This is a genomic window from Bacillus sp. SRB_8, from assembly GCF_003264205.1.
Lineage (GTDB): Bacteria > Bacillota > Bacilli > Bacillales > Bacillaceae_G > Bacillus_A > Bacillus_A mycoides.
The window spans coordinates 173,014-230,684 of the sequence record NZ_NADT01000008.1 but is presented as its reverse complement, the minus strand read 5'-3'; the positions used below and the strand labels follow the sequence as shown (position 1 = coordinate 230,684).

Genomic DNA, 57,671 nt, shown 5'->3' with positions numbered 1-57,671 from the left:
CGTTCTAGTTTCTCCTTCATTCCAGAAACGCCAGTATTATATGATGAGTTAACGTTAGAAGAGCATTTGAAATTAACAGCGATGGCGTACGGTGTAGATGAAAAACAATATGAAGAACGCGTAGGACAACTATTACAAGAGTTTCGCATGAAAAATCGTTTGAAATGGTTTCCGTCTCATTTCTCAAAAGGGATGAAACAAAAAGTGATGATTATGAGTGCATTTTTAGTTGAACCATCACTTTACATTGTGGACGAACCTTTCGTTGGGCTTGATCCGTTAGCGATTCAATCACTTCTTCAAATGATGGATCAAATGAAAAAGAGTGGTGCGGGCATCTTAATGAGTACACATATTTTAGCGACAGCAGAGCGCTATTGTGATTCATTCATTATTTTGCATCAAGGTGAAGTGAGAGCGATGGGAACATTATCAGAACTTCAATCCGGGTTTAATATGCCTGGTGCAACGCTTGATGATATTTATATTGCGTTAACGAAGGAAGAAGATTATGAATAGCACAGCGTTATGGAAAGAACGATTTCGGCACTTTCTAAAAGAAGTTCGTACATATAGTAAATACGTATTTAATGATCATTTGAAATTTATTTTCGTATTTATCATCGGCGCAGGAGCGTATTATTACCAGCAATGGTTACAAACGTTAACACCTTCGTTTCCGACAGCGATTGTTATGGCAGTCTTACTTGGCCTCGTATTAACAGCTGGGTCAGTCCAAACGTTATTAAAAGAAGCAGACCTCGTGTATTTGCTTCCAGTTGAAGAAAAGTTAAAGCCTTACTTTACGAAGGCATTTCTCTTTACGTTTATGATTCAGTTATACATAATCGCAATGGTAGCCGCTGCGCTTGCCCCGTTATACTTCCAGCAAATGAAACAAACAGGTGCCAATTACATATGGATTGTAATCGCGTTTGTCATTGTAAAAGCGTGGAATTTATTCGTAGCGTGGGAAAAATCATTTTTAACAGATCAAAATGTACAAAGAGCGGATTGGTTTATTCGTTTTATTTTAAACGGCATATTTGTGTACGTCCTTGTAGAACGTACTTCAGTCATTTTTACCGGTGTGATTGTCTTTTTAATGGCGCTATACCTTGCTTTTATGCATCAAAAGGTGAAGGGAAAGCCGCTAAACTGGGAGTATTTAATTTCTGAAGAAGGTAAAAAAATGATGCTGCTATACCGCATTGCGAATATGTTCGTTGATGTACCAGCGTTAAAAGAGAGAGTATCACGTAGGAAATGGCTTGATTTCATTCTTTCGATGATCGGTGAGAAACGTACATATTTATACTTATATACGAGAACATTTTTAAGATCGGGTAACTATTTCGGATTATATGTGCGTTTACTCGTTCTTGGTGGAGTCATTCTTTACTTTATCCCATTTTTATATGGACGTTTTATCGTAAGCCTTGTTTTCTTATACTTAATCGGCTACCAGCTCTTAACCCTTTGGAAACATCACCGTATGAAAGTTTGGCTTGATTTATATCCGGTAGGGGGAGACGAGAAGAAGAGAGATTTCCTTACTTTATTAAATGCGATTCTTATCATTGGTAGCGTTGTATTTACAATTATATTTGCACTTGCGACGAAAGATTTCATAATGACCGGCATTTTATTTGTAGTAAGCATATTATTTAGTATTGGTTTCGTTTATCAATACGGTGCAAAGCGAATTGAGCGTTTAAACTGAAAGGAATGAACCTATGATTACATATGAAGAGAAGGTTATAAAAGAATTGGAGCAGTGGAAAGCTACATTCATGAAAGATTCTTCTATGATGACACGGTTCTCTAAAAAAGTGCAGGTGAAAGTGCAACAACTAGTGCCCGCGAAAGTGCAAAAGGTACTAACAGAAACGATTCGGATGATGGTGCAAACAATTAGCGCTGGATCAAACTTCATAAAACCGAAGCTAAAAGAAACGAACTGGTCACTGCAAAGAAGAGATGATGAAGTACGTAAAAAAATGGACGAATATAAAAAAGTCGCAGCGGCAGAAGGGGCAGGAACAGGAGCAGGTGGTATTCTCCTTGGCCTTGCCGATTTCCCGTTATTACTTACTATTAAAATAAAATTTTTATTCGATGCAGCAACATTGTACGGATTTGATACGAGTAAAAAAGAAGAGCGCCTTTTTATTCTTCACGTTTTCCAGCTTGCTTTTTCAAGTGACGATTACCGAAAAGAAGTATGGAAAGCGATTGAAACGTGGGATACAGAAGAAGAAAATCATATGGACTGGGAAAAGTTCCAAACAGAATACCGAGACTATATCGATTTAGCAAAAATGCTTCAACTCGTTCCAATCATCGGTGCCCCAGTCGGCGCATATGCGAACTATCAATTACTGCAAAGACTCGGAGAAGTGACGATGAATTGTTATCGTATGCGATTGCTGAATAGAAATTAAAAAGAAAGCACCCTACATGTGTAATTTAGGGTGCTTTTTGTTATTTTTATTCATATTTTTCATCTTTTTACCAATAATATACAAATAGAGTTACTTGAGATTACTTTACTGTATTTAGGGGTGCAAATATGAAAGTATCAATTTTTATCACTTGTGTGGCAGATGTTTTTTATCCAGAGGTCGGAAGTGATGTCGTCGAAATTCTTGAAGATTTAGGCTGTGAAGTTGATTTTCCTAAAAGCCAAACTTGCTGCGGCCAACCTGCCTATAATAGCGGGTATTTGAAAGAAACGAAAACAGCGGCAAAACATATGATTGAAACCTTTGCCAGTTCAGAATATGTTGTGGCACCATCGGGTTCGTGCGCGATGATGGTTCACGAGTTTTCTACCTTATTTTCTGACAGTGAAGCGGAGTGGAAGAAAAAAGCTACTGAACTTGCGAATAAAACGTATGAATTTACACAATTTCTCGTTGAAGTATTAGGGAAAGAAGACTTAGGTGCGGAGCTTCATAAAAAAGCAACGGTTCATACATCTTGTCATATGAGCCGGTTAATGGGGATTAAGGAACCACCGCAAAAATTATTAAAATGTGTAAAGGGACTGGAAGTTGTTTCACTACCGCATAATTATGATTGCTGCGGATTTGGAGGGACATTCTCAGTGAAAATGCCAGAAATCTCTGAGCAAATGGTTGAGGAAAAAGTAAAGCATATTATGGAAACCGGTGCGGAAGTGTTAATTGGGATGGATTGTAGCTGCTTAATGAATATAAAAGGACGTTTAACACGTAATGGTTATCCAATTGATGTAAAACATATTGCTCAAGTATTAAATGAAGATCGAAAACAAGGGGGGATATAGAGATGGGAATGAAAATTGGGAACGATCCCTTTCATAAGCGTACTAAAACAGGCATTGGGGATCAATTTATGCGACAGGCTGTCAGGAAAGCGCAAGATGGTCTTAGAATCAAGAAATTAAAAGCTACTGAGAGTCTTGGGAATTGGGAGGAATGGCGAGCTTTAGGAGAAGAAATTCGAAAGCATACATTAGAAAACCTTGATTATTATTTACATCAGCTAAGTGAAAATATTGAGGAAAACGGTGGTTTTGTTTATTTCGCAAAGACTGCAGAAGACGCAAGGGAATATGTAAAAGAGATTGTAAAAAAGAAAAATGCGAAAAAAATTGTGAAATCAAAATCGATGGTAACAGAAGAGATTAGTTTAAATGAAGCGATTGAAGAAGCTGGAGCAGAAGTGTTAGAAACAGATCTTGCTGAATTTATTCTACAAGTGAACGACCACGATCCTCCCTCGCATATTGTTGTTCCGTGTCTTCACAAGGATAAAGAACACATTTGTGAAATATTTAAAACAAAGTTAGATTATACGGGAACATCTGATCCTACGGAAATGGCGAGGTTTGTAAGATCATATTTACGTGATGATTTTTTTGCAGCGGATATAGGAGTGACTGGATGTAACTTTGCTGTTGCAGAGTCTGGGTCAATTTCTATCGTAGCGAACGAAGGAAATGCAAGACTTACTACGACACTTCCAAAAACGTTGATTACAGTTATGGGGATGGAACGTATTGTTCCGACGTGGGAAGAGCTTGATGTTTTAGTAACACTTCTATGCCGAAGTTCTGTAGGACAAAAGTTAACAAGTTATATTACAGGATTAACTGAGCCTGGCGGAACAGATGGACCTGAGGAATTTCATTTAGTCATTGTTGATAATGGCCGTTCCGATATTGTAGGAACAGAATTCCAAAGTGTCCTTCAGTGCATTCGTTGCGCGGCATGTATTAATGTGTGTCCTGTATACAGGCATATTGGTGGACATGCATATGGCTCTATTTATCCAGGACCAATTGGAGCTGTGTTGACACCGCTTTTAGGGGGATATGATGAATATAAGGATTTACCTTACGCATCTAGCCTTTGTGGTGCTTGTACAGAAGCGTGTCCAGTGAAAATCCCGTTACATGACTTATTAATTAAACATCGCGGCCGCATTGTAGAAGAAAAACAATCACCTGTAGCTTGGAACGTGGCTATGAAAGGTTTTGAAAAAGCGGTGAAGAGTCCTAGACTATTTTCTTTTGCAGCGAAGAGCGCTCCGTATGCATTAAAACCTCTTGCAAAAGGGGATAAGATCGAGCGTGGAATTGGGCCGTTAAAAGCTTGGACGGATGCGAGAGATTTTCCAGTTCCGAAAAAACAACCGTTTCGAGAGTGGTTTGAAAAACACGAAAAGGAGAACAATGATGGCCATCCAAAATCGTGAGGAATTTTTACTCCAGTTATCAGAAAAGCTTGGTAGGAAACGTCCAGAAGCAGTGAAAAAACCGAACTGGTCTTTTTCCCCGCAGTGGGATGTTTTTGACGGACTGGCGCAAGATGAACTTGTATTAAAGTTAATAGAGCACTGCGAAGTTATTCATACAGAAGTAAAGCGAACAACAAAGGAAAATCTTGTTGAAACATTGGGGTCTTTTATAAAAGAATGGAATATCAAATCTGTTATATGTTCGAATGATGAGCGCTTTAATGAGTATGGTCTTACGCCATGTTTCAGCAATAAAGGTACAACACATTTTCGTACATGGGGATTAGAACATAAAGAAGAGGACATAAAATTTGCGAAAGCTGCTGACCTTGGCATTACGTTCAGTGATATGACTTTGGCAGAATCAGGAACCGTTGTACTATTTAATGACGGGTTAAAAGGAAGACATGTGAGTCTTCTTCCGGAGTCATATATTGCAATCGTTCCTAAAAGTACGATTGTGCCAAGATTAACCCAAGCTACAAAACTGATCCATAATCAAAATAAAGCGGGAGAAAACTTGCCGGCTTGTGTGAACTTCGTTTCGGGTCCATCAAATAGCGCGGATATTGAAATGAACCTTGTCGTAGGTGTGCATGGGCCAATTAGAACAGCGTATATTATTGTGGATGATCAATAACGATTTACGTGTGCGAGTTGGAAATATAGATGAAGCATTATAAGAATACTGAAAATAGAAAGCGCTGGCTGTTAAATATAACCGGGGCTTTCTATTTTGTGTGCCCTTACTGGTGAAGAAACCTTAAGAAGGAAAATTTTAATCTCTGTTTAAGTTTTCTACGCTACTATAACTAACTGAATTGTGTCTTTTCTTAGAAGCTAAACACACTATAACTAGCTCCAATTATAATGAATACGATAAAGAGCAGAATGAGTAATAAAAGCCCACTACTATCGCTCTTACCATCTTTGCCATCTTCACCGCCGCTACCACCTTTACCGCCAGATCCCATATGAAAATCCTCCTTATCGTTATACATTATTTTTACTTTATATTTTTCTAGGTTCATCAAGAAGTTCCTTTTAAAACTCTAATTAACTTGCAAATCATTCATTTTCATTTTACAATTTATTTACCGACCGGTAAGTAAAAATAGAAGAGGTACAGTATGACAAAAAATTTACAAACATCGCAGCACATTGTAGATGCATCATTTAAACTAATGGCAGAGCATGGCATTGAGAAGATGAGTCTTTCAATGATTGCGAAAGAAGTAGGCATATCAAAGCCAGCTATTTATTATCATTTTCCGTCTAAAGAAGCGCTAGTTGATTTTTTATTTGAAGAGATTTTTTCTGGATATTATTTCGTGAATTACTTCGATAAAGACCAATATACGAAAGAAAACTTTGCAGAAAAGTTAATCGCAGATGGTTTACATATGTTGTCGGAGTATAGAGGTCAAGAAGGCATATTACGCGTTATAAATGAATTCATCGTAACGGCAACGCGAAATGAAAAGTACCAGAAACGCTTATTTGAAATACAAGAAGATTTCTTAAATGGATTCCACGATTTATTAAGGCAAGGCGCGGAACTTGGTGTTGTGTCACAACATGCAACTGAAGAAAACGCGCATACATTAGCGCTCGTTATTGATAATATGAGTAATTACATATTAATAGGATTCCAGTTAAAGTATAAAGAAATTTGGATTCAAAATGTGAAAAACGTAATGAAGGAGGGGGAATAAAAATGAAAATGCAGAAAAACTGGTGGCTCGGTTTTCTTGGATTTGTGGGAGTGTATAAAATTCCAGGTATGATTGAAGCTTTCCAAGCGGATAAAGGTTGGCTCGCATTAATTAGTTTAGTTTGGCTCCTTTGGTTCGGATATTTTATTCCTGAGAAAAAAACGGATAAATAATAAATTTTCAATTTTATGTAAAGTTATGTAAAATATAGATTGAGACAATTCATATATTAGATTAATAGATTTGGAGTGGTTACATGGATCCATTGAAAAATGAAATTCATCCTGACATGGTCAAGGTGTGGAAAGTTCGTGCTGTAATTGAAGAAGGGATCGGTATTCTCGTCATTTTAGCTTACCTGTTCCTCATGATAAAGTTTGATTGGTGGGCGTGGATTTTGTATGTGATGGTTGGGCTAACAGTTGCGCTAGCACCATTTTCGTACTTTGTATTCCCGAAACTACGTCAGCGTTATTATAGCTATCAATTAAATGAAGAAGAGCTTGAAATTCAGCACGGTCTTTTCGTAGTAAAGCGCGTATTAGTACCGATGATTCGTGTACAGCACGTGACAATTGAACAAGGGCCAATTATGAGAAAACATGGATTAGCAGAATTACATATTTCAACAGCAGCAACTTCTCATAGTATTCCAGGCTTAACGATGTATGAAGCAGAAATGCTGAAAACGAGAATCGCAGAATTAGCGAAAGTGAGTGATGAGGATGTATAAGAGGCAGCATCCCATTACGATGTTATTAGAATTAAAAATAACAGATTTTATACCATTACTTATTTTCATGTTTAGTTTAAATGGAAAGTTCCCATTTTGGTATTTAATTCCCGCTGGATTCGGTTTACTTACTATTTTTTCAGCGTTTGAAAAATGGTATTACACAACATACTGGGTTGAAAATAACGTATTACATGTGAAACAAGGGCTCTTCGTGAAGAAAGAGAGTTACTTAAATAAAGAACGTGTTCAAACGATTAATACAAGTTCTAACGTGTTATATCAAATGCTCGGTTTGAAGAAAATTCAGATCGAAACAGCTGGCGGAGGCGATGATGCAGAAGTTAGCTTAGCTGGTATTACGGAAGATGAGGCGAAGGAGCTTATTTCCTTACTAAATGAGCCAACTCCAGAAGTGAAAGCAGAAGAAACATCAGAAGAAGTAGTAGAAAAAGAAGCTATGACAGAGGAAAAGCAAGCGACAGAGTACAAATTAACTTTGAAAGAAATTTTATTAGCATCTGTTACATCCGGTCAATTTGGATTATTATTCTCATTAATCTTTTTCGTGTATCACCAAGTAGATGAGTACATTCCGAAATGGATAAAAAATAGCGTAGAGTCGTATGTAATGGATCATGATATATACGGCTGGATTTACATGGTAGCTATTTTACTCGTCCTTTCGTGGATTATATCTACAATTGGTTACGCGTTAAAACATGGTAATTTCACAGTAAATCGAAAAAACGATGAAGTGCGTATTTCTCAAGGATTACTTGAAAGGAAAGAACTTGTACTAAAGTTACACCGCATTCAAGGGATTACGATAAAAGAAGGTATTTTCCGTCAGATGTTCGGTTATTGTGCTGTGCAAGTCGAAGTCATTCAAAGTAAGGGATTGGGAGAAGAGAAAGACAAAGTTACGCTGCATCCGATTATTCGAAAAGATCGTGTGCAAGAGTTACTCGCTCATTTACAATTGCCATATGAACTGAATACAAACATTATTGCATTACCAAAAGCAGCCTTGCGCCGTTATTTAATTGATAGTTTCATTTTCTTCGCAATGCTAGCAATCCCGCTTACTGGGATAGGCATATACTTTGAAAAGTATTTCATCATGTGGGCGTTGTTACCGCTAGCTATCCTCATCTTTACACTTGGATACGCAACATTTAAAACAAATGGTTACGGCGTAAACGGAGAACAAATTACGATTATACATCGTAGTATTGGGAAACATACAGGACTTGTAAGAAGAAGACACGTCCAATCAATTGAAAAAACACAATCATATTTCCAGCGCCGAGCGGATTTATGTACGTATACGTTTTCTAGTGCATCATCGAATTATAAACTAGAGCATACGAGAGTAGAAGATGCGGAGAGAATGCAGGATTGGTATAAGAAGAGAATATGTGAGGATTAATTTAAAAAAGCTTGCCTATTATGAAAGGCAGGCTTTTTTGTTATGGAGAAATGAGTAGTTTGATTCATATATGGGTGCAACTACAGCTCACATTTCTCAATACGTATCAGAAAAAAAGGTAGTACCTTTCTATTTCAGGGAAATTCGTGAAATTTTTGATATAAATGGTATACTAATATAGAAATAATATTAGGAGGTTATATATGATAAGTCAGTTGAAAAGAGAAGCACTTGATGCATTAAAAGGAAAATGGGGATTAGCGGTAGGGGCAACCTTATTACTTGGAATCCTTATTGGAGCTGTTGAACTTCTAATTACAGGTGTTTTCTCGATGCTTTGGGGTTGGGAAGAAGCAAGTGATTCGCTTACAGTAAGTATTATTGCAATGCTTGTTATTGGTCCGTTAACAATAGGCGCCTACTATCTTGTTTTAAATGTAATCCGTGAGACTAGTGCTCGCATTGGTGATTTATTTAGATGGTTTAGCGATGGAAGTAAGCTTATGAAGTCGTTTTTAACATATTTACTAATGTATGTATACTTGATGCTATGGACATTACTTCTTATTATTCCGGGTATTATTAAATCATTTTCTTATTCTATGACGTATTTTATTTTGAATGATCGTCCAGAATACACAGCGAATCAAGCAATTACCGAAAGTCGCCGTATGATGAATGGACATAAAATGGATTACTTTTTACTATGCTTAAGTTTCCTTGGCTGGTTCATTTTAAGTATTCTTACTATAGGAATCGGTTTCTTATGGTTAGCACCTTATTTCTACGCGACATCGGCAGCATTTTATGAAGAGATTTCAAAAGAATATTATAAAAAAGAAGGTACTACTTTCTAATAAACCACCTAAACCACTTGTCCCTTAAAGAATATAGGGAACAGACGGTTTAGGTGTTTTGATATGTTTTCTGTTTTCGGGTTCACTTCAGGATAAGGTATAGGTTTTTATCCCGCTATTTGTGGGCAGTAAAACTCCCACATCAAAATTCAGGTGGAGCAAAGAAGTTAGGTGGGAGTCGGGCTGCCCGTAAACGCCCGATTGATGCGGGCTGATTAAAGCTTCACTTTATATAGAAATTCTTCCCTCTATGTTTTATCATAGAGGGGTATTTTTTCATGTGAAAATGATAGAAAATAATGAATAATATATGTGAAGGGAAAAGTGAGGTGAGCATGATTGAGGAAATTTTTAATTCCGTATTCCCATTCTTTATTAAGTTTATTTATTTCAATGACGATAGTTCAAATATACGATGAGAAGGGGATTTTCGAAGGAGGGCTATTTTCTATTTTTACGAATCTTTTTATTGCTATGGCCAACATGTTGGCTGCTACTTTGATAATTGGAATCCCTGTTGTTTTAGTTGGCTGTCTTCTTGGGGAGATATTGTTTAGGTGTGTTATTTTACCTGTAAAGCTACATTTTATTCCATCCTTAATTTTATATATTCTCTTAGCTATAAGTATTGTTTTTGGTTATGAAGTTATATCTGACGGGTTCCCTACAATATATGAAAATACGCGTATTGTTGTAATGATGTACTTTATGGGACTAACTGTCATTTGCTCTATTACATTTTTAGTAAGCAGGACTACATATGAAGAGAAATAAGGTGATTATATGAAATACACTTGTCCATGCTGCGGATATAAAACGTTAGAAGAAGAACCACCAGGTACATATGAAATCTGTAACATATGTTATTGGGAAGATGATCCTGTTCAGTTTAACGATCATGACTTTGAAGGCGGAGCAAATGAGCCCTCGTTAAGACAAGCGCAGAGAAATTTCATTGCGTTTGGTGCTTGCGAGGAATGTTTCGTTGGATCAGTTAGAAAGCCGACTAGTGAAGATGTGAAGGATGCTAGTTGGAGAGAAATTTGTTAAGTGGTTTATAGGTAGAAAATGTTATTACTTATAGAAAGAGAAGTAATAACATTTTTTATTTAGTGATTAAAGAATTGGCACCGTCTTATAAAATAAAACAATAAAGCTGATAGGGTGGTAGGAAGACCAGCGTCGAAAAATGCTTGAAAACTAAAGGATAGGAAATCGACTCGTTAAAATTGTATTTCACATTCATGGGAATATTAGGGATTTATATAAATGTATAGATGTATAGTCTACGGAGTGTATTTAATGTTATCATATTGGATGATATGGAAATTTTTAATAGAAGAAGCAACTAACAATTCAAATGTAATGAAGCCTATATTGAATAAAAAATATCTAGTAGTATTCAACAATATTAAAAATAAAATACGTATTTAGATAGAATTAGTAGAAATGAGGGTTTAAAAAGGAATGAACACGAGCATAACACGGCAAAAAATTTTAGCCGCCGCTTCTCAAATTGTTCAATTTAAAGGAGTAGCTAAGTTAACTTTAGAAGCAGTAGCAAAAGAGGCAGGTGTAAGTAAAGGTGGATTATTGTATCACTTTTCAAATAAAGAAGCTTTAATAGAGGCTATGATACTCAAAGGGGTAGAGGATTATCAGGGTGCTATTCACAATAAAGTAGCAGAAGACTCAGAGAGGAAAGGAAGGTGGGTTCGTTCTTTTGTAGAGGAAAGATTAAGTAATGAGAGAAGAACAGAAGAGTTGTGTAGTAGTATGATGGCAGCAATAATGCTAAAACCTGAATTACTTGAGCCATTACAAAAATCATTTCAGCAACTACAAAATAAAATAGAAAATGATGAGATGGATTCGGTTTGTGCCACAATTATTAGATTAGCAGCAGATGGGTTATGGTATTCGGAATGTTTAGGGGTTGGAAGAATAAGCCCCGAATTAAGAGAAAAAGTGATTCGAGCTCTTATCTCTTCTTCTTATAAATAGAATATACAAACTATATAATATAAAACAATTCACCGTTGGTTATTTAATCCAGTGTTGAATTGTTTTTTTTTATTAGAATAATAGAACAATTGTATAGAGTGTTGAATTAAAACCGTCCAGACGGTATAGTAATATTTGGTTCAAAAGGAAAATGAAACAAAAAAATAATAGAAAATATTTTTAGCACACTATTCGAAAGGATAGGCCGCAAAGCTTAGAGTCTACGGTAATATATATTGGTTACTAAGATCGTCTGGTTGCACATTTTGATGCAACCAGACGATCTTTTTTGTTATATAAATATAATATTCAAGGAGGAAAATATGCAAACGAAAAGTACTAAAAGGCACATTTCAATGGTTTCATTAGTTTTTCTAGTATTATTTTCAGTGCTGAATGTGTGGGCTCCAGTTATTCAAGCTGCTGTGATGAAAAGTCCAGTAGATGAGATTAACATTTCCCGTACTGATGGCACGACATCTGAACCATATCAGGCTTCAGATGGTATGAAAGTAGAAGTGAAGTGGTCTGCTAAAGAACAGATAAAGAGTGGAGATCAATTCACAATTGATATGCCAAAAGAATTTCGAAAAGATCTTATGAATCTGAGTTTTCCTTTAAAAGATGCTGAAGGAAAAATAGTTGGTACATGTGATATGAAAAATGGTCTATTGACGTGTACTATGGGGGATTATGTAGATGGAAAGAATAACATTAAAGGTTCTTTATTCGTAGAATTCTACTTTAATCTAGAAGCATATGATGGTGTCGAAAAAATCCCATTAGAATTTAACGTTGATGGTCAAATCGTAAATAAAGAAGTAAGTGTAAGTAATACGACAGAGAGACCCAAGCCACAGCCAAATACAGATAATTTATTGAAATGGGGCTCTTATAATCAAGAAGATCCGTCCATTGCTGACTGGCTTGTATATGTAAATGCAACTGGAACAGAAATGCAAGATCTTAAATTAACAGACACATTAGGACCTGGGCATGAGTTAATTACAGACAGCGTAGTATTAGAAGAAGCAGTATTTGAAGATGGTTATGTACCAACAAATACTGAGCCAGCAGATTTATCTAAAATTAAAATCAATGCAACGAAAACTGGATTTACAATTGAATTTCCAGACAGTTCAAAAGGTTATATTTTAAGATATAAAACAAAGATTACAAATCCTGCTGCAAAGCCTCATAAAAATACAGTGAAATTAGAAGGCAAAAATATTAAAACTGAAGAAAAAGTAGGACAAGTATTCGTAAGTGGTGGGGGAGGAACCGGTTCAGGTGACGATAATCCACCTAGTATTGAAAAGAATATAGTTGATGAGAATGGTAAGCTTGTAGAGAATCAGCAGTTAGCGCAAATGGATCAACCTATTCAATATCAAGTTGGTACACATATACCAAACGATCCTCCTAAATACACATCTATGGTAATTAGTGATGATTTAGAAGATGTATTAGAAGTATTAGAGGCAAAAGTGTATGATCAGAGTGGCCAAGATATTACTTCTAAAGGAACACTAAAGATAGATAAACAAAAAAGTGAAGTAACATTTACGTTCGGTGAGAGTTTTGACTATAAGTCATATGAAGACCAGATAATTAACTTGAATATTAAGGCGAAAATTAAAGCTGGTGCAGACTTATCTTCTTACGTAGATAAGAAGATTCCTAATAAAGCAGAATTACATTTTGATGATAAAAAATTAACATCGAAAGAAGTAACTGTTACACCGCCTGAACCTCCAAAAGATGGCACAGTAGCTATTCATAAAATAGATGCTGAGGATCCGAATAAAGAGTTAACAGGTGCCGAATTTGAAGTTCGAAATAGTGAGGATAAGGTTGTTGCAGTACTGAAAACAGGCGAAAAAGGTTTTTCAGCCCCTCAAACTTTAGCACCTGGAACGTATAAAATTTATGAAAAAGTAGCACCTGAAGGATATCAAAAATTAACAAGTCCGGTAGAGGTTACACTTCAAGCTGGAGAAACAAAAACAATTGAAATTAAAAATAACATGCAAAAGGGTCAAATTGAATTAAAGAAAATTGATTCGGAAAATGGTGGTAAAGCATTAGCAAATGCAGAGTTTGATATAGTAAAAGACGGTGTAGCAGTTGAGCATATTATTACAGATAAAGACGGTAAGGCAATTTCTAAACCGTTAGCACTAGGAAAATATATTTTAAAAGAAACGAAAGCGCCCGAAGGATACCAATTAAAAGAAAAAGAGTTCGAAGTAAATGTAACAGGGGACGGCATATTCCCAATAACAGTAGAAAATGCAATGGTAGACAAAGGTAATGTAGAAATTACAAAAGTGGACAAAGAAAGCGGCGCAGTATTAGCGGGTGTCGAATTTGAAGTCCAAGATGAGAAAGATAAAGTGGTAAGAAAAGTAGTAACAGATAAAGATGGAAAAGCAAACGTTTCAGATCTATCAGTAGGAAAGTACAAATTAGTAGAGACGAAAAGCTTACCAGGTTACAAGAAACTAACAGAATCAGTATCATTTGAAATTAAAAAAGGTATGACGACAGTCCTATCATTGAAAGTAGAAAATGAGCAGTTAGACAAAGGCTCATTAGAAATTACAAAAGTAGATAAAGACAGTCAAAAAGTATTAGAAGGCGTAGTCTTCGAAGTGCAAGATGAAAAAGGAAAAGTGGTAAAAAAAGTAACGACAGATAAAGATGGAAAAGCGAATGTCTCAGACTTATCAGTAGGAAAATACAAATTAGTAGAGACGGAAGGCTTACCAGGTTACAAAAAATTAACAGAGCCAGTATCATTCGAAATTAAAAAAGGTATGACAGAAGTCTTATCACTGAAAGTAGAAAATGAGCAGTTAGATAAAGGCTCAGTAGAAATTATAAAAGTAGATAAAGACAGCCAAAAAGCATTAGAAGGTGTAGTCTTCGAAGTGCAAGATGAAGCTGGAAAAGTAATAAAGAAAGTAACAACAGATAAAAATGGGAAAGCAAAAATTGCAGACCTATCAGTAGGGAAATACAAACTAGTAGAAGTTGAAAGTTTACCAGACTATAAGAAACTAACAGAGCCAGTATCATTTGAAATCAAAAAAGGCATGACCGAGGTACTATCATTAAAAGTAGAAAATGAAATGGTAGATACGGGAAGCGTAGAGATAACGAAGATAGATAAAGATAATAAGGCGCCGTTAGCGGGAGTAACGTTTGTTGTCCAAGATGAGAAGGGCAATGAGGTGAAAAAAGTAACGACAGATAAAGATGGAAAAGCAAATGTTTCAGATTTACCTGTAGGAAAGTATGAATTAGTAGAGGTAGAAAGTTTACCTGGTTATAAAAAGTTAGAAAAACCAGTATCATTTGAAATTAAAAAAGGTATGACGAAGTCTTTAACATTTACTGTAGAAAACGAAATGGTGGATACGGGGAATGTTGAAATCACGAAAATAGACAAAGATAGTAAAGCACCATTAGAAGGTGTTGTGTTTGAAGTACGTGATTCAAAAGGTAAAGTAGTTACTAAAGTAACAACGGATAAAGATGGAAAAGCAAATGTTTCAGATTTATCTATTGGAAAGTATGAGTTGGTAGAAGTAGAAACACCAGCAGGATACAAACCGCTAGAAAAACCAATTTCATTCGAGATTGAAAAAGGTAGAGTTACAGCATTACAATTAACTGTCGAAAATGAATTAGTGGATACAGGAAATGTAGAAATTACAAAAGTAGACAAAGAAAATAAAGATGCTTTAGCTGATGCCGTATTTGAGATTCAAGACGAAGCAGGACAAGTAGTCGCTAAAATAACGACAGATAAAAAAGGGCACGCACAGGTTACTAATTTATCAGTTGGAACATACAAGTTGGTAGAGGTAAATGCACCAAAAGGATATAAGCAATTAGTAGATCCTATTACTTTCCAAATTGAAAAAGGTATGACAAAATCTCTTGCTTTAACAGTAGAAAACGAAATGTTAGACAAGGGTAATGTAGAAATTAAAAAAGTAGATAAAGAAGGCCAAAAAGCATTAGCGGGCGTAGTCTTTGAAGTACAAGATGAAGCAGGTAAAGTAGTAACTGAAGTAACGACAGATAAAAGTGGAAAAGCAAACGTCTCAGACTTATCTGTAGGCAAGTACAAATTAGTAGAAAAAGCAGGCTTATCGGGATACAAAAAACTAACAGAGCCAGTATCGTTCGAAATTAAAAAAGGTATGACGAAAGTTTTATCATTGAAAGTAGAGAACGAACTGTTAGATAAAGGTTCAGTAGAAATTACAAAAGTGGACAAAGAAAGTGGCGCAGTATTAGCGGGCGTAACCTTCGAAGTGCAAGATGAAAAAGATAAAGTAGTAACAAAAGTAACAACAGATAAAGATGGAAAAGCAACAATTTCAGATTTATCAGTAGGGAAATATAAGCTAGTAGAGGTAGAAAGCTTACCAGGATACAAAAAACTAGCGAAACCAGTATCGTTCGAAATTAAAAAAGGTATGACGGAAGTTTTATCAATAAAAGTAGAGAACGAACTGCTAGATAAAGGATCAGTAGAAATTACAAAAGTAGATAAAGACAGCCAAAAAGCATTAGCGGGCGTAGTCTTCGAAGTACAAGATGAGCAAGGAAAAGTAGTAACAGAAGTAACGACAGATAAAGAAGGAAAAGCAAAAATCTCAGACTTATCTGTAGGCAAGTACAAATTAGTAGAAAAAGCAGGCTTACCAGGATACAAAAAATTAACAGAACCAGTATCATTCGAAATTACAAAAGGTATGACGACAGTCCTATCAATGAAAGTAGAAAATGAGCAGTTAGATAAAGGCTCAGTAGAAATTACAAAAGTAGATAAAGAGAGCCAAAAAGCATTAGCAGGCGTAGTCTTCGAAGTGCAAGATGAGCAAAGAAAAGTAGTAACAGAAGTAACGACAGATAAAGATGGAAAAGCAAACGTCTCAGACTTATCTGTAGGCAAGTACAAATTAGTAGAAAAAGCAGGCTTACCGGGATACAAAAAACTAACAGAGCCAGTATCGTTCGAAATTAAAAAAGGTATGACGAAAGTTTTATCATTGAAAGTAGAGAACGAACTGTTAGATAAAGGTTCAGTAGAAATTACAAAAGTGGACAAAGAAAGTGGCGCAGTATTAGCGGGCGTAACCTTCGAAGTGCAAGATGAAAAAGATAAAGTAGTAACAAAAGTAACAACAGATAAAGATGGAAAAGCAACAATTTCAGATTTATCAGTAGGGAAATATAAGCTAGTAGAGGTAGAAAGCTTACCAGGATACAAAAAACTAGCGAAACCAGTATCGTTCGAAATTAAAAAAGGTATGACAGAAGTCCTATCATTGAAAGTAGAGAACGAAAAGTTAGATAAAGGTTCAGTAGAAATTACAAAAGTAGATAAAGACAGTCAAAAAGTATTAGAAGGCGTAGTCTTCGAAGTACAAGATGAGCAAGGCAAAGTAGTAACAGAAGTAAAAACAGATAAAGAAGGAAAAGCAAAAATCTCAGACTTATCTGTAGGCAAGTACAAATTAGTAGAAAAAGCAGGCTTACCAGGATACAAAAAATTAACAGAACCAGTATCATTCGAAATTAAAAAAGGTATGACGACAGTCCTATCAATGAAAGTAGAAAATGAGCAGTTAGATAAAGGCTCAGTAGAAATTACAAAAGTAGATAAAGACAGCCAAAAAGTATTAGCAGGCGTAGTCTTTGAAGTACAAGATGAAGCAGGCAAAGTAGTAACAGAAGTAACGACAGATAAAGATGGAAAAGCAAAAATTGCTGATTTATCTGCAGGAAAGTACAAATTAGTAGAGAAAGAAAGCTTACCAGGTTACAAAAAGTTAGCAGAACCAGTATCATTTGAAATTAAAAAAGGTATGACAGAAGTTCTATCATTAAAAATAGAAAATGAAATGGTAGATACGGGAAATGTAGAGATAACGAAGATAGATAAAGATAATAAGGTATCGTTAGCAGGTGTAGTCTTCGAAGTTCAAGACGAAACTGGCAAAGTAGTAACAAAAGTAACAACAGATAAGGAAGGAAAAGCAAACGTTTCAGACTTATCTGTAGGAAAGTACAAGCTGGTAGAAGTAGAGAGCTTACCAGGATACAAAAAATTAGAAAAGCCGGTACCATTTGAAATTAAAAAAGGTATGACAAAATCTCTAGCGTTCACTGTAGAAAACGAAATGGTGGATACGGGGAATGTTGAAATCACAAAAATAGACAAAGATAGTAAAGCGCCATTAGAAGGTGTTGTATTTGAAGTACGTGATTCAAAAGGCAAAGTAGTAGCGAAAGTAACAACGGATAAAGCTGGAAAGGCAAACGTTTCAGATCTATCTATTGGAAAGTATGAGTTGGTAGAAGTAGAAACACCAGCAGGATACAAACCACTAGAAAAACCAATTTTATTCGAAATTGAAAAAGGTAGAGTTACAGCATTACAATTAACTGTAGAAAATGAATTAGTGGATACAGGAAATGTAGAAATTACAAAAGTAGACAAAGAAAATAAAGATGCTTTAGCGGATGCAGTATTTGAGATTCAAGATGAAGCAGGACAAGTAGTCGCTAAAATAACGACAGATAAAAAAGGACACGCACAAGTTACTAATTTATCAGTTGGCACATACAAATTGGTCGAAGTAAAAGCACCAAAAGGTTATAAGCAATTAGTAGATCCGATTACTTTCCAAATTGAAAAAGGCATGACAAAATCTCTTGCTTTAACAGTAGAAAACGAAATGTTAGACAAGGGTAACGTAGAAATTACAAAAGTAGATAAAGAGAGCCAAAAAGCATTAGCAGGCGTAGTCTTTGAAGTACAAGATGAAGCAGGCAAAGTAGTAACAGAAGTAACGACAGATAAAGAAGGAAAAGCAACAATTTCAGATTTATCTGTAGGTAAGTACAAATTAGTAGAGAAAGAAAGCTTACCAGGTTACAAAAAGTTAGCAGAACCAGTATCATTTGAAATTAAAAAAGGTATGACGAAAGTCTTATCACTGAAAGTAGAAAACGAACTAGTAGATAAAGGTTCAGTAGAAATTACAAAAGTGGACAAAGAAAGTGGCGTAGTATTAGCGGGCGTAACTTTTGAAGTACAAGATGAAAAAGGCAAAGTAGTGACAGAAGTAAAAACAGATAAAGACGGTAAAGCAAAAATCGCTGATTTATCAGTAGGTAAGTATAAATTAGTAGAGAAAGAAAGCTTACCAGGTTACAAGAAGTTAACAGAACCAGTGTCATTCGAAATTAAAAAAGGTATGACGGAAGTCCTATCAATGAAAGTAGAGAATGAACAGTTAGATAAAGGATCTGTAGAAATTACAAAAGTAGATAAAGACAGTCAAAAAGTATTAGAAGGCGTAGTCTTCGAAGTACAAGATGAGCAAGGCAAAGTAGTAACAGAAGTAAAAACAGATAAAGAAGGAAAAGCAAAAGTTTCTGACCTATCTGTAGGTAAGTACAAATTAGTAGAAAAAGCAGGCTTACCAGGCTATAAAAAACTAACAGAACCAGTATCATTCGAAATTAAAAAAGGTATGACAGAAGTTCTATCATTAAAAATAGAAAATGAAATGATAGATACGGGAAATGTAGAGATAACGAAGATAGATAAAGATAATAAGGCACCGTTAGCAGGTGTAGTCTTCGAAGTGCAAGATGAAACTGGAAAAGTAGTAACAAAAGTAACGACAGATAAAGAAGGAAAAGCAAACGTTTCAGACTTATCTGTAGGAAAGTACAAAATAGTAGAAGTAGAGAGCTTACCAGGATACAAAAAATTAGAAAAGCCGGTACCATTTGAAATTACAAAAGGTATGACAAAATCTCTAGCGTTCACTGTAGAAAACGAAATGGTGGATACGGGGAATGTTGAAATCACGAAAATAGACAAAGATAGTAAAGCACCATTAGAAGGTGTTGTATTTGAAGTACGTGATTCAAAAGGGAAAGTAGTTACTAAAGTAAAAACGGATAAAGATGGAAAAGTAAATGTTTCAGATTTATCTATTGGGAAATATGAGCTGGTAGAAGTAGAAACACCAGCAGGATACAAACCGCTAGAAAAACCAATTTCATTCGAAATTGAAAAAGGTAGAGTAACAGCATTACAATTAACTGTCGAAAATGAATTAGTGGATACAGGAAATGTTGAAATTACAAAAGTAGACAAAGAAAATAAAGATGCTTTAGCTGATGCAGTATTTGAGATTCAAGATAAAGCAGGACAAGTAATTGCTAAAATAACGACAGATAAAAAAGGACACGCACAAGTTACTAATTTATCAGTTGGAACATACAAGTTGGTAGAAGTAAAAGCACCAAAAGGATATAAGCAATTAGTAAATCCGATTACTTTCCAAGTTGAAAAAGGCATGACAAAATCTCTTGCTTTAACAGTAGAAAATGAAATGATTGATACAGGATCTGTAGAAATCACAAAAGTAGACAGAGATAGCCAAAAAGCATTAGAAGGCGTAGTCTTCGAAGTGCAAGATGAGCAAGGAAAAGTAGTAACAGAAGTAACAACAGATAAAGAAGGAAAAGTAAAAGTTTCAGATCTATCTGTAGGAAGTTACAAACTAGTAGAGGTAGAAAGCTTACCAGGCTACAAGAAACTAACAGAGCCAGTATCATTTGAAATTAAAAAAGGTATGACAGAAGTCCTATCATTGAAAGTAGAGAATGAACTAGTAGATAAAGGTTCAGTGGAAATTACAAAAATGGCTGCTGAAAGCAAGAATATATTATCAGGAGCTGTGTTTGAAGTTCATGATGAAAAAGGTAAAATAGTCGTGAGAGTAACAACAGATAAAGATGGAAAAGCAAAAGTCTCAGATCTATCTGTAGGTAACTACACACTAGTAGAAGTAGAAGCACCAAAAGGATATGAAAAATTAACTAATCCAATTCCATTTGAAATTACAAAAGGAATGATAAGTTCAGTTCAATTAGAAGTATTAAACAAATTGAGTCATTTAGCACCACCAGGTCCAGAAAAACCGGAAACAACAGATCCAGAAAAACCGGAAACAACAGATCCAGAGAATCCTGGAACAACAGATCCAGAAAAACCTGGAACAACGAATCCAGAGAAACCTGGAACAACGAATCCAGAGAATCCTGGAACAACAAATCCAGAGAAACCTGGAACAACGAATCCAGAGAAGCCTGGAACAACGAATCCAGAGAAGCCTGGAACAACAGATCCAGAGAAACCTGAAAAAGAATTACCGAAGACAGGGCAGAAAATGCCTGTGGAACCATATATGGGAGCACTTCTTGTAATGATGAGTTTTGGCTTACTTGCATTAGGTAGAAAAAAACAGAGATAATGAAAGTAAAAAGGTATCCTCAAAGTATTTGAGGATACCTTTTTTATATTATTTGGCATAATAAAAAAAGCATCTAGCAAAAGTACTAGATGCAAATAAAAACACAAGGGAAGATAAAGTTCTTCCCGTTTCCCGTATGTGGTTATATCAAAAAAAGAAAATCGTACATTATCAAGACATAAATCAATCGGTTCCCTGTACATGAAACCAAATACTATACTTTAAAATACTTCTCTTATGGAGATTGTTTGCTGATAGTGGTGGAAACTTTCTTCTATTGATGAGAATAAAGTTTCTTTCGAAATGATGAACTTTAGTTTTTGACCATTTTGTAACATAAATGAAATTGTCCCATTGTCATTAAAGCCTGTGTGGAAAGTTCCTTGTTTATTTAATAGTATCTCTTCAATTATATTTGTTGTAATTGAAAAATTATTCTTTATTTGTAATAGCTCATGTACATCTCCAGTATGGATCTTCACATCTATTTCAGTTTCTAAGTTTAATTGTTTTTTCTCAATTTTTTTGAACCAAGGCAAAAATAATAGGTCCAGAATAGCAGGTAATTGTTTTTTATAAGCATGTCGACTATGAAACTGCCCACCAATTTTTATGAAATATATACAGTCGTCTGTAACAAAAACTTTATAGTAAATGTCCCCCTTAAGCATTCTAGGTTTTAAAAGATAAAAGCTTTTCATCATAAATTCCCCCACAAATCCAACTCCTTTCTTTAAATTCTTTATTTAGTTCTGCTTGCTGTACAATAAATTGGCACTTGGGATCATTATCTACAAATTCTTTAATCATCGCTTCTTTTGCCCCCCTTAATTTCTTACCATCTTTAACATGCAATTTATGAAACATAATTAAACCTTCCTAATCTAACTATGTACATTTTAAGTATATAACAAAAAAAATTGTAATCATCAAAAAAAAATACTTTCATATACTGTAGCTGAGTAATAAAAACAGATTCAGAGACAAGCCATATATTCTAACCATTAATCCCTATAGTTGTGGAAAACGGCTGAAAGACAGGTTATCTCATACTTTGAAAAATGGTAAAAAAACAATCAATCAAACTGGATGAGATAAGCGTCTTTGTTTTTGCCATGCGATCACTTAGACCCCACCGTACACGACCTCTGTCTAAGACTTGTCCACTACACAAAGCCACTCCATGTACGACGAATCGATCGTACTCCCTAGTACCTTAATGCTAATGGCTACGGCCCGAACCTTTAAAGGTACACTAAGGATTGGAATCTTATTGACGCCTTAAAATATAGAAAGGGGAAAATAATGTAAAAAAAACTATTGTATGTTTAAAAACCTTATGTTACATTTGTGTTACGAAATAGTTACAAATTATGACTATTATTACAGTTTGTTTTCGTTTTTTTCGGTATGTTACGAATTGTGATTTGTATTTCCGATTAACCGAGAACATACAAAGGGAAAGAAATAGCAAACTAAAAATGTTTTTTTTATGTGTATAAGAGTGTGTGTAGTAAAGAGCCTGGTGAGAGCTTTACGCACATTATTAAAATTCCTTTCTGTCTTAAAAGAAGAAGAAAACCAACTACCAACTATTTAGGAGTTTTAACTAATGATAGCAAATGAAGTGTACTTCCTTTCCCACACACAATGTAGTACATATTTACTTTCAGTCTAATTGCTACACAGACTTTTATACATATGATGTTATTATTTTAGGGATATATAGGGGGAGAGAAAATGAAAAAACTATTAACAGTAATTGGCCTTACATTTTTAATGCTAGCTGGATGTAGTAATGGGAATTTTGAAAAAGCGGTGGATGAGGGGAATACCGCACTAACGAATAAAGAATATAAAACAGCCTTATCATCATTTGAAAAAGCACTAGATGAGAAAAAAGATGATTCAGATGTAAAAGTGCTTGTAGAACAAACGAAAGCAATGATGGAAGCAGTGAAGTTAAAAGAAGAAACAAATGTAGAAGAATCAATCAAGTCATTTGAAAAAGTAGAAAGCATGAAGAATGGAAGTACTACGCTTATAAAACAAGCAAAAGAAGAACGAACAGCTTTACTAGCTATCTTAGAAACAAAAAAGAAGTATAGTGAACAACTGGTGAAAGGTGAAGAGTTAATAAGTAAGAAAAATTATGCAGAAGCGAAAGAGTTACTAAATAAGCTAGTTTCAGAAACAAAAGATAACAAGAACCTTGAAGAATATAATAAAAAAGCTGTAGGATTAATCACGAAAATTGATGAAGAAGAAAAAAATGCAAAGAGTGAAGCAGTGAAGGCACAAAAAACAAATGTAGTAACGAATCAGAAGGTAACGACAGAGAAGCCCAAAAAGGTAGAGGCAGAAAAGAATGAAAAGGTAACGACAGAGAAGCCTAAAAAGGTAGAGGCAGAAAAGGATGAAAAGGTAACGACAGAGAATTCGCAAAAAGTAGAAACAGAAAAGAATGAAAAGGTAACGGCAGAGAAGCCCAAAAAGGTAGAGACAGGAAAGAATCAAGATGCATTTACTTTTGAGAAAGCTAAAGAATATATCAAAAATGAATATAAAGAAGAATATGATTACACACTAGAGAATACGCAAGTAGAAAATGGAAAGAAATATTATCAAATTAGAGTGCGTACGACATATAAAATAGAAGGCGCAGCTGGACCAGGATTTACTGGCGTATTCAAAGTATTTGAAGATGGTACAATTGTTGAAATACACTAAATCGATAAAAAGGTATCCTCAAAGTATTTGAGGATACCTTTTTAAGTTTGTTTGGCATAAAAAAAAGGCATCTAGCAAAAGTACTAGATGCAAATAAAAACACAAGGGAAGACAAAATTCTTCCCGTTTCCCGTATGTAATTATATCAAAAAAATTATAAAAAACTAGCTTTATTTTTTATATAATTGATGTGTAAAGCTATGAAATTATAAGATTACACTGTTTTCATAGTGTTTTATTGAAAAAAGGAGCTGCGTATATGATTAATTTTAAACCAGAGAATTTCAACCAACTATTAAAAATGACACTCATAAGCGCGAATAAGTCTTATGATGCGATTAAAGATTATGAGTTTACTGGAGAAGCGGTAGCATTCCGTGTAGGCTTTGAGCATATTGATGTTGCTCTTATGATTGTAGATATGTTAGGAAGATCGGCAGCAAGATTTAAGATTTTTCCATTTGCTAATCCGGATACGAATGAGATAGATTATATTCAGTTTCAAGTGTACTCCATTAATGAAGGGAACTTTAAAGAAGTAATGGATACGATGCGGAAAACTATAAATTTACAAAAATGTATATAAAGCCTAATATATAAGTAATAAATTCATATAATTGGAGTGATGAGATGCAGCCGTTAGAAAGGGAGATTCATTCTAATATGCTGAAAGTGTGGAGAATCCACGCTTTAATTGGGGCAGCGGTTATACTAGCAGTCGTAATTGCGTATTTCTTTTTTATGATTAACTTTAACTGGTGGGGCTGGTTGTTTGGATTGTTAGTGACAGGAGCAGTTCTATACATACCACTCGACTATTTTGTATTTCCAAATTTACGTCAACGTTATTATAGTTACAGATTAAATGAAGAAGAGATTGAGATTCAAAAGGGAATGTTCGTTGTAAAACGCGTACTTATTCCGATGATCCGCGTGCAGCACGTAACGATTGAGCAAGGGCCAATTATGAGAAAGTATAATTTAGCAGAATTACATATTTCAACAGCGGCAACTTCGCATAGTATTCCAGGCTTAACGAAAGAAGAAGCAGAACAGTTGAAAAGACAAATTGGAGAGCTTGCGAAAGTGAGTGATGAGGGTGTATAAGAGGCAACATCCGATCACGATATTGTTAGGTATTCGAATTGCGAGTTTGTTACCACTTATTATGCTTGTTATGTTTAAACCTGAAGAACAAGTGAAGCCTTGGTATTTATTTTATCTTTTCCTTCTGTTTGTTTTATTCATTATGGCTATTTTCTCAGCTGTAAAATGGTATTTCAAAGTATACTGGGTTGAAAATAATATTTTACATATAAAACACGGTGTTTTTGTGAAGAAGGAAAGTTATTTAAATAAAGATCGTGTGCAAAACATTAGTACATCTTCTAATGTCATTTATCAAATGCTTGGGCTTACGAAATTAAATATAGAAGTAGCGGGCGGCGGTAGTGAGCCGGAAGTGATGTTAGCTGGTATTAAAGAAGATGAAGCGAAGGAACTGATTGCCTTATTAAATAAAAAAAGAAGCGCTGCGAGTGAAGAAGTACCCATGGCAGAAGAAAGTAAGACGATTTATCAGTTAACGATGAAAGAGATTTTAGTAGCTTCCATTACGTCTGGTAGATTCGGATTAGTGTTTTCTGGATTACTTCTTATTTACACAGAGTTTAATCAATTTCTTCCAGAATGGCTCATAAATAAAGTGGAAGCGTATGTGATGGATAACGGTGTATATGAATTAATCGTTATGGCCGCGATTTTAATGGCGGTTTCGTGGGTCGTTTCGACAGCTGGTTATGCGCTAAAATATGCGAACTTTAAAATAGAGCGAAACGGAAATGAAATTCGTATTGTGCAAGGGTTATTTGATAAGAAAGAGTTTGTCTTAAAGCTCCACCGCATTCAAGCAATTACTGTGAAAGAAGGAATTCTCCGCCAGCCTTTCGGTTATTGCTCTGTCGAAGTGGAAGTCATTCAAAGTATAGAAGCGGCAGGGAATGAAGTGATGTTACATCCTTTTATGAAGAAAAAAGATGTACAGCAGCTACTTGCCTATTTACAGTTGCCGTATGAAATAGAAGAGGAAATCGTTCATTTACCGAAGGCTGCATTACGCCGTTACGTCGTAATGGGCTGGATTACAAGTGCTGTGCTCGCTGTGCCAATCGCTGGTGCGAGTATATATTTTAAACAACATACTGCGTTGTTCGTTCTTATACCGCTATTTATTGTATTTACAATACTTGCATACGCTAGATATAAAAGTGGTGGATATATGATACGAGACAATCAGTTAGTAATGGTGCACCGAGGTCTCGCGAAATATACAGGGATCATGCGAAGAAGGCATATTCAAGTGGTCGGATATAATCAATCTTATTTTCAAAAGAAAGACGAGTTATGTACAGCTGCTGTAGCGGTGGCGGGACATGGTTATGAAGTGAAGCATATGCGAAAAGAAGACGCGCTTCGCATATATAATTGGTATAAAGAAAAAGGAAACACCGGTGTGTAATGGTGTTTCCTTTTTTGTGTGTCGTCATTTGTCGATAAGTCGATATATTTCGAGTTGCGCCGATATATTCGAAAAATCGCCGATATAATTTCACATACCGCTGACTCCGAACTCCGAAAATTAAACTAACACATCAAAAGTAGTCACGAACGACGGGCGAGAGAAAATGCTTTTTTGCTGTTCTGCATGTGGATGCGCCTGAGCCTGAGCCTGTGCTTGTCCTTCTGCTTGTGCAGGGCGTTTTTTATGAGCGTTTTCGAATGAACGTGATTCTGTCCAGTCTTTAAAGTTTTGCTCAGTTTCCCACATCGTTAAGATGACATATGTATCATTACTTAATGGGCGAAGAACACGGATTGCTTGGAAGCCAGGCTCATTTTCGATTAGACCAGCACGGTTTTTAAAACGGTTTTCAAATACAGGGCGACCTTCGTCTGTTACAGAAATGTTGTTACAAACGATGTAGCCAGTTTGTCCTTTAAATTCTCCAACAGCGTCTAATACGTCATACTGAAGTGTCGATTCTACAGATTCTTCAGTATTTTCTTTATAAAACATATCTTTTTCGTTATTTTTTGCAGTGAAATGTGCTTGTTCTAGAGGTGTTTCGTATGAAATAATAGCCTTCATTTTAATGCCCCCTTTATGGTTTGTCTCTATTATATCAATTCTCTTAAAAAACTTCGAAGATTATATACATAAAGATACTTCTTTTTCAAATAATAAATGTACCATCATTTGGAAAGAAGGCCGATGTATGAAGAAAGCAAAGTGGACTTTATTAGGCGGGGTAGCAACGTTCGTAGTAGCGATTGTACTCTATAAACTTATTGTGTTAACTGGTGGCTATATGATGGATGAAAAGCAGCTTGTTTTCCACTCTTCATCACGTATCGTTGACCAAAAAGGAAAAGAAATTACGAAGTTATATGTAGAAAATAGAGAGCTCGTGCCGATTGAAGAAATTCCAAAGTACGTGCAGCAAGCATTTATTGCTGTGGAAGATTCTCGTTTTTATGAGCATCAAGGAATTGATTACCCTTCTATATTTCGGGCGCTTTATAAAGACGCGTTAGCTGGAGAGAAGGTAGAAGGCGGTAGTACGATTACGCAGCAACTAGCTAAAAACGTCTTTTTAACTCGCGAAAAAACATTTACGCGCAAATTGAAAGAGGTCGCAATTTCTCTTCAATTAGAGCAAAAATATACGAAGCAGCAAATTCTTGAAATGTATATGAACCATATTTATTTCGGTCATGGGGCATATGGTATTCAAGCGGCAGCAAAGTTGTATTTTAATAAAAATGTAGAAGATTTAACAGTGGAAGAGGGAGCTATGCTTGCAGGGCTTCCGAAAGCGCCAAATGGCTATTCACCGTACTTATCCCTAGAAAAGAGTAAAGGGCGCCGTGATCTTGTTTTGTCACTTATGCATAAACAAGGCTATTTAACAGCGGAAGATAGTGTTCGTTACCAAGGGAAAACAATAGCTCTTTATAAAAATTCAGATGAACGTGAACTCGCATATATGCCGTATATCGATATGGTTATAGATGAAGCGGCGCGTTTATATGGTTTATCGCATCAAGAAGTACTGCGCGGAGGATATACGTTTGTCGTACCGATGGATGAAAAAGTTCAAAAGGTAGCATATAACCAGTTTCAAGATGCGAGAAATTTCCCTGGTAAAGAAAACGGGGCGCAAGGTGCATTTTTATTAATGGATAATCAGACTGGCGGAATTAAAGCCGCGATTGGCGGAAGAGAGTATGTTCCGAGAGGGCTTAATCGCGTTTTTGCAAAGCGGCAGCCTGGTTCTGTTTTAAAGCCGCTTATCGTATATGGACCTGCACTTGAGACGAAGAAATATAATCCATATTCTTTATTAACGAATGAAAAAAGTTCGTTTGAAGGTTATGAACCTCGAAATTATAATCATGAGTATACGAAAGAGATGACGATGTACGATGCGGTATTAGAATCAGCAAATGTGCCAGCTGTATCTTTATTAAATGAATTAGGGGTAGATGAGGGAAAGCAATATTTAGAGAAAGGGAATGTTCATATTGCGGACTCAGGTTTAAGCACAGCACTTGGCGGGCTAAAAAATGGTGTGTCTCCATTTGATCTTGTCAAAATGTACCGATCTTTTTTAGCAAACGGGAATATTATCGAACCGCACGTTATCGATAAAGTATTAAATAGACACGGGGCGGTTATTGGAGAATCATCAAAAGCTGAAACGAAAGTCTTTTCGAAGCAAACGGCATGGTATATGACAAAGATGCTTGAAGGAGTTGTGAAAGAAGGTACGGCGAAAGCTGGCGTATATAATGGAGCTTTAGCTGGAAAAACAGGCACAACTTCATTGCCGAATGATGACAATGGTGCGCGTGATATGTGGTTCGTTGGATATACACCGAATTTAGTAGGTGCAGTTTGGATTGGCTATGACCGCACCGATAAAGAGCATCAATTACAAGATGGAAATGCATCTGCAACGATGTTATTTAAAAAGATTTTAACGAAAGCAAACATACAAGATAAAGCGAGTTTTCATAGGCCAAAAGGTGTTGAAACAATTGGACTGCCAATTCGTTTAGATAAGATTCAAAACGTGGAAGCAAAACTAGCATTTAGTCCTTTCGGTTTATTTGCAATGAAACTAAGCTGGACGCCGCTTCCTGATGAGCGAATTATGTATCGGATTTATAAAGTTGAAAAAGGAATTCATACTCACGTTGGAACGGCAAAAGGAACGGGGAAATATGAGGAGAAGTTTATTAATATATTCTCAAAACCAAGTTTTTACGTTGTGCCATATAACACACAAACGAACCGTGAAGGAGAAAAGTCAAAAGTAGCTAAACCGTAGTTTTTCTCTGTGCTATAATAAGAATGTTGTGAAAATAGTAAACGTTTTTACGAACGTTTGTGTCAATTTAATGAACAACGTACATAATGTTATGCATTTTGTTTTTACAAGCTGTATAGTAAAAAAAGATAAATATCGGAATAGAGCATATTTAAAGAAAAAGCATTGGTAAGGAAGGGAGCTAGGGTCTTGGTAAGAACTATAAATGAGACATTTTTAAAAGCATGTAGGGGGGAACGTACAGAGTATGTACCAGCATGGTATATGCGTCAAGCAGGTCGTTCACAGCCGGAATATAGAAAGATAAAAGAGAAATATTCTTTATTTGAAATTACACATAATCCAGAGTTGTGCGCTTACGTTACAAAGTTGCCAGTTGATCAATATAACGTAGACGCAGCAATTCTTTATAAAGATATTATGTCACCACTACCTGCAATTGGTGTTGATGTGGAAATTAAATCTGGCATTGGTCCAGTTATCGATAGTCCAATCCGTTCTTTACAAGATGTAGAAAAATTAGGGGAAATCAATCCAGAAGATGACGTACCTTACATACTAGATACAATTCGTTTATTAACGACAGAAATGTTAGATGTACCGTTAATCGGTTTTTCAGGAGCTCCATTTACGTTAGCGAGCTATATGATCGAAGGCGGTCCTTCTCGTAACTATCATAATACGAAAGCGTTTATGTATGCAGAGCCGAAAGCTTGGTTCGCTTTAATGGATAAGCTTGCAGATATGGTTATTACATATTTAAAAGCGCAAATTAACGCAGGAGTAAAAGCGGTTCAAATTTTCGATTCTTGGGTTGGAGCAGTAAATGTAGCGGATTACCGTATATTTATTAAACCAGCGATGGAGCGTATTTTTGCAGAAGTTCGCCCGATGGGTGTTCCAATGATTATGCACGGCGTAGGTGCTGCACATTTAGTGAATGAATGGCACGACTTACCGCTTGATGTAGTAGGTTTAGATTGGCGCTTACCGATTGAAGAAGCACGCGCACGTGGTGTTCATAAGGCGGTACAAGGAAATATGGATCCTTCATTCTTATTAGCACCTTGGCCTGTTATTGAAGAACATGTAAAAGGTATTTTAGATCAAGGGATGAAGCAGCCAGGTTATATCTTTAACTTAGGTCACGGCGTATTCCCAGAAGTAAATCCAGATACATTAAAACGCTTAACTACATTTATTCATGAGTACTCTAAAGAACAGTTAGCGAAGTAAAGGAGATTGTCTGTATGAAAAAGAAAATTGGTTTGCTTGTAATGGCATACGGAACGCCATATAAAGAAGAAGATATTGAACGTTACTATACACATATTCGCAGAGGAAGAAAGCCAAGTCCTGAAATGCTAGAAGATTTAACAGAGCGTTACCGTGCAATTGGTGGTATTTCTCCTTTAGCTACTATTACATTAGAGCAAGCTAAAAAGTTAGAGACACGTTTAAATGAAATACAAGATGAAGTAGAGTACCACATGTATCTTGGTTTAAAACATATTGAACCGTTCATTGAAGATGCAGTACAAGCTATGCATAAAGATGGAATAGAAGATGCAATTGCACTCGTTCTTGCCCCTCACTATTCTACTTTTAGCGTGAAGTCGTATGTAGGACGAGCGCAAGAAGAAGCAGGAAAACTTGGAAACTTAACAATTCACGGCATCGATAGCTGGTATAAAGAACCGAAATTTATTCAGTATTGGGTCGATGCAGTGAAAGGTATATATAACGGTATGTCAGAAGCAGAACGTGAAAAAGCAGTGTTAATCGTATCTGCACATAGCTTACCAGAAAAAATTATCGCACTCGGCGATCCATACCCGGATCAATTAAACGAAACAGCTGACTATATTGCACGTGGTGCTGAAGTAGCAAATTATGCAGTAGGTTGGCAAAGTGCCGGAAATACACCAGACCCTTGGATTGGTCCAGATGTACAAGATTTAACGAGAGAACTAAATGAAAAATACGGCTACAGTTCATTCGTATATGCACCAGTTGGATTTGTTGCGGAACATTTAGAAGTTTTATATGACAATGACTTTGAGTGTAAAGTTGTAACGGATGAAATTGGCGCGAAATATTATCGTCCCGAAATGCCTAATGCGTCGGACGCATTTATCGACTGTTTAGCAGATGTAGTATTAAAGAAAAAAGAATCTGTAATGTAAGTAGAAAGGGGGAGCTTACTTGAGGAAAAAAGTTGTGATCATCGGCGGTGGCATCACAGGATTAACAACAATGTATAACTTACAAAAAGAAATTCGTGAAAAAAACTTGCCGATAGATGCATTGCTTATAGAAGCGTCTGGTAAACTTGGCGGGAAAATTCAAACCGTTCAAAAAGATGGATTTACAATTGAACGCGGTCCTGATTCTTTCTTAGCAAGAAAAGAGAGTGCAGCTAAATTAGTGAAAGAATTAGGACTTGGCGATGAACTTGTAAATAATAAGGCCGGTCAATCGTTCGTTCTCGTAAACAATCGGTTACATAAAATGCCGAGCGGTTCAATGATGGGAATTCCAACGCAAATTACGCCGTTTCTATTTTCCGGATTGTTCTCCCCAATTGGTAAACTAAGAGCTGGTTTTGACTTATTAATGCCTAGATCAAAACCAGTTTCTGATCAATCACTCGGGCAGTTTTTCAGGCATCGTCTTGGAAATGAAGTCGTTGAAAATTTAATTGAGCCATTATTATCTGGTATTTATGCAGGGGATATTGATGAAATGAGTTTAATGTCAACATTCCCTCAAATTTATCAAATTGAACAGGAGCACCGTAGTATTTCACTCGGTATGCGTACGCTCGCTCCAAAGCAAGAGAAGGCTGAATTGAAAAAAGGAATATTTAAAACTGTGAAAACCGGTTTAGAATCTATAGTAGAATCTCTTGAAACGAAGATTCCTAATGATATGATAATGAAGGGAACTCGTATCGAAAAGGTTGCAAAACTTGGTGATAGTTATACGATTACGCTTAGTAACGGAAAAGAAATGGAAGTAGACGCGATTGTAGTTGCGACGCCGCATAAAGTATTGCCATCTATGTTTGCGCAGTATAAGCAGTTTCGTTTCTTCCGTAACATTCCGTCTACATCAGTTGCAAACGTGGCACTTGCTTTCCCAAAGTCTGCAATTCAGCGTGATATTGATGGTACCGGATTTGTCGTATCAAGAAATAGTGATTATACAATTACAGCGTGTACGTGGACACACAAAAAATGGCCACATACAACGCCAGAAGGAAAAACGCTTCTTCGCTGTTACGTCGGACGCCCAGGTGATGAAGCGATTGTCGAACAAACTGACGAAGAAATTGTGCAGCTCGTACTCGAAGACTTACAAAAGACAATGGATATTACAGAGGATCCAGAGTTTACAATTGTAAGCCGCTGGAAAGAAGCGATGCCTCAATATACAGTAGGCCATAAAGAGCGAATGAAAAAGCTCACAACATTTATGGAGGAAGAATTGCCAGGTGTGTATTTGGCAGGTAGTTCTTACGCTGGTTCTGGTCTTCCGGCTTGTATTGAGCAAGGTGAGTTAGCGGCGAAACGTGTGTTATTTCATTTAGAGAAAGTAATGGAGACTAAATTAGTCGCACATTAAAATATTTCAAACAAAACGCCTTCAATTATATTGAAGGCGTTTTGTTTATTGGATAAAATACCTTTAGTCAATAAACCTATATAAGTTATTTTGTATTATAGTTTGAAAACTTGTAAATTAAATAAATTTTGTGTAAAACTTGTCGAAATATAGTTCTATATAACGAATCATTTGATATGATAGAAATGTTGAGAAAATATGAAATAGGGAGAGGGAAATGGCTGTGAAGAAATTATTAAGTGTCTTTTTATCATTGATGTTATTGCTTTCATTTACTGGAACTTTAGCGCAGGCGGAAGAAACTACTTCTATGTCAGTAGAAAAAGCAATTCAAGTATTTAAGCAGCAAGGGAAAACGAAGGGGATAGTGGAAGGATATATCGTTGGGTATACGCAAAGTCCTTCTAAATACACGAAAGATCCGGCTAAGTTTGACGACACAAACGTGGCAATTGCCGATTCGCCAAACGAAACGAATCCAGACAAAATCATGCCTGTTCAATTGCCAAAAGGCGATGTGAGATTGGCAGTAAATGTGAAAGACCATCCTGAAAATATCGGGAAGAAAGTTAGGTTGACAGGGACGCTTGAGTTATATTTCGGTAGCCCAGGTTTAAAATCAGTAACAGCTCATAAGTTTCAAGGAGAAGAACAAAACCGCGTTAGCGATGTAGTGGCATCACCAAATGGTGGGGAAGTTGCAAAAGGAACAGCAGTAACATTAACAACGAATACAGAAGGAGCAACAATCTACTATACGTTAGATGGCTCTAATCCTACAAACAAAAGCGTTCGTTATAACGGACAAATTGTAGTGAATGAAAATAGTGTAGTGAAAGCAATCGCTGAAAAAGAAGGGCTTACTTCTTCAGCAGTTTCGACATTTTCATTTATAATCGTAACAAATGAACCAGTTCGTATTCATGATATTCAAGGGAAATCACATATTTCTCCTTACAATGGGAAGAAAGTAAACAATGTGGAAGGCGTTGTCACAGCGCTTGATAAAAATGGTTTTTATATAGAAGATAATCAGCCGGATAAAGATCCAGCTACTTCTGAAGGTATTTACGTATACAAAAAAGATGTGAATGTAGCAGTAGGAGATCTTGTCCAAGTTGATGGAGAAGTAGAAGAATATGTTGGGCCTGGATATGCAGAAAGGTTTGACACAGATTTAACGACGACGGAAATTAAAGCGAGCCGCGTTGCTGTCATCGCAAAAGATCAACCTTTACCAGCGCCGATTGTACTTGGAGAAAACGGTGTGAAAATTCCTGATCAAATTATCGATAATGATGCATTCGGTTTATTTGATCCAAATGAAGATGCAATCGACTTTTATGAAAGTGTAGAAGGTATGCGCGTTACGATGCCAACGCCAAAAATTATTGCCCCTCAGAAAAACGGGAATTTATATGTAACAGTAGAAAATGGCGGGAATAAAGTCGTAACGAAATATGGCACACCTGTATTAGATGAAAATCAATTAAACCCAGAACGTCTTTCTGTAAAAGTACCTCGTGATTATGTAGCAAAAGTAGGAGATACTTTTACTGGAGATATAACAGGGGTAGTCGGATATGATTACGGTTCGTTCCGCATTGCGCCAATAACGGAATTACCATCTGTAGTGGACGGCGGATTTAAGCAAGTAGGGGCAAATATTCAGCCTCGTCTTGATAAGTTAACAGTTGCTACATATAACATTGAAAATTTCTCGGCGAATAAAAAAGAAACAACAGATGAAAAAGTAAAAGCGTTAGCGTATTCTATTAAATACAATTTAAAAATGCCAGATATTATCGGTGTAGAGGAAATGCAAGATAACAATGGATCAATTAATGACGGTACAACAGATGCTTCATTAAGTGCAAAACGTATCATTGATGCAGTTCTAGAAATTCGTGGACCAAAGTATGAGTATGTAGAAATTGCTCCGAATAATAATCTAGACGGAGGAGCACCAGGAGCTAATATTCGCGTCGGTTTCTTCTACAACCCATCACGCGTGAAATTAGCAGCAGTACCGAAGTTACTTGATAAAAATGTTGTTCGCATCGGAGACGAAAGTTCATTATTTGAAAGTACACGTAAACCGCTTGCAGCAGAATTTACGTTCCAAGGACAAAACGTTGTTGTCGTTGCAAATCACTTAAACTCAAAAATAGGAGATGCAACGCCATTTGGAAAAGTGCAGCCGCTCGTATTAAAGAGTGAAGAAAAACGAATTCAGTTAGCGCAAGAAGTAAATCACTTCGTACAAGGAATTCAGAAAAAGAACACGAATGCACCAGTTGTTGTGTTAGGGGATATGAACGATTTTGAGTTCGCTAAACCACTAAAAGCACTAGAAGGAACAATCTTGAAAAATATGTTAAACACAGTGCCGAAAGAGAACCGCTACACGTACATTCATGAAGGAAATGCACAAGTGTTAGATCATATTTTAGTAACAAACAACATCGCACCATACACAATTGTAGATCCAGTGCACTTAAACTCAAACATTATGAAAGAGCATGGACGTGTAAGTGACCACGATCCAGTACTTGTTCAAATTGATTTGAAGAAGGCTTCTTAAATAGTCGAGAAAGAACGCTTAGAAATATACTAAGCGTTCTTTTACATTATTAGGGATTTTTATGATAAAATAGATTGAATATTCATTCTTTAATACAGGGAGGTGTAGACATATGGTAGCCCGAATAAACGGGAAATTAATGAATCAGCTTGCAATTTTTTTTAGTACGATCGTCATGCTTCAGTTTGTAGCTGATATAACAGGGCTTACACAGACTCTAGATAGTATGTATTATTTAATAAATACCGCAACTTCCTATATAACGTTTAGTTTGGCGGTTATTTTTACTTTAATCGGTGCAAGAAGAGAATTAAGTAAATATGCAATTATTGCATTATGTTTAGTGGTAGCTATTAAAGCGATTTATTTTGCGGCGATCGTTATTTTATGGGGATTGGCAGGTACGCCGTAAAGGGGAGAGGATTATATGAGTATTGAAAATATAAGATTGATAAATGTAAATGATAATAAGAGCGTAATTCTCTAAGCTAACTTAGGGAATTACGCTCTTATTCGTTCAATTATTTAGTCCGAAATTGCTTGAAACGCTTTTCTACACCGATCTCTTTTTTGCAGTCTTCTTCTATATTTTTTTCTATCCCGCTTTACTCCTTGTATATACATAAATAAGCTAACGAGAAGGAAGAAAGCACATTGCATCGTTAAAATGTACGGTGACATGCCTTGCAATGGTTGTTTCGGATCATATAAATGAATAGGTGCTCCGCCTATTGAAGGAAATATTGTATTTAGCAGGACGTAAGGAATGGAGGCAACTGCAAATGGAAAGAGAATTGCCATATAGTCCTTTTGTGACCATACAGATGCAGCAAGTCCTAAAAGAGCCATTAAACCTGCAAATAAAAAATTAATTCCGATATATACAGTAATGTAAGTAAGAGGCGCATCGAAATATAGGTTTGCGAACATTCCATCAGCATTTATGATGCCTGAACCAATCGTAGGTGTTCCGTCTGGAATGGTTAATTTGCAAAATAATAACGATAAGATGAATGGAAGCGTATAAAGAAATCCTCCGCAAAAAAACGTAACGATATATTTCGTTACTGAATAAGGAAATATAGAAATTCCCTTACTCACAAACGGTTTAAAACCATCTGACTTATCCGAATTGTAACTTGTACTAAAGGGGAAACTCGCAATAACTGGCATTAATAATAAATAAACATCCATTTCATTGTCGCGAAATCCAATCCATTTCAAATCTGTTGAAATAGGTCCACTCGCTGCGTCTCCTAAATAACGAATTACATAGTAATAGTGATAAATACAAATAAGAACGAATCCACTAAACATAATAATTAAAGAAATACGACTACAAAAAGCTTGCTTTATATTTAAACGAAGCGCACGCATCATGACTGAAAAAGCCTCCACTATTTTGATAAACTTGTCTATTTTCTATATTACTATTAAATGTAAAGATTTTCTTGTTTTTTTATTTGATTATTTGAAAAAAGGGAAATTTGTTGTCGTTAAGTAAGGTTTAACGGAAATTATATTTTCTAAAATATGGTTGACAATTTAGTATTACATTTGTAATCTTAATTGTAGATTACAAATGTAATACGAGGGGTGGAAAACAATATGACAAATAAATTACCTAAAATATCTGAAGCAGAATTAGAAATTATGAAAGTGTTGTGGTCGAATTCTCCACAAACAGCGAATGAAATTATAGAAGAACTGGAAGATACAATGGACTGGAAACCGAAAACCATCCGTACATTAATTAATCGGTTAGTACAAAAGGAAGCCGTTTCTTACCATCAAGATAAAGGGCGCATGTATGCTTATTTTCCGCTAGTATCACAAGATAATTATTTACAAGTTGAAACGAAATCTTTACTAAAGCGCTTTTGCGGCGCGGCGTTTAAGCCATTACTTGTCAATTTCTTAAAAGAGGAAAAATTGTCTTCAGAAGATATTAACGAACTGAAACACATTTTAGATGAGAAGACAGAGGAGAACAAGAGGAAGGATAGATAACAATGATAGACACGCTTATAAATGTATACCTTCCTCATTTTTTTGATTGGCTTATAGAAACGTCACTTATGGCTAGCATATTAGTTGGATTTATTTTATGTATAAAAGTTTTATTTAGAAATAAATTAACGCCCCGATGGCAATATATGCTGTGGATCGTACTAATGATAAGACTTCTTCTACCATGGTCACCGGATAGTTCGTATAGTATTTATTCGCTATTTTCCTATAGTTCTAGTGTATCGGAAGTTATTCCAAAAAATATGCCGTCTACTGAGAGTATAGTGAACATAGAAACCAATCATACAGTGGAATTGGAATCAAATTCTGAAACTGTGACAAAAAATGGTGAACCTGAAGTAAACGCGAGTGCGGAACAACAGACTACATTTTCTTTATACAAACTTGCTCTATATGTTTGGCTAGCTGGGGTAATCGTATTAGCAGTCATAACGTTTATTACAAATAGACGTTTATATTCTTACATAAAGAAACAAGCGGATATTACGGATGAACAGGTCATTACAGTGTTTAATCGCTGTAAGCAGTCTATGAAAATGAAGAAGGCAGTTTCATTACGTCTAGCAGGAAAGATTGCGAGCCCAACTGTTTTCAGTTTCTTTCGTCCGAAAGTATTACTATCAAAAAAACATATGAAAGTATTAAATGAGCAACAATTACAATATGTCTTTTACCATGAGTTAGCTCATATTAAGAGAAACGACGTAGCTGTAAATTGGATTATGTACAGTTTGCTCCTATTAAATTGGTTCAATCCGATTCTTTGGTACGCTTATTTTTGTATGCGAGAAGATCAAGAATTAGCCTGTGATGCATATGCGCTTACGTTTATAGATAAAGAAGAGCAAATTGCATACGGCCATACAATTATTACCCTTTTAGAACATTATTCCTATCAAGCACCCAGCCTAGCAAATTTAAGTAGAAATAAACGGACACTAAAAAGGAGAATCGTTATGATTAAAAAGTTCCAAAAGAAATCGTATCGTCTTTCTTTACTTGGAATCATTGTCATAGTTGCTATAGCATCCCTCTCTTTATTCAACGCACGTGCAACGGAAGGAAAAGAAAAACAAAAGGATCAGGTAGAGCAGCCAAAGGATACTTATCAAAATGCAGTAGATATGATGTTTGGTACAGAAGAAAATGCGAAAAAAGAATATCGTTATTCAGCAAGAGTGTATGAACAAAAGACAGATTATTTATATTTAGCTGAAAAAGCTTTAACAAAAGATGAATTCCAGCAGTACATAAAATTATATAAAGAAATTATTAATATACAGAAAAAAGGTGCTCCGAGAGATTCTGACTATGAGTCAATATTTTTTAGAGAAGAGCGTTTAACAAAAGATGATCGTGAAAAATTATATGCGCTTTATGATCAGTCAAAACCATTTGATGACAAAGTGCACGAATCTATAAATTACACGGTAAAGGAAGCGCAGGAACATGTTGATTTTCAAATTAAGAAGCCAACTTACACAATTGAAGGATACAATCAGAAGGATGAAAAGGTAAGTTATTTTATTAAGAGAAGACCTGAATTAACTATTGAATTAGAATATACAAACGGAAAAGGAAACTATACAACTTATCAATCACAAGTATTTGGAGAAAGTAAAGATCCGTTCCATGCTTTATTTGTTGTAGAAGAAAACATTGAACAGTACGAATTAGAAGGTAATCAAATATTCTATGCGACTCATAACTCAGATAGTAATTTACAAGGTATGAAGATGATTGTTCCTGCAAAAGGGAAAAATAGTGCGTATCAAATTGTCATTATTAATCATAGTTTAGAGGATCCTGGAGAAGCAGTATTTGATAAAAATGTAAGTAAGGAAGAGTTAGAGAAGATTATGCTTTCTATGTTGAAATAATAAAAAGGTGTTCTTAAGATGTATATCTCTAGAACACCTTTTCCTTTTCTCTTTTCTTCTGATAAACTATGGACAGTATGGTATACACTGACTGGAATTTTTTATACTGGAAATAATAAAAAAGAGAACTTGTATAGAATGTAAGCGTGTGGTAATATCAAAGATGTACTGATTGACTATATTATCCAATTGGTCATTTTTGGAGGTGACGATGTGGCGATAGATCGAAAACGTTCTATTATTGAAGCTGCAACAAAGTCTTTTTCAGCGTTCGGTTATAAAGCAACGACGATGGATCAAGTTGCGAAGTTAGCGAATGTAGGAAAAGGAACAATTTATACTTTTTTCAAAAATAAAGAAGAACTATTTGGCGAAATTATTTCTAATTTAATTACAGAAATGAAGCAAGTTGCAGCAAATGCAATTCGTTCAGATATTTCATTTTTTGAAAATGTACATAGAGCATTATATAGCATATTAGAATTTAGAAAAGAACATCAGCTCATGATTAAATTAATTCAAGAAGAGCGCGATATGGGAACGAAAGAAGTACAAGAAGTGATGCAACAAGTAGATGTGGAAATCGTTTCTGTCATTCAATCTTATTTAGAGATTGCAATTGAAAAAGGTGAAATTAGCAAATGTGATCCAGAAATTACAGCATTTATTATGCTTCGCTTATACGTATCGCTTATTTTTGATTGGGAAAAAAATCATGAACCGCTAGAAAAAGAAAAAATCGCAGAATTATTTGAACTTTATTTATTAAAAGGATTGTCAAACTAAGATAATCCTTTTATTATTATAAAAAGTGACCAATTGAACAAAGTGGTCATATGTTAATTTTAGGAGGGATAATAGAAATATTCACTTCATAGTAAGGAACAGTTGCATAGTATAAATTCGGGGATGAGGCATATGTATGAACAGAATATAGCCTTTTTGTTTGCATAAAAATGACTGAATGACGATTTTGGTCACTTTTAAAGAGGGGGATAAATTATGAAATGGCATAAGTTGCTTAGTAAAGAATTTGCAGAGATTATAAAAAGTAAAAAAATATTAATCCCAATCATTGCGGTTTTATTTGTACCAATTTTATATGCGGGTATGTTTTTATGGGCCTTTTGGGATCCGTATGAACAGCTAGATGACTTACCAGTTGCGGTAGTCAATTTAGATAAAGGTGCAGTATTTGATGGGAAACCGATTGAAGTCGGGAAAGGGCTCGTTGATAATTTAAAAGATAATAAAAGTTTTAAATGGGAGTTTGTAAGTGAAAAAGAAGCGAAAAAAGGAATGGAAGGCAGAAAGTATTACATGTTAGTACGCATTCCAGATGACTTCTCAAGTAACGCTACAACGTTATTAAAAGACGATCCGAAACCATTAAACTTAGAATATATTCCAAATGAAAGTTTAAACTTTTTATCTTCACAAATTGGCGGAACAGCAATTGAAAAAATTAAAGGTGAAGTATCAAGCACGTTAACGAAAACATATGCAGAGAAAATGTTTGATTCCATTAAAGATGTCTCAAAAGGATTAGCAGATGGGGCGGAAGGAGCAAATAAATTACATGATGGAGCTAGTGAGTTGCATGACGGTTCAAGTAAAGTGACGGATGGCCTTCATACACTTCAAGGGAAGTCTGGAGAGATGAAAGATGGAGTTCGGAAATTAGCAGATGGATCTAATAAATTACAAGATGGATCCGGAAAAGTGACAGCAGGTTTAAATACGTTAAATAGCAAAACGGGTATAGGGAAATTAGCAGATGGATCTGGAAAAGTAACAAATGGTTTAAATACGTTAAATGGAAAAACGGATGAAATGCAAAAAGGAATTGGCGAATTACGAAGTGGATCTGAGAAAGTAACTAACGGTTTGAATACATTGGAAAGTAAAACAGGTGAATTAAAAAAAGGAACAACTGAACTATCAAATGGTATGGAAAAACTTGTTGAGGGACAAAGTCAATTAGAAAAAGGTTCTCAAGAGATTCAAAAGGGTTTGCAGGAGTTAAATAATAAAGTACAAAACTCTGTTGCAGGATTAGGGGAAATGCAGTCGAAAGTTCCTTCTATATTAAATACAGTAAATGAGAAAATAGATGGAGCTGGAGAGAATGTAAATCAGTTAAATGAACTTACGCAATCAACAGCAGGAGATGCAAAAGATGCAGCGCAAGAGGTAGCGAATTTACAAAAGCAAATTGAAAGTTTACCGAAAGAATACCAAGAGCAGTTACAGCCATTTATAACAAATGCGGTAAAAAGTACGGCGACAGTTCAACAGAAAGCTGCCGGAGTAGCAGGCGGAACGAGCAAATTAAATGAAGAAGTAAAACAATTAAAAGGTGAAATCAGTGAAAAGACAAGTGGAATGCAAAGCAAAATACCGAATCCAGAAGAGGTGGAAAATTTAACGAGTGGTATTAAGAAATTAACGAATGCGCAAAACGAATTTGTAAGTAAGTTTCATGGATTAGGTGAAGGATTAGGTAATGCTAAAGTAGGTGCAGATAAATTAAAAAACGGATCAGGGCAATTAATTGATGGGGTAAATCAATTATTAGATGGATCTGGAAAGGTAACAGAAGGGTTAGGTACATTATCTGTAGGAGCAAACCAAATGGCAGGTGGAATAAATCAATTAGCGGACGGCTCAAGCCAAGTAACCGGCGGTTTAGGCACATTATCTGTAGGAGTAACAAAATTAGCAGATGGCTCAAGTCAAGTAACAACTGGCTTAGGTACTCTAAATGGTGGCCTAAATACAATGTCCACTGGCTCAACCCAGCTAATCGACGGAGTAAACAAACTAACAGACGGATCCGGAAAAGTGACAGATGGACTTGTGAAAGTAAATGATGGTTCAGGTGAACTTGCTGAGAAACTTGGTGAAGGTGCAGAAAAAACAGGAGAAGTAAAAGGAACGGATAAAACGTATGATATGTTTGCAAGTCCTGTAAAAGTGAAGGTGGAGAAAATAGCGGAAGTTCCAAACTACGGAACAGGATTTACACCGTATTTCTTATCACTCGGTTTATTCGTTGGGGCATTACTATTATCTATCGTATACCCATTACGTGATACAGTCGGCGTTCCGAAATCAGGATTCAGCTGGTTTATTAGTAAGTTTGGTGTTTTATTATCAGTCGGTATTATTCAAGCAATAGTAGCAGATGTCATATTACTGTTTGGATTAGGTGTAGAAGTACAAAGCATTCCATACTTCATACTCTTTAGCATCGTTACAAGTCTAGCATTCATCGCATTAATTCAATGTTTAGTAACAGCATTCGGTGATGCGGGCCGTTTCATTGCGATCTTAACATTAATTATACAGCTTACAACTAGCGCTGGAACATTCCCGTTAGAATTGATTCCTAAGTTTTTACAACCATTTAACGCTTGGCTACCGATGACATACTCTGTATCAGGATTTAAAGCAGTCGTATCAAGCGGTGATTTTAACTTCATGTGGCAAAATATAGGGATATTAATGATCTTTATCGTTGTATTATCACTTGGAACAATTGCTTCATTAACTTGGATGCATAAGCGCCAGTTTAGAAATATTGCTGAGAATCAATCGGTTGAAGCTTAAATAAGACCAATAAAAAAAGGCACCGAAATGGTGCCTTTTTTATTGGTCTTGTTTTATTGGATGAGAAATTTTATTTGTTTTTCTATTTTTACGGAACAAGTATATACCAATACTTATAAGGATAATAGTAGCTACAATCCAAACAAATGGACCATATCTTTCAGCAAAAGTATATAGTTTCATGTTGCTGGCAATGTCCTCTTTTGTTTTTCCTATTAGAATTTCAGAGCCACTATCACCTTCAAGCGTATCTCCTTTTTTTATACCAAAAATAAGCACGCCTGATTTGTTTTCTATTCCCGTGTATCGGTATCCTTTACCTTTAATTGTTAATTGAGTATCATCCTTTTTTAGTGAGTAATCTTCAGCGGAAATATCTTTTCCTGACAGCGTAATTGGTTCCATTGAGAAGCGAATTTCTTTTAATACAGGAAGAGTCTCATTGTTTAGTAAGAGTTGCTTTGAGATATGCTGCTCGGTATCAATGTTTTTCCAATTTGCCTTTCGTCGTTTATATGTATTAATTTCAAGAAGTGCAAATTCTTTATTTTGAAGTTTTTCCTCTGTAATAGGTTGCGAAGTAGTTAACGTACCTTTTAATAAGATCACACCATCTTTTGCAGATTGAAAAGAAGAGACTTCTTTCGTTTCTTGTAATGTATTGATAGCACTTCTATAATCTTTTTTTCCTAAAAGAACAGCTCCTGTATGTACGGTTAAAATAAGATATAGGATGCTTAATACTATAATAGCTTTTTTCACTATGTCCCCTCCGAAGTATGTATAAATGGATTATAACATAATTTACCATATGAAATTGTTAATTTAAATAATAAGTTACAAATATAAGGGTGATAAATAAATTAAAAAAGTGTGGATGAGAGGAGTAAAAGTGAAAAGGAATTACAACAATTTACAGAGAAAACTAGAATAGAGGAGCTGATATGATGAAAGGAAATCTTACTTATTATTTTATCTTAAATCCGCTAATCATCTTTCTTGTTTACGCCCTTTCACCTATCTTGTTTCATAAAGAAAAATATATAAATATGAAAGATACACTAGGAATACTTTTAGTTTACTATGTGCTAATTAGCGGGTATTACCTTATGGATGTTGTAAGTGAAAGAATGAAGAAGAAGAATAGTAAGGACAAATAATAACGTTTCATTGCATAAAAATCGATGGAGGAAAACAAAATGACTGAAAGTGAAATGAAATTCAGGGATACGACGATTCGTAACTTTTTCGATAAAGAGGATCGTTTAAAATCGATTCCAGGTCAAAAGAAGAAAAAACTAGTATTGTTAGAGCATTTGATTAGCAAGTTAAACGCTGAAAATCAATATACAGAAAAAGAAATTAATGCATTCATAAAACAATATCATGATGATTTTTGTACGATTAGAAGAGAGTTTATTGTGCACGGATTTATGGATCGAGAGGATAATTTGTACCATATAAATGAGAGAGAAGTGTGGACGAAGTGGGAGGAGTTAAAGTAATGAATCAGCGGGGAAATCCCCACTGATTATGAGTTCATGCTAGTTGTGCATTTTTTTGTAGTAAGTCTATGAACTCTTCAATATTTGAGCTTGTAATGTATCCCAACGTTATATATTCATCTTCATAATAAAATATTATTTTTTTGTCAAAGATTCTTCTCTTCGTTTCTATAGATAGAATTTTTTTATACTCGAATTCGGCAATTAATGTATTTTTAGATTGTCCATAAAAGAGAAGTCTTCTATTAGTAGCCAGTAGCATGCCCGGATACGGAACTTTATGCGTAATAATATAGCCAGTAAGTGAACAATTTAAAGTAGATATAATAACTTCGTCTTTATGTAATAGTTGTTTTGCAGCTGTTAAAATTGGATTCATTTTATGCATTCCTTTTATATAGATGTAAGGATATTGTATCAAAGGTGAAAAGATTCTCAATATGTAATGTTGCATATTGAGAGTTTTAGAGGTTCTTAGTTTGATAGATTCAGTATTAGTCTTTTAAGAAAAAGGTAAGAGGTGATTCGGTGATACGATTAGCAAAAGAGGTTGATGCGGAATCAATTATGAATATTAGAAAGGAAATTATATTATCGGGAAGTACTACAAAGTTTTTCATAGTATCTCCAAATAAATTACCAAATGATATTGATTTAGAAAGAGAAAAGATACGGAAAAGCAATGAAAAAGGTAATCTTTATATAGTTTATGAAGTAGATAGTAAGGTAGTTGGTTTTTTACTTTTCAATCGATATGAACTAGAACGGTTACGACATGCAGGCACAATGGGAATGGGGATTAGGGAGGCGTATTGTAATCAAGGCATTGGTACGAAACTAATTGAATTTCTTATTAGTTGGGCTAAAGAGCAGAAAGGTTTAGAGAAAATTTGCTTAGGCGTAGTTTCTATTAATAATCGGGCGATTAAGGTGTATAAACGTATGGGATTTGTAGAAGAAGGAAGACAAAGAAAGCAAATTAAATATGAAGATGGATCATATGGAGACGACGTGTTGATGGGTTTTTATATTGAATAAAAAGAGGGATGTTCTGTTAGTAGTAAGCAACATGCGTGGAGACAGGATTTTATGAGTAATCGTATAGTCAGTGAAGAGACTGCCAATATTGGCAGTCTCTCTTTAGTGGAAATGTTTACACTGAGCAAGCCTTAAGTTCTAATCTTTCTTTCTGACGAAGATGATGTGAAAAATGCATAGAAATGAGCTGGAACCACTCTGCAGCATTTAAGTAACCAAGTCCAGGATGCTCCACTTTACAATCATTTGGAATAGAAGCAAGCATTGGTTCAATGTTTTTTACAGCTGTAATTAATTTTAGAAAACGCTCCTGTATCTCTTCTTTGCATGATGGATTTTCAGGTGTGTATCCAGAGTGATTAGGTATTTTTATTTGTATAGGAGGGAAAGCGCCCATTTCATATACTTTTTCACCTATATCCGTTTTTTTGTTAGCTACAGATGGTGTTTCAGTTTTACATTTCGCGATTGCATCTAACTGCATATATGTAGCCGAAAGTAAATGATTATACATTTGACCAAGAGACCATTCTTCTGTAGAAGGTTTCATTATAAATTGTTCGAGAGAGTACTGTTCTAATTCCTCTATGTAATACGTTGCTAAACTTTCAAATTTCTCTAAAGTGGTAGTACTGTTCATATTGTTAGCTCCTTTTTATGAAAATATATTTGTTGATACTTACTATAAAGGAAGGTTACTGACAACATTATGTCAGTAGTAAAATAAAAAAATTAAAGTTTTAACATTTCTTTTGCTTCATCACGTATTTTCTCAGAAAGAATTGTTGGCTCTAGTACTTGTACTTGGCTCCCAAAGCTTAATACCCATTGAAATACTTCGTCTATGTTTCTTGATTTCAAAAATACATGAAACCCATTATCTTTATACTCGTATGAATCTATAAAAAAGTATCGTGATTCAATAACTTTATGTGCAATATGAGATGAGAACAATAAATGAATTGTAACAGTGCGATTGCTTTTAGGTTGATAGTCTTGTAAAGAAAAGTCTTTCGGTTTTGTGAAAAATTCTTGTTCTTGCTGTAATGTATCCATACGGTCTAAGCGAAAATTACGTATTTGTTTTCGAAGTAGACAATGAGCAACGATGTACCAAATTCCTGAAATATTAACTAAACCGTAAGGGTGAACGGTCCGCTTTATTTTTGTAATATCTCTTGGTTTACGATAGTGAAAGGAGATAGATTGCTCTCTTTGAATAGCTTCTTGTAACAAGAAAAGTTGGCTCTCTAGTTTTTCTTGCTCGGCTTGCTGGTTTGAAAATATAGGAGAAAGGAAACGGAAAGCTCCTCGTAATCCCTCAACTTTCTTTTGTTGATCAGTAGGGAGAATAACCTCCAGTTTCTCTGTTGCTGACCGCGCATGTACAGAAAAAGAAGAATTGAAAGTTTTCTCAATATAATCACCCCCTAATAAAAGAGTAACAGCCTCTTCAGGCGTAAGTTGAATGGGTGGTAAGAAATAACCATCCATTAATGAATAACCGTGGCCAGGCATTGCGAAAAGCGGGACGCCAGCTTCACTAAGTGCATCCATATCTCTATAAATAGTGCGTATACTTGTCTCGAATTTTTCAGCTAAGCTTTGTGCTGTAACGGTTTGTTTTCTTTGTAATTCAATTAATATAGCTAATAAACGATCCGTCCGATTCATGAAATATCATCCTTTATTTTATAAATATTCTTATTGTGAAATTCTAAAAGTAGTGTGTAATTCCCTGCCATTAACAGACTTTTCCCTATGTATAATATTAATATAGTAAAATCATAAGAACCTATATTGCAGTTTCCAATAATATACTATATAATCAGGATAAGAAAACGTTTTCATGCAAAGGGGGAAAATTTCGTGTCGACTATCGAGGACGTGGCGAAATTAGCGGGGTTATCAAGGACAACGGTTTCTAGGGTGATTAATAATCATCCATATGTTTCAGATGAGAAGAAGAAAAGGGTTCAATTAGCAATGAAGCATTTAGGCTTCGTTCCTAATTCTGCGGCGAGAAGGCTTCGTAAACAAAAAACAGAAACAATTGCGGTGCTTGTTCCAAGGATTACAAATCCTTTTTTTAGTAGATTTATTGAAGCAATCGAGATTGCTGCTTCTGAACATAAATATAAACTGATTATTTGTCAAACAAGATATTTACCGGAAAAAGAGATGGAGTATTTACAATTATTATCTACGAAACAAGTAGATGGGATTATTCTATGTTCACTAGAAAATCCGTGGGAAGATGTAGAGCCATACTTGCAACACGGTCCAATCGTGTTATGTAATGAATATATTGAGGAAGCAAATGTTCCAACAGTGAAGTTTGATCATGCACAGGGAGCATACATAGCTGCCAATCATGTATTAGAACAAGGATATCGTAATCTGATTTTTTGCCGTGGTAATGAAACGAAAGTAGTGAGCCAACAGCGAAAAATGGGCTTTTTACGCGCTATTACTGAAAAGAGTAGAGAAGTGGAAGCGATCGATTTTCTTGAAAACGCTTTCTCTTGGGATGATGGGAAACGAATATTCAATGAAGTATTAAAGGACAAAAAAAATCCTACCGCGATTTTGGCAGGAGGCGACGAGGTTGCAGCTGGAATTATCTCAGAGGCGAAACGCCATGGTTGGAGTATTCCAGAAGATCTCGCTGTGATCGGTTTTGATAATCAAATTTTAGCGCAGATTACAGAGCCAGGTATTACGACAATTGAACAGCCAATCGACGAGATGGCCCGAAAAGTTGTTGACTTAATGATGGATAAAATCCATACGAAAAATTATCGACAAAAAGAATTGTATGAGTTTGAACTGGAGCTCTTGGTGAAAGGTTCAACGATGAAGGATACGATGTTATTAGCCTAGTAGACTATGTCTGCTAGGTTTTTTTATGTTCACAAACTACTAATCTTCGTGAACGCAATCATCGCATTTGTTATGGTATGCTTCGTGTTGCTCATCAATTTCCTTCCCGCAGTGTGCACAAGTTTTCGTCGGTAAATTTCGGAAAAACTCCATTGGTTGATCAATCATGTCAATCCCTCCATTTCCATTTCTTACTATCATTGTATTAGTACAAAAAACAAAAGTCAACAACTGTTTTATAACAAAGTTGAAAATTAATGAAAAAGTTTAGGAAATGGATTATAGTTAACAATGTAGGATGTAAGTAAAAAACTTTCTCAAGTACGGAGAAAAACTGCATTCCTACTCGGTTTTAGAAAGGATGGATACATATGAAAATGACTGTTGTCGGCTTTTGGGGCGGCTTTCCAGAAGCGGGAGAAGCAACGTCGGGGTATTTGTTTGAACACGATGGTTTTCGTTTACTTGTAGACTGTGGTAGTGGTGTACTAGCACAGATTCAAAAATATATAACACCATCTCATATAGATGCAGTTGTATTGTCGCACTATCATCATGATCATGTTGCAGACATTGGGGTGCTGCAATATGCAAGATTAATTACGAGTGTGACAAAAGGACAACTACCGGAGTTACCAATATACGGTCATTCGTTTGATGAGAATGGATTTAATTCTTTAACGCATGCACCGCATACGAAAGGAATCGCGTACAATCCAGAAGAAACACTTCAAATTGGACCGTTCTCCATTTCATTTTTAAAAACTGTTCATCCTGTTACATGCTTTGCGATGCGTATTACAGCTGGCGATGATGTTGTTGTATATAGTGCAGATTCAAGTTATATTCCTGAATTTATTCCATTCACAAAAGATGCTGATCTTTTCATTTGTGAGTGTAATATGTATGCACATCAAGAGGCTGCAAAAGCAGGGCATATGAATAGTACAGAAGTAGCAAGTATTGCGAAATCTGCAAATGTAAAAGAACTTTTATTAACGCACTTACCGCATACAGGCAATCCATCTGATTTAGTAACAGAAGCAAAACAAATTTTCAGTGGCCATATTACGCTAGCGCATAGTGGCTACACTTGGAACTCATGAGGTGATACGATACGATGTTATTTATTGATAATAAAGGGATTACAGATCCTAGAATAAACTTAGCAATTGAAGAATATTGTGTGAAGAATTTAGATATTAACGAAACATATTTACTGTTCTACATTAACAAACCTTCCATTATCATTGGTAAAAACCAAAACACAGTAGAAGAAATTAATGCAGATTACGTAAAAGAACAAGGTATTCATGTCGTTCGTCGTCTATCAGGCGGAGGCGCAGTATATCATGATTTAGGAAACTTAAACTTCAGCTTTATTACGAAAGATGATGGAGACAGTTTCAGCAACTTCAAAAAATTCACAGAACCTGTAACGAAAGCGCTTGGTAAATTAGGTGTAAATGCAGAACTAAGTGGTCGTAACGATATTTTAGCTGAAGGTAGAAAAATTTCAGGTAACGCGCAGTTCTCAACGAAAGGTCGTATGTTTAGTCACGGTACGTTACTATTTGACTCTGAAATCGATCACGTTGTATCGGCACTTAAAGTGAAAATGGATAAAATTCAATCAAAAGGAATTAAATCAATCCGTAGCCGCGTTGCGAATATTACAGAGTTCTTAAACGAAAAAATGACGACAGAAGAGTTTAGACAACTTCTTCTAGAAACAATTTTCGAAGGAGAAACAGAAATTCCAACGTACGAATTAACAGAAAATGATTGGAAAGAAATCCATAAACTTTCTGAAGAGCGCTACCAAAATTGGGATTGGAACTACGGAAAATCTCCGAAGTTCAACTTACAACATTCACACCGCTTCCCAGTTGGACAAGTTGACGTTCGTCTTGAAGTGAAAAAAGGGACAGTAACAGAATGTAAAATTTACGGTGACTTCTTCGGCTCACTAGATGTGCATGACATTGAAGAGCGTCTAACAGGTGTACAATTTGATAAAGATGCATTCATTGTAGCTTTAGAAGGCGTAGATATCGCACGCTACTTCGGTAATATTACAACAGAAGATTTCTTGCATTTATTCTTCTAAAAGAAGAAGCCATCCCGAAATATCTTTTGGGATGGCTTTTTTTATTATGAATTCAGTTACCGTTAAAAGCGTTCCTAAAAACATCTACTAGCAGGACATTCTTTTATTATAAAGGAAGTATATGTAATTAAAGGAGGATGATCGAAATGAAAAGGATAATACACTTTATATTATTGATCAGCTTCGTTATTGGAATGACAGCTTGTAACGATGAAACTTCTTCAAACCGTACGACTTTGTCTATTGGAAAGCCAGCGAAGGATAATGTCATATATTATACGCATACAAATAACAAACAAAAAATAAATGATATACAAACTATGTTTCAAAATAAGAAATGGAAAAGAAATGAAACGTTTAGTAGCGTTGGTAAAACGCCAGATGTTGTCTTGTCGATAGATGAAGACAATAAAGGATTACCGACACTATATGTTACAGTCTACTTGCATGAAAATGGAGCGGACGCGATTAACTTGTATGGAGAGTATACGAGTTTAAATAAAGAGGAACTTGATAAGCTTAGAGACAAGATGAGCGCATATTATCCTAAAATGATTTCTGTCCTCGTTTAATACTTTGTTGGCAAGTAGAATCACCTTATCTTTCCAAAGTTATTCAATAGAAAGTACGCCGTGTATATGCAGTTAATGGAATATCACTTGCTACTTTAATTTTCTTTTAATATAATTAATTTAGAATTTTTAAATATTCTAAATTTTATAAAGGTGGGATTTGTGTGAATCTCGTTCAATCTTTGGCTGAAACGGCAAAAAAGAAGGGGGATAAACCGGCGTACATATTTATGGATCAGTCGGTCTCGTATGACCAATTAAACAAAGTGGTCACTAGGTTTTCTAGTAATTTAGCAAAAATGGGCATTGGAAAAGGGGACAATGTCGCATTAGCTGTAGGCAATTCACCACATTTTTTAGTAGGTTTATACGGAACAATGAAAGCAGGGGCAACTGTCATTCCAATTAATCCAATTTATACAGCAGACGAAATACATTACATATTACAAAATGGAGATGTAAAAACAATCATCGTACTCGACGTCCTTCTACCTGTTATACAATCTCTTACAACAAGACTTCCTTCACTTGAAAATATCATCATATGCGAAACCTCATCAGATTTTACTCATACAGAAACTGAAAAAATGAAAACGTTTACTAGTTTTATAGGAACTGGAGATATAACTTACGAAGGTCCTGAACTAGATGAAGAAGATGTAGCTGTTATTTTATACACTTCAGGTACAACTGGAAAGCCCAAAGGCGCTATGTTAACGCATAAAAATTTATATAGTAACGCAAGCGATGTTGCGTCATATTTACAATATACTGCTGATGATCGCGTCGTTGCGGCACTGCCGATGTTCCATGTATTCTGTTTAACAGTTGCAGTAAATGCGCCGATTGTGAACGGGGCAACGATTTTAATGATACCGAGGTTTAGTCCGAAAGAAGTATTCCGTATTTGTCGTACGTATGAACCAACGATTTTTGCTGGTGTGCCGACGATGTACAATTACTTATATTTATTTGAAGAAGCAAGCGCAGAAGATGTAAAGACGCTTCGTCTCTGTATTTCAGGTGGTGCGTCAATGCCTGTTGCCCTTCTGCAAAACTTTGAAAAACGTTTTGATGTGATTGTCTCAGAAGGATACGGTTTATCAGAAGCATCACCAGTTACTTGTTTTAATCCGTTAGATCGTCCTCGTAAACCAGGTTCGATTGGTACAAATATTTGGCACGTAGAAAATAAAATTGTGAATGAACTTGGGGAAGAAGTACCTGTCGGTGCAGTTGGGGAGTTAATTGTTCGCGGACCTAACGTTATGAAGGGTTACTATAATGCGCCAGAAGATACAGCAGCGACACTTAAAGACGGGTGGCTATATACAGGTGACTTAGCGAAAATGGATGAAGAAGGTTACTTCTATATCGTCGATCGTAAAAAAGATATTGTCTTAGTTGGCGGTTATAACGTATATCCTCGTGAAGTAGAGGAAGTATTATATACTCACGATTCGGTAGCTGAAGTTGTTGTAATAGGCGTTCCTGATGAAAACTTAGGAGAAGCAGTGCGAGCTTACGTCGTTCTGAAACAAACGAACGTAACAGAAGAAGAACTGATGCATTACTGCACGCTACATTTAGCGAAATATAAAGTGCCAAAGAGCATTGAATTTTTAACAGAATTGCCGAAGAATACAACTGGTAAGTTGTTAAGAAGAGCTTTGAGAGAGAAGGCATTACAAGTATAAAAATAAAGATATCCACCTCTATGGCTACATGTTTAGAGATGGATATCTTTTTGTCCTGCAAAAGCTCGATTAGTGTGGATGGACAAAATCCCTACTGATTAAAGTTTCACGTTATTTTTTAAAATTGGTTAAGCTATAAGCCCATATATTTAAAACGTAATATGACTAATAAGGAGGAGATATACGTGGAGCAGAAGGAATTACGATTACGGAAAGTACAATATCTTATTTGTGACATTATGGATGAAATGAATATGGAGAATGAAAAGAAGAACTTAGAAACATTGCAAAAAGTAATTGATCACCTTTCAGGGGCGATTGGGGATTTAGTGGATCCATCGGGTACGTATTCATTAGACTATTTAGAGAGAAAAGTGCATACGGCTCATTATTTATTGTTTAAAAATGATCGGAAAGCATATTTGTGTAATAAATAGGTAGTATTCGTTTAATTTTTTTCATTTGATATTGATAATCATTATCAATATGATAGTTATGTTGGGTATATTCATATAAAGGGAGATGTCATATTGATAATGATTAAGAAAAAATATATTAATGCATTCGTTATAGCAGCAACTTTAGCAGTTCCATTTAGCGGTATCATGGCACCTATTGCGAAAGCAGATGCAGCGGTTGAAATGAAAGCAAATAGCAAACTTGCAGATGGTACATATGACGTTATTTTAAAAACTTATAAAGATCAAACGAATGAAACATCTGTTGCTTCTACATATTTAAAAAATGCAAAAGTAACAATTCAAGGTGACAAAAAAATCGTTACGTTAATAGTTCAAGATAGTAGCTATTTCCAGTATCTTAGAGTAGAAGATACTAATAAAGTAGGGACATTCCATGATGTGAAAGTGATCTCTGAAGATAAAACAAATAATGGTACGAAGGTTGTTCAATTTGAAATCGATGAGTTCTCGAAAAAATATAATATGCAAATGCATATATTAATTCCAGCAATTAAATATGATCATAAATATCAAGTGCAGTTTGAAATTGATGCGAGTGCAATTGAAAAGAAATCTAAGTTCTCAGATGTACCGACTTGGGCACAAGATTCAGTTCAATATTTAGTAGACAAAGAGGCAGTACATGGTAAGCCAGATGGTACATTTGCACCGGCTGAAAATATCGATCGTGGTTCAGCAGCAAAAATATTAGCTACTGTTTTAGGATTAGAAATTAATAAAGATGCGAAGCCATCATTCCATGATGCGCAAAATCATTGGGCTACACCGTACATCGCAGCAGTTGAAAAAGCTGGTATTGTAAAAGGTGATGAGAAGGGTAACTTCAATCCGAGCGGGTTAATTAACCGTGCATCGATGGCTTCTATGCTAGTGAATGCATATAAATTAGAAAGAAATGAAAATATTAAACTACCTAAAGAGTTTGCTGACTTAAAAGATCATTGGGGCGCGAAGTATGCGAACATTTTAATTCAAGAAAGCATTTCAGCTGGAACAGATAATGGATGGGCTCCAGATAAATCGGTAAGCCGCGCAGAAGCAGCTCAATTTATTGCGAAGACAGATAAGTTAAAGAAATAAATCGAAACTAAAATCAGTGGGATTCCATTCCCGCTGATTTTTAGCTTGTATGAAGTTTCTTATATAATAATTCCAAATTCCAAGTTGACACATGTGAATTACGGAATTAAAATGGAAAGAAATCAAACAGAATACAATAGAAGCTCATCAGAGAAACTGAAGGCGCACAACGTTCACTTTTGTGAATAGATTGTGTGCCTTTTTCTATTGTACAAACTAAGGGGGCTTTATATATGAAACAGTGGAGTAAGACAGCATTAATGAAAAGTACAGGTGTTTTATTATCAGCATTTGTCCTTTTGTCAGGGTGTGGTTCGGCAACAGCCACTAACAATTCTGAAGGAAGTGCAGATAAGAAGACAGTCGAACTTTTAAATGTTTCATATGATCCAACGCGTGAGTTATATCAAGATTTCAATAAAGACTTTGCGAAGTATTGGAAAGAGAAGCATGGTCAAACAGTAAATGTAAAGCAATCACACGGGGGATCTGGAAGTCAGGCACGCTCCGTTATTGACGGCTTAGAAGCAGACGTTGTAACACTAGCGCTCGCTTATGATATTGACGCGATTAGTAAGAAGAAACAACTAGCAGAAGATTGGCAGAAGCGACTTGCGGATAATTCTACTCCGTATACATCAACGATTGTATTTCTTGTGAGAAAAGGAAACCCGAAAGGAATTAAAGATTGGGATGATTTAACGAAAAAAGGTGTGTCTGTCATTACACCAAACCCGAAAACATCTGGGGGAGCACGGTGGAACTATTTAGGGGCGTGGGGATATGCACTGAAGAAATATAACAATAGTGAAGATAAAGCGAAAGAGTTTGTCGGTCAAATTTATAAAAACGTGGAAGTACTAGATTCAGGAGCACGCGGGGCAACGACGACTTTCGTTGAAAAAGGAATTGGTGATGTGTTAATCGCTTGGGAAAATGAAGCGTTATTATCACAAAAAGAACTTGGAAAAGATAAATTCGAAATTGTAACACCTTCGATTAGTATACTTGCCGAGCCGCCAGTAGCAGTTGTAGACAAAGTCGTTGATAAAAAAGGAACGAAAAAAGTAGCAGAAGGATATCTTGAATATTTGTATTCAGAAAAAGGGCAAGAAATTGCGGCGAAAAACTTTTATCGCCCTCGTAATGAAAAAGTAGCAGAAAAGTACGCATCACAATTTCCGAAAGTTCAATTATTTACAGTTGATGAACTATTTGGAGGATGGAAAAAAGCACAAGAAAAGCATTTTAATGATGGCGGCGTATTCGATCAAATGTATAAAAAATAAGGGGGGATGAGGTGACGTTATATGAGGAAGAAGCGTGTCTTACCAGGGTTTGGATTATCTCTTGGATTTACAATGCTGTATATGAGCTTATTCGTACTTATACCACTTTCTATCGTATTTATTCAAACTTCGCAGCTAGGCTGGAAGAAGTTCGCACAAGTTATAACGAGTGAGCGTGTGTTGCATTCCTATCAAGTAAGTTTCACAACTTCACTTGCAGCGGCAATCGTAAATGCCATTTTTGGTTTATTAATTGCTTGGGTACTCGTTCGCTACACATTTCCAGGGAAGCGGTTATTAGACGGACTAATCGATTTACCATTCGCTCTTCCGACTGCTGTAGCAGGTATTACACTTACGACGCTTTATGCGGAAAATGGCTGGGTTGGAAAAATATTTAGTGTGTTTCATATAAAAGTAGCTTTTACCCAGCTCGGAATTATTGTTGCACTTACGTTTATTGGCTTACCATTTGTCGTCCGAATGGTGCAACCAGTGCTGCAAAGTATTGATAAAGAAGTAGAAGAAGCAGCTTCTAGTTTAGGGGCGTCACGCTTCCAAATATTTGTGAAAATCATTTTGCCAGAAATATTTCCGGCTCTACTTGCTGGTTTTTCACTCGCCTTTGCGCGGGCGTTAGGAGAATATGGATCTGTCGTGTTCATCGCAGGTAATATGCCGATGAAAACAGAAATTGCACCGCTTATGATTATGACAAAACTCGAACAATATGATTATGCAGGCGCAACAGCTGTAGCGGCTGTGATGCTTATTATTTCTCTCCTTTTCCTACTACTTATTAATATGATTCAAACTTGGAGCAGAAGGCATGAACTGAAAAGTGAATAGGAGGGGAGAAAATGGAACCAACATTATTAGAAAAGAAAATAGTAAAAAGCGTATCAGCTAAAAAAGAATCTAAGTTTGTACCAATGCTATTCATTACGATAACAATTTTATTTTTATCTCTCTTTCTATTACTGCCGCTCGTGACAATTTTTATGAAAGCATTTGAACGAGGAGTTGATGTATATATTGCCGCTGTAACAGATCAAGAAGCATTTTTGGCAATTAGGTTAACACTTCTCGTTGCATTAATTGTTGTACCGCTTAATACGATATTCGGAATAGCAGCGGCTTGGCTTATTACGAAGTTTCAGTTTAAAGGAAAGCAATTATTATTATCTCTTATTGAACTGCCGTTTGCTGTATCACCAGTTATCGCAGGATTAGTATTCGTTTTACTTTTCACACCTCGTGCGGCTCTTGGCGGATGGTTATTGGAACACGGGATAAAGCTCATCTTCTCTGTCCCTGGTATTATCATTGCGACGATTTTTGTTACGTTTCCGTTCGTTGCGCGTGAATTAATCCCGGTTATGCAGGCGCAAGGGAAGAGTGAAGAAGAAGCGGCGCTATCACTTGGCGCAAGCGGCTGGAAAATGTTTTGGCGCGTCACATTACCGAATATAAAATGGGGCCTATTATACGGCATGATTTTATGCAATGCCCGCGCCATTGGTGAGTTCGGAGCCGTTTCCGTTGTGTCTGGTCACGTGCGCGGTGTTACAAATACGATGCCGCTTCATATTGAAATTTTGTACAATGAATATCAATTTTCAGCAGCGTTTGCTGTGGCGACTTTAATGTCACTCATCGCAGTTCTTACGCTCGTTATAAAAAACTGGATTGAATGGAGAATAGAAAAACGACAATAAGGGGGGATTGCGATGAGTATTCAAATTCAAAATGTATCAAAACAATATGGTACATTTCAAGCGCTGACAGACATTCATTTGGATATTCCAAAAGGAGAACTTGTTGCTTTATTAGGCCCGTCAGGTTCTGGGAAAACAACGTTATTACGAATTATTGCAGGATTAGAAGAAGCGGATGGAGGCTCCATTTCATTTGATGGGGAAGATTTAACTGATATTCACGTAAAAAACCGGCAAGTCGGTTTCGTCTTCCAGCATTATGCACTTTTTAAACATATGAATGTATTTGAAAATGTCGCTTTCGGTTTAAAAGTAAGAAAGAAAAATGTAAGACCGTCAGCTGAAGTAATAGAAGAAAAAGTAACAGAACTATTGAAACTAGTAAAAATGGATGGTTTCGCAAAACGTTACCCAGCGCAATTATCTGGCGGACAACGACAGCGTATCGCGCTAGCCCGGGCACTTGCAGTAGAACCGAAAATCTTATTGCTAGATGAACCGTTTGGTGCACTTGATGCAAAAGTACGGAAAGAATTGCGAAGATGGCTCCGGAAA

The 57,671-nt window shown here is 35.7% G+C and carries 53 protein-coding genes and 1 riboswitch (2 of these 54 only partly in view); of the genes, 43 read left to right on the top strand and 10 right to left on the bottom strand.

Annotated elements, in window-relative coordinates; genetic code table 11:
- The 6 genes from ecsA to B5P40_RS07935 form a co-directional block, all read left to right on the top strand.
- Positions 1-519 carry the 3' portion of an ABC transporter ATP-binding protein EcsA gene (ecsA, locus tag B5P40_RS07960; RefSeq protein WP_001292616.1) on the top strand. The gene continues 225 nt to the left of window position 1, outside the view, so the window shows 519 of its 744 coding nt (coding positions 226-744); its start codon lies off the left edge, out of view; its stop codon occupies positions 517-519.
- Complete coding sequence (locus B5P40_RS07955) at positions 512-1,723, top strand: ABC transporter permease (protein WP_113709085.1); 1,212 nt, start codon at positions 512-514, stop codon at positions 1,721-1,723. The genes ecsA and B5P40_RS07955 overlap by 8 nt, the downstream gene beginning before the upstream one ends.
- A 13-nt stretch (positions 1,724-1,736) precedes the next feature.
- A complete protein-coding gene (gene ecsC / locus B5P40_RS07950) occupies positions 1,737-2,444 on the top strand; it encodes an ecs operon protein EcsC (RefSeq protein ID WP_002011122.1) in 708 nt (235 codons plus the stop codon).
- A gap of 128 nt (positions 2,445-2,572) precedes the next feature.
- Entirely contained in the window at positions 2,573-3,310 is a 738-nt protein-coding gene (locus tag B5P40_RS07945; protein ID WP_078204846.1) for a (Fe-S)-binding protein, read from the top strand.
- A 2-nt stretch (positions 3,311-3,312) separates the two neighbouring features.
- Entirely contained in the window at positions 3,313-4,743 is a 1,431-nt protein-coding gene (locus B5P40_RS07940; protein ID WP_113709084.1) for a LutB/LldF family L-lactate oxidation iron-sulfur protein, read from the top strand.
- Complete coding sequence (locus B5P40_RS07935) at positions 4,724-5,425, top strand: LutC/YkgG family protein (RefSeq protein WP_113709083.1); 702 nt, start codon at positions 4,724-4,726, stop codon at positions 5,423-5,425. The genes B5P40_RS07940 and B5P40_RS07935 overlap by 20 nt, the downstream gene beginning before the upstream one ends.
- 193 nt (positions 5,426-5,618) lie before the next feature.
- On the opposite strand, the gene B5P40_RS07930 is transcribed toward B5P40_RS07935, so the two are convergent.
- Entirely contained in the window at positions 5,619-5,759 is a 141-nt protein-coding gene (locus B5P40_RS07930; RefSeq protein WP_113709082.1) for a sporulation protein YjcZ, read from the bottom strand.
- A 156-nt stretch (positions 5,760-5,915) separates the two neighbouring features.
- Between B5P40_RS07930 and B5P40_RS07925 the strand changes: the two genes are divergently transcribed.
- From B5P40_RS07925 to B5P40_RS07890, 9 genes are all read left to right on the top strand, one after another.
- Positions 5,916-6,500, top strand: a complete 585-nt coding sequence (locus B5P40_RS07925; RefSeq protein ID WP_113709081.1) for a TetR/AcrR family transcriptional regulator — start codon at positions 5,916-5,918, stop codon at positions 6,498-6,500.
- A gap of 2 nt (positions 6,501-6,502) precedes the next feature.
- Positions 6,503-6,673: a hypothetical protein gene (locus tag B5P40_RS32700; RefSeq protein WP_002011131.1), complete on the top strand. Its 171-nt coding sequence runs from the start codon at positions 6,503-6,505 to the stop codon at positions 6,671-6,673.
- 83 nt (positions 6,674-6,756) lie between these two features.
- Positions 6,757-7,233: a PH domain-containing protein gene (locus B5P40_RS07920; RefSeq protein WP_002087158.1), complete on the top strand. Its 477-nt coding sequence runs from the start codon at positions 6,757-6,759 to the stop codon at positions 7,231-7,233.
- On the top strand, positions 7,226-8,665 hold the full coding sequence (locus tag B5P40_RS07915; protein ID WP_113709080.1) for a PH domain-containing protein: 1,440 nt from the start codon (positions 7,226-7,228) through the stop codon (positions 8,663-8,665). Before B5P40_RS07920 ends, B5P40_RS07915 begins: the two co-directional genes overlap by 8 nt.
- 203 nt (positions 8,666-8,868) lie before the next feature.
- Positions 8,869-9,522, top strand: a complete 654-nt coding sequence (locus tag B5P40_RS07910) for a DUF975 family protein (RefSeq protein ID WP_002064126.1) — start codon at positions 8,869-8,871, stop codon at positions 9,520-9,522.
- 339 nt (positions 9,523-9,861) lie between these two features.
- A complete protein-coding gene (locus B5P40_RS07905; protein WP_002087154.1) occupies positions 9,862-10,296 on the top strand; it encodes a hypothetical protein in 435 nt (144 codons plus the stop codon).
- A gap of 9 nt (positions 10,297-10,305) precedes the next feature.
- Entirely contained in the window at positions 10,306-10,572 is a 267-nt protein-coding gene (locus B5P40_RS07900) for a CPCC family cysteine-rich protein (protein ID WP_002168957.1), read from the top strand.
- Between the two features lie 417 nt (positions 10,573-10,989).
- Positions 10,990-11,526, top strand: coding sequence for a TetR/AcrR family transcriptional regulator (locus B5P40_RS07895; RefSeq protein ID WP_113709079.1), 537 nt, complete (start codon positions 10,990-10,992; stop codon positions 11,524-11,526).
- A 172-nt stretch (positions 11,527-11,698) separates the two neighbouring features.
- Positions 11,699-11,791: riboswitch (cyclic di-GMP riboswitch) on the top strand.
- A 58-nt stretch (positions 11,792-11,849) separates the two neighbouring features.
- Positions 11,850-20,885 carry a SpaA isopeptide-forming pilin-related protein gene (locus tag B5P40_RS07890; RefSeq protein ID WP_113709078.1) on the top strand — a complete coding sequence of 3,012 codons (9,036 nt, stop codon included), beginning with the start codon at positions 11,850-11,852 and terminating at the stop codon, positions 20,883-20,885.
- Between the two features lie 221 nt (positions 20,886-21,106).
- On the opposite strand, the gene B5P40_RS07885 is transcribed toward B5P40_RS07890, so the two are convergent.
- On the bottom strand, positions 21,107-21,589 hold the full coding sequence (locus B5P40_RS07885; RefSeq protein ID WP_113709077.1) for a hypothetical protein: 483 nt from the start codon (positions 21,587-21,589) through the stop codon (positions 21,107-21,109).
- Entirely contained in the window at positions 21,558-21,752 is a 195-nt protein-coding gene (locus B5P40_RS07880; RefSeq protein ID WP_078176983.1) for a hypothetical protein, read from the bottom strand. The genes B5P40_RS07885 and B5P40_RS07880 overlap by 32 nt, the downstream gene beginning before the upstream one ends.
- Before the next feature lie 873 nt (positions 21,753-22,625).
- On the opposite strand from B5P40_RS07880, the gene B5P40_RS07875 reads away from it, so the two are divergent.
- From B5P40_RS07875 to B5P40_RS07860, 4 genes are all read left to right on the top strand, one after another.
- A complete protein-coding gene (locus tag B5P40_RS07875) occupies positions 22,626-23,615 on the top strand; it encodes a hypothetical protein (protein ID WP_113709076.1) in 990 nt (329 codons plus the stop codon).
- A 259-nt stretch (positions 23,616-23,874) separates the two neighbouring features.
- Positions 23,875-24,201 carry a protoporphyrinogen oxidase gene (locus B5P40_RS07870; protein ID WP_113709075.1) on the top strand — a complete coding sequence of 109 codons (327 nt, stop codon included), beginning with the start codon at positions 23,875-23,877 and terminating at the stop codon, positions 24,199-24,201.
- A 44-nt stretch (positions 24,202-24,245) separates the two neighbouring features.
- Positions 24,246-24,722, top strand: coding sequence for a PH domain-containing protein (locus B5P40_RS07865; RefSeq protein WP_002168951.1), 477 nt, complete (start codon positions 24,246-24,248; stop codon positions 24,720-24,722).
- Positions 24,715-26,133 carry a PH domain-containing protein gene (locus tag B5P40_RS07860; protein ID WP_002168950.1) on the top strand — a complete coding sequence of 473 codons (1,419 nt, stop codon included), beginning with the start codon at positions 24,715-24,717 and terminating at the stop codon, positions 26,131-26,133. Before B5P40_RS07865 ends, B5P40_RS07860 begins: the two co-directional genes overlap by 8 nt.
- Positions 26,134-26,253: 120 nt before the next feature.
- On the opposite strand, the gene hmoB is transcribed toward B5P40_RS07860, so the two are convergent.
- A complete protein-coding gene (hmoB, locus tag B5P40_RS07855) occupies positions 26,254-26,763 on the bottom strand; it encodes a heme-degrading monooxygenase HmoB (RefSeq protein WP_113709074.1) in 510 nt (169 codons plus the stop codon).
- 127 nt (positions 26,764-26,890) lie between these two features.
- On the opposite strand from hmoB, the gene B5P40_RS07850 reads away from it, so the two are divergent.
- From B5P40_RS07850 to B5P40_RS07825, 6 genes are all read left to right on the top strand, one after another.
- Positions 26,891-29,008 carry a transglycosylase domain-containing protein gene (locus B5P40_RS07850; protein WP_002011154.1) on the top strand — a complete coding sequence of 706 codons (2,118 nt, stop codon included), beginning with the start codon at positions 26,891-26,893 and terminating at the stop codon, positions 29,006-29,008.
- A 189-nt stretch (positions 29,009-29,197) separates the two neighbouring features.
- Positions 29,198-30,244, top strand: coding sequence for a uroporphyrinogen decarboxylase (gene hemE, locus B5P40_RS07845; protein WP_002011155.1), 1,047 nt, complete (start codon positions 29,198-29,200; stop codon positions 30,242-30,244).
- 14 nt (positions 30,245-30,258) lie between these two features.
- Complete coding sequence (gene hemH / locus B5P40_RS07840) at positions 30,259-31,194, top strand: ferrochelatase (protein ID WP_002134839.1); 936 nt, start codon at positions 30,259-30,261, stop codon at positions 31,192-31,194.
- A gap of 19 nt (positions 31,195-31,213) precedes the next feature.
- A complete protein-coding gene (hemY, locus tag B5P40_RS07835; RefSeq protein ID WP_002168946.1) occupies positions 31,214-32,635 on the top strand; it encodes a protoporphyrinogen oxidase in 1,422 nt (473 codons plus the stop codon).
- A 217-nt stretch (positions 32,636-32,852) separates the two neighbouring features.
- Entirely contained in the window at positions 32,853-35,219 is a 2,367-nt protein-coding gene (locus B5P40_RS07830) for a DUF6359 domain-containing protein (RefSeq protein ID WP_113709073.1), read from the top strand.
- A gap of 112 nt (positions 35,220-35,331) precedes the next feature.
- Positions 35,332-35,631: a hypothetical protein gene (locus B5P40_RS07825; protein WP_002168944.1), complete on the top strand. Its 300-nt coding sequence runs from the start codon at positions 35,332-35,334 to the stop codon at positions 35,629-35,631.
- Between the two features lie 113 nt (positions 35,632-35,744).
- Here B5P40_RS07825 and B5P40_RS07820 read toward each other — a convergent pair whose 3' ends face one another.
- Positions 35,745-36,599: a hypothetical protein gene (locus tag B5P40_RS07820; RefSeq protein WP_016119777.1), complete on the bottom strand. Its 855-nt coding sequence runs from the start codon at positions 36,597-36,599 to the stop codon at positions 35,745-35,747.
- Positions 36,600-36,827: 228 nt separating this feature from the next.
- On the opposite strand from B5P40_RS07820, the gene B5P40_RS07815 reads away from it, so the two are divergent.
- From B5P40_RS07815 to B5P40_RS07800, 4 genes are all read left to right on the top strand, one after another.
- Positions 36,828-37,229, top strand: coding sequence for a BlaI/MecI/CopY family transcriptional regulator (locus tag B5P40_RS07815; RefSeq protein ID WP_113709072.1), 402 nt, complete (start codon positions 36,828-36,830; stop codon positions 37,227-37,229).
- A gap of 2 nt (positions 37,230-37,231) precedes the next feature.
- Entirely contained in the window at positions 37,232-39,130 is a 1,899-nt protein-coding gene (locus B5P40_RS07810) for a M56 family metallopeptidase (RefSeq protein ID WP_113709071.1), read from the top strand.
- A gap of 213 nt (positions 39,131-39,343) precedes the next feature.
- Positions 39,344-39,916, top strand: a complete 573-nt coding sequence (locus B5P40_RS07805) for a TetR/AcrR family transcriptional regulator (RefSeq protein ID WP_002134846.1) — start codon at positions 39,344-39,346, stop codon at positions 39,914-39,916.
- Between the two features lie 216 nt (positions 39,917-40,132).
- Positions 40,133-42,742: a YhgE/Pip domain-containing protein gene (locus tag B5P40_RS07800; RefSeq protein ID WP_113709070.1), complete on the top strand. Its 2,610-nt coding sequence runs from the start codon at positions 40,133-40,135 to the stop codon at positions 42,740-42,742.
- A gap of 39 nt (positions 42,743-42,781) precedes the next feature.
- On the opposite strand, the gene B5P40_RS07795 is transcribed toward B5P40_RS07800, so the two are convergent.
- Positions 42,782-43,504, bottom strand: a complete 723-nt coding sequence (locus tag B5P40_RS07795; RefSeq protein ID WP_113709069.1) for a hypothetical protein — start codon at positions 43,502-43,504, stop codon at positions 42,782-42,784.
- A 185-nt stretch (positions 43,505-43,689) separates the two neighbouring features.
- Between B5P40_RS07795 and B5P40_RS07790 the strand changes: the two genes are divergently transcribed.
- Positions 43,690-43,902 carry a hypothetical protein gene (locus B5P40_RS07790; protein ID WP_113709068.1) on the top strand — a complete coding sequence of 71 codons (213 nt, stop codon included), beginning with the start codon at positions 43,690-43,692 and terminating at the stop codon, positions 43,900-43,902.
- Positions 43,903-43,941: 39 nt separating this feature from the next.
- Positions 43,942-44,247 (top strand): DUF2087 domain-containing protein, encoded by a 306-nt coding sequence (locus tag B5P40_RS07785; RefSeq protein ID WP_113709067.1) that lies wholly within the window; start codon positions 43,942-43,944, stop codon positions 44,245-44,247.
- A gap of 34 nt (positions 44,248-44,281) precedes the next feature.
- Here B5P40_RS07785 and B5P40_RS07780 read toward each other — a convergent pair whose 3' ends face one another.
- Positions 44,282-44,635, bottom strand: coding sequence for a PH domain-containing protein (locus B5P40_RS07780; protein WP_113709066.1), 354 nt, complete (start codon positions 44,633-44,635; stop codon positions 44,282-44,284).
- A 140-nt stretch (positions 44,636-44,775) separates the two neighbouring features.
- Here B5P40_RS07780 and B5P40_RS07775 point away from each other — a divergent pair, with 140 nt between their 5' ends.
- The gene (locus tag B5P40_RS07775) at positions 44,776-45,285 is read left to right on the top strand and encodes a GNAT family N-acetyltransferase (protein WP_113709065.1); all 510 of its coding nucleotides are present in this window, start codon (positions 44,776-44,778) and stop codon (positions 45,283-45,285) included.
- 115 nt (positions 45,286-45,400) lie between these two features.
- Here B5P40_RS07775 and B5P40_RS07770 read toward each other — a convergent pair whose 3' ends face one another.
- Positions 45,401-45,925, bottom strand: a complete 525-nt coding sequence (locus tag B5P40_RS07770; RefSeq protein ID WP_113709064.1) for a DinB family protein — start codon at positions 45,923-45,925, stop codon at positions 45,401-45,403.
- A gap of 92 nt (positions 45,926-46,017) precedes the next feature.
- Complete coding sequence (locus tag B5P40_RS07765) at positions 46,018-46,959, bottom strand: helix-turn-helix transcriptional regulator (RefSeq protein ID WP_088057834.1); 942 nt, start codon at positions 46,957-46,959, stop codon at positions 46,018-46,020.
- Between the two features lie 195 nt (positions 46,960-47,154).
- Between B5P40_RS07765 and B5P40_RS07760 the strand changes: the two genes are divergently transcribed.
- Positions 47,155-48,168: a LacI family DNA-binding transcriptional regulator gene (locus B5P40_RS07760; protein ID WP_002116861.1), complete on the top strand. Its 1,014-nt coding sequence runs from the start codon at positions 47,155-47,157 to the stop codon at positions 48,166-48,168.
- 39 nt (positions 48,169-48,207) lie between these two features.
- Here the strand turns inward: B5P40_RS07760 and yhfH are convergent, their stop codons facing one another.
- Positions 48,208-48,336, bottom strand: a complete 129-nt coding sequence (gene yhfH / locus B5P40_RS07755) for a protein YhfH (protein WP_016119782.1) — start codon at positions 48,334-48,336, stop codon at positions 48,208-48,210.
- 203 nt (positions 48,337-48,539) lie between these two features.
- Here yhfH and B5P40_RS07750 point away from each other — a divergent pair, with 203 nt between their 5' ends.
- The 10 genes from B5P40_RS07750 to B5P40_RS07705 form a co-directional block, all read left to right on the top strand.
- On the top strand, positions 48,540-49,274 hold the full coding sequence (locus B5P40_RS07750) for an MBL fold metallo-hydrolase (protein ID WP_113709063.1): 735 nt from the start codon (positions 48,540-48,542) through the stop codon (positions 49,272-49,274).
- Positions 49,275-49,288: 14 nt separating this feature from the next.
- Complete coding sequence (lplA, locus tag B5P40_RS07745) at positions 49,289-50,278, top strand: lipoate--protein ligase (protein WP_002011189.1); 990 nt, start codon at positions 49,289-49,291, stop codon at positions 50,276-50,278.
- 146 nt (positions 50,279-50,424) lie between these two features.
- A complete protein-coding gene (locus B5P40_RS07740) occupies positions 50,425-50,850 on the top strand; it encodes a hypothetical protein (protein WP_113709062.1) in 426 nt (141 codons plus the stop codon).
- Positions 50,851-51,014: 164 nt separating this feature from the next.
- Positions 51,015-52,547, top strand: coding sequence for a fatty acid--CoA ligase family protein (locus B5P40_RS07735; protein WP_113709061.1), 1,533 nt, complete (start codon positions 51,015-51,017; stop codon positions 52,545-52,547).
- 185 nt (positions 52,548-52,732) lie between these two features.
- Complete coding sequence (locus tag B5P40_RS07730) at positions 52,733-52,984, top strand: hypothetical protein (protein ID WP_002064161.1); 252 nt, start codon at positions 52,733-52,735, stop codon at positions 52,982-52,984.
- Between the two features lie 99 nt (positions 52,985-53,083).
- Positions 53,084-54,109: an S-layer homology domain-containing protein gene (locus tag B5P40_RS07725; protein WP_113709158.1), complete on the top strand. Its 1,026-nt coding sequence runs from the start codon at positions 53,084-53,086 to the stop codon at positions 54,107-54,109.
- A gap of 233 nt (positions 54,110-54,342) precedes the next feature.
- On the top strand, positions 54,343-55,398 hold the full coding sequence (locus B5P40_RS07720; RefSeq protein ID WP_113709060.1) for a sulfate ABC transporter substrate-binding protein: 1,056 nt from the start codon (positions 54,343-54,345) through the stop codon (positions 55,396-55,398).
- A gap of 21 nt (positions 55,399-55,419) precedes the next feature.
- Positions 55,420-56,247 (top strand): sulfate ABC transporter permease subunit CysT, encoded by an 828-nt coding sequence (cysT, locus tag B5P40_RS07715; protein ID WP_113709059.1) that lies wholly within the window; start codon positions 55,420-55,422, stop codon positions 56,245-56,247.
- A gap of 11 nt (positions 56,248-56,258) precedes the next feature.
- Positions 56,259-57,116 carry a sulfate ABC transporter permease subunit CysW gene (gene cysW, locus B5P40_RS07710; protein ID WP_113709058.1) on the top strand — a complete coding sequence of 286 codons (858 nt, stop codon included), beginning with the start codon at positions 56,259-56,261 and terminating at the stop codon, positions 57,114-57,116.
- 12 nt (positions 57,117-57,128) lie between these two features.
- Positions 57,129-57,671: the 5' portion of a sulfate/molybdate ABC transporter ATP-binding protein gene (locus tag B5P40_RS07705; RefSeq protein WP_113709057.1), read on the top strand. Its footprint extends 531 nt past the window's final position; the window shows 543 of its 1,074 coding nt (coding positions 1-543); it begins with the start codon at positions 57,129-57,131; the stop codon falls past the right edge of the window.

Excerpts from the sequence above, each read along its gene's own strand:
- lplA (WP_002011189.1), top strand. The coding sequence starts at position 49,289 with ATGTTATTTATTGATAATAAAGGGATTACAGATCCTAGAATAAACTTA.
- B5P40_RS07915 (WP_113709080.1), top strand. The coding sequence starts at position 7,226 with ATGTATAAGAGGCAGCATCCCATTACGATGTTATTAGAATTAAAAATA.
- B5P40_RS07945 (WP_078204846.1), top strand. The coding sequence starts at position 2,573 with ATGAAAGTATCAATTTTTATCACTTGTGTGGCAGATGTTTTTTATCCA.
- ecsC (WP_002011122.1), top strand. The coding sequence starts at position 1,737 with ATGATTACATATGAAGAGAAGGTTATAAAAGAATTGGAGCAGTGGAAA.
- B5P40_RS07765 (WP_088057834.1), bottom strand. The coding sequence starts at position 46,959 with ATGAATCGGACGGATCGTTTATTAGCTATATTAATTGAATTACAAAGA.
- yhfH (WP_016119782.1), bottom strand. The coding sequence starts at position 48,336 with ATGATTGATCAACCAATGGAGTTTTTCCGAAATTTACCGACGAAAACT.
- B5P40_RS07930 (WP_113709082.1), bottom strand. The coding sequence starts at position 5,759 with ATGGGATCTGGCGGTAAAGGTGGTAGCGGCGGTGAAGATGGCAAAGAT.
- B5P40_RS07825 (WP_002168944.1), top strand. The coding sequence starts at position 35,332 with ATGGTAGCCCGAATAAACGGGAAATTAATGAATCAGCTTGCAATTTTT.
- B5P40_RS07740 (WP_113709062.1), top strand. The coding sequence starts at position 50,425 with ATGAAAAGGATAATACACTTTATATTATTGATCAGCTTCGTTATTGGA.
- B5P40_RS07900 (WP_002168957.1), top strand. The coding sequence starts at position 10,306 with ATGAAATACACTTGTCCATGCTGCGGATATAAAACGTTAGAAGAAGAA.
- B5P40_RS07810 (WP_113709071.1), top strand. The coding sequence starts at position 37,232 with ATGATAGACACGCTTATAAATGTATACCTTCCTCATTTTTTTGATTGG.
- B5P40_RS07750 (WP_113709063.1), top strand. The coding sequence starts at position 48,540 with ATGAAAATGACTGTTGTCGGCTTTTGGGGCGGCTTTCCAGAAGCGGGA.
- B5P40_RS07880 (WP_078176983.1), bottom strand. The coding sequence starts at position 21,752 with ATGTTTCATAAATTGCATGTTAAAGATGGTAAGAAATTAAGGGGGGCA.
- B5P40_RS07815 (WP_113709072.1), top strand. The coding sequence starts at position 36,828 with ATGACAAATAAATTACCTAAAATATCTGAAGCAGAATTAGAAATTATG.
- B5P40_RS07850 (WP_002011154.1), top strand. The coding sequence starts at position 26,891 with ATGAAGAAAGCAAAGTGGACTTTATTAGGCGGGGTAGCAACGTTCGTA.
- B5P40_RS07875 (WP_113709076.1), top strand. The coding sequence starts at position 22,626 with ATGAAAAAACTATTAACAGTAATTGGCCTTACATTTTTAATGCTAGCT.
- B5P40_RS32700 (WP_002011131.1), top strand. The coding sequence starts at position 6,503 with ATGAAAATGCAGAAAAACTGGTGGCTCGGTTTTCTTGGATTTGTGGGA.
- cysT (WP_113709059.1), top strand. The coding sequence starts at position 55,420 with ATGAGGAAGAAGCGTGTCTTACCAGGGTTTGGATTATCTCTTGGATTT.
- hemH (WP_002134839.1), top strand. The coding sequence starts at position 30,259 with ATGAAAAAGAAAATTGGTTTGCTTGTAATGGCATACGGAACGCCATAT.
- B5P40_RS07785 (WP_113709067.1), top strand. The coding sequence starts at position 43,942 with ATGACTGAAAGTGAAATGAAATTCAGGGATACGACGATTCGTAACTTT.
- cysW (WP_113709058.1), top strand. The coding sequence starts at position 56,259 with ATGGAACCAACATTATTAGAAAAGAAAATAGTAAAAAGCGTATCAGCT.
- B5P40_RS07940 (WP_113709084.1), top strand. The coding sequence starts at position 3,313 with ATGGGAATGAAAATTGGGAACGATCCCTTTCATAAGCGTACTAAAACA.
- B5P40_RS07720 (WP_113709060.1), top strand. The coding sequence starts at position 54,343 with ATGAAACAGTGGAGTAAGACAGCATTAATGAAAAGTACAGGTGTTTTA.
- B5P40_RS07830 (WP_113709073.1), top strand. The coding sequence starts at position 32,853 with ATGGCTGTGAAGAAATTATTAAGTGTCTTTTTATCATTGATGTTATTG.
- B5P40_RS07770 (WP_113709064.1), bottom strand. The coding sequence starts at position 45,925 with ATGAACAGTACTACCACTTTAGAGAAATTTGAAAGTTTAGCAACGTAT.
- B5P40_RS07870 (WP_113709075.1), top strand. The coding sequence starts at position 23,875 with ATGATTAATTTTAAACCAGAGAATTTCAACCAACTATTAAAAATGACA.
- B5P40_RS07895 (WP_113709079.1), top strand. The coding sequence starts at position 10,990 with ATGAACACGAGCATAACACGGCAAAAAATTTTAGCCGCCGCTTCTCAA.
- B5P40_RS07725 (WP_113709158.1), top strand. The coding sequence starts at position 53,084 with ATGATTAAGAAAAAATATATTAATGCATTCGTTATAGCAGCAACTTTA.
- B5P40_RS07920 (WP_002087158.1), top strand. The coding sequence starts at position 6,757 with ATGGATCCATTGAAAAATGAAATTCATCCTGACATGGTCAAGGTGTGG.
- B5P40_RS07925 (WP_113709081.1), top strand. The coding sequence starts at position 5,916 with ATGACAAAAAATTTACAAACATCGCAGCACATTGTAGATGCATCATTT.
- B5P40_RS07890 (WP_113709078.1), top strand. The coding sequence starts at position 11,850 with ATGCAAACGAAAAGTACTAAAAGGCACATTTCAATGGTTTCATTAGTT.
- B5P40_RS07800 (WP_113709070.1), top strand. The coding sequence starts at position 40,133 with ATGAAATGGCATAAGTTGCTTAGTAAAGAATTTGCAGAGATTATAAAA.
- B5P40_RS07935 (WP_113709083.1), top strand. The coding sequence starts at position 4,724 with ATGGCCATCCAAAATCGTGAGGAATTTTTACTCCAGTTATCAGAAAAG.
- B5P40_RS07885 (WP_113709077.1), bottom strand. The coding sequence starts at position 21,589 with ATGATGAAAAGCTTTTATCTTTTAAAACCTAGAATGCTTAAGGGGGAC.
- B5P40_RS07790 (WP_113709068.1), top strand. The coding sequence starts at position 43,690 with ATGAAAGGAAATCTTACTTATTATTTTATCTTAAATCCGCTAATCATC.
- hmoB (WP_113709074.1), bottom strand. The coding sequence starts at position 26,763 with ATGAAGGCTATTATTTCATACGAAACACCTCTAGAACAAGCACATTTC.
- B5P40_RS07955 (WP_113709085.1), top strand. The coding sequence starts at position 512 with ATGAATAGCACAGCGTTATGGAAAGAACGATTTCGGCACTTTCTAAAA.
- B5P40_RS07780 (WP_113709066.1), bottom strand. The coding sequence starts at position 44,635 with ATGCATAAAATGAATCCAATTTTAACAGCTGCAAAACAACTATTACAT.
- B5P40_RS07910 (WP_002064126.1), top strand. The coding sequence starts at position 8,869 with ATGATAAGTCAGTTGAAAAGAGAAGCACTTGATGCATTAAAAGGAAAA.
- B5P40_RS07820 (WP_016119777.1), bottom strand. The coding sequence starts at position 36,599 with ATGATGCGTGCGCTTCGTTTAAATATAAAGCAAGCTTTTTGTAGTCGT.
- B5P40_RS07865 (WP_002168951.1), top strand. The coding sequence starts at position 24,246 with ATGCAGCCGTTAGAAAGGGAGATTCATTCTAATATGCTGAAAGTGTGG.